General features: G+C 71.0%; 55 protein-coding genes (1 of these 55 cut by a window edge). 31 read left to right on the forward strand and 24 right to left on the reverse strand.

Going from position 1 to position 55,426, the window contains the following annotated elements; translation table 11 throughout:
- Window positions 1-26: 26 nt before the first annotated feature.
- Entirely contained in the window at window positions 27-986 is a 960-nt protein-coding gene (locus tag ACERZO_RS24790; protein WP_372667129.1) for a helix-turn-helix domain-containing protein, read from the reverse strand.
- Window positions 987-1,136: 150 nt separating this feature from the next.
- On the opposite strand from ACERZO_RS24790, the gene ACERZO_RS24795 reads away from it, so the two are divergent.
- Window positions 1,137-1,598 (forward strand): MmpS family transport accessory protein, encoded by a 462-nt coding sequence (locus tag ACERZO_RS24795; RefSeq protein ID WP_372667130.1) that lies wholly within the window; start codon window positions 1,137-1,139, stop codon window positions 1,596-1,598.
- 17 nt (window positions 1,599-1,615) lie between these two features.
- The gene (locus ACERZO_RS24800; protein ID WP_372667131.1) at window positions 1,616-2,362 is read left to right on the forward strand and encodes an ABC transporter permease; all 747 of its coding nucleotides are present in this window, start codon (window positions 1,616-1,618) and stop codon (window positions 2,360-2,362) included.
- Here ACERZO_RS24800 and ACERZO_RS24805 read toward each other — a convergent pair.
- From ACERZO_RS24805 to ACERZO_RS24815, 3 genes are read right to left on the reverse strand one after another with little or no spacing between them, the layout of a single operon-like run.
- Complete coding sequence (locus ACERZO_RS24805; protein WP_372667132.1) at window positions 2,346-3,032, reverse strand: histidine phosphatase family protein; 687 nt, start codon at window positions 3,030-3,032, stop codon at window positions 2,346-2,348. The genes ACERZO_RS24800 and ACERZO_RS24805 overlap by 17 nt on opposite strands.
- Window positions 3,033-3,042: 10 nt before the next feature.
- The gene (locus tag ACERZO_RS24810) at window positions 3,043-4,926 is read right to left on the reverse strand and encodes a Na+/H+ antiporter (RefSeq protein WP_372667133.1); all 1,884 of its coding nucleotides are present in this window, start codon (window positions 4,924-4,926) and stop codon (window positions 3,043-3,045) included.
- A gap of 33 nt (window positions 4,927-4,959) precedes the next feature.
- Complete coding sequence (locus ACERZO_RS24815; RefSeq protein ID WP_372667134.1) at window positions 4,960-5,367, reverse strand: nuclear transport factor 2 family protein; 408 nt, start codon at window positions 5,365-5,367, stop codon at window positions 4,960-4,962.
- A gap of 56 nt (window positions 5,368-5,423) precedes the next feature.
- On the opposite strand from ACERZO_RS24815, the gene ACERZO_RS24820 reads away from it, so the two are divergent.
- On the forward strand, window positions 5,424-6,809 hold the full coding sequence (locus ACERZO_RS24820; protein WP_372667135.1) for a carboxylesterase/lipase family protein: 1,386 nt from the start codon (window positions 5,424-5,426) through the stop codon (window positions 6,807-6,809).
- Window positions 6,810-6,843: 34 nt separating this feature from the next.
- Here the strand turns inward: ACERZO_RS24820 and ACERZO_RS24825 are convergent, their stop codons facing one another.
- The 3 genes from ACERZO_RS24825 to ACERZO_RS24835 all read right to left on the reverse strand — a co-directional run bounded on the left by ACERZO_RS24825 (window position 6,844) and on the right by ACERZO_RS24835 (window position 11,707).
- On the reverse strand, window positions 6,844-9,921 hold the full coding sequence (locus ACERZO_RS24825; RefSeq protein WP_372667136.1) for a glycosyl hydrolase 2 galactose-binding domain-containing protein: 3,078 nt from the start codon (window positions 9,919-9,921) through the stop codon (window positions 6,844-6,846).
- Between the two features lie 119 nt (window positions 9,922-10,040).
- On the reverse strand, window positions 10,041-11,273 hold the full coding sequence (locus tag ACERZO_RS24830) for a hypothetical protein (RefSeq protein WP_372667137.1): 1,233 nt from the start codon (window positions 11,271-11,273) through the stop codon (window positions 10,041-10,043).
- A gap of 59 nt (window positions 11,274-11,332) precedes the next feature.
- Window positions 11,333-11,707 carry a YchJ family protein gene (locus ACERZO_RS24835; RefSeq protein ID WP_372667138.1) on the reverse strand — a complete coding sequence of 125 codons (375 nt, stop codon included), beginning with the start codon at window positions 11,705-11,707 and terminating at the stop codon, window positions 11,333-11,335.
- A gap of 165 nt (window positions 11,708-11,872) precedes the next feature.
- Between ACERZO_RS24835 and ACERZO_RS24840 the strand changes: the two genes are divergently transcribed.
- The 4 genes from ACERZO_RS24840 to ACERZO_RS24855 all read left to right on the forward strand — a co-directional run bounded on the left by ACERZO_RS24840 (window position 11,873) and on the right by ACERZO_RS24855 (window position 15,356).
- Window positions 11,873-12,580 carry a Crp/Fnr family transcriptional regulator gene (locus ACERZO_RS24840; RefSeq protein WP_372667139.1) on the forward strand — a complete coding sequence of 236 codons (708 nt, stop codon included), beginning with the start codon at window positions 11,873-11,875 and terminating at the stop codon, window positions 12,578-12,580.
- A 378-nt stretch (window positions 12,581-12,958) separates the two neighbouring features.
- Entirely contained in the window at window positions 12,959-13,939 is a 981-nt protein-coding gene (locus tag ACERZO_RS24845) for a hypothetical protein (RefSeq protein WP_372667140.1), read from the forward strand.
- 7 nt (window positions 13,940-13,946) lie between these two features.
- Window positions 13,947-14,552: a hypothetical protein gene (locus tag ACERZO_RS24850; protein ID WP_372667141.1), complete on the forward strand. Its 606-nt coding sequence runs from the start codon at window positions 13,947-13,949 to the stop codon at window positions 14,550-14,552.
- A gap of 21 nt (window positions 14,553-14,573) precedes the next feature.
- Window positions 14,574-15,356: a DUF1684 domain-containing protein gene (locus tag ACERZO_RS24855; protein WP_372667142.1), complete on the forward strand. Its 783-nt coding sequence runs from the start codon at window positions 14,574-14,576 to the stop codon at window positions 15,354-15,356.
- 24 nt (window positions 15,357-15,380) lie between these two features.
- Here ACERZO_RS24855 and ACERZO_RS24860 read toward each other — a convergent pair whose 3' ends face one another.
- Entirely contained in the window at window positions 15,381-15,863 is a 483-nt protein-coding gene (locus ACERZO_RS24860) for an AMIN-like domain-containing (lipo)protein (RefSeq protein WP_372667143.1), read from the reverse strand.
- A gap of 176 nt (window positions 15,864-16,039) precedes the next feature.
- Between ACERZO_RS24860 and ACERZO_RS24865 the strand changes: the two genes are divergently transcribed.
- The 4 genes from ACERZO_RS24865 (at window position 16,040) to ACERZO_RS24880 (ending at window position 18,358) form a co-directional block, all read left to right on the forward strand.
- On the forward strand, window positions 16,040-16,426 hold the full coding sequence (locus ACERZO_RS24865) for an SseB family protein (protein WP_372667144.1): 387 nt from the start codon (window positions 16,040-16,042) through the stop codon (window positions 16,424-16,426).
- Window positions 16,427-16,506: 80 nt separating this feature from the next.
- On the forward strand, window positions 16,507-16,821 hold the full coding sequence (locus tag ACERZO_RS24870) for a hypothetical protein (RefSeq protein WP_372667145.1): 315 nt from the start codon (window positions 16,507-16,509) through the stop codon (window positions 16,819-16,821).
- Window positions 16,821-18,032 carry a WXG100 family type VII secretion target gene (locus ACERZO_RS24875; RefSeq protein WP_372667146.1) on the forward strand — a complete coding sequence of 404 codons (1,212 nt, stop codon included), beginning with the start codon at window positions 16,821-16,823 and terminating at the stop codon, window positions 18,030-18,032. Before ACERZO_RS24870 ends, ACERZO_RS24875 begins: the two co-directional genes overlap by 1 nt.
- Window positions 18,032-18,358 (forward strand): hypothetical protein, encoded by a 327-nt coding sequence (locus ACERZO_RS24880; protein ID WP_372667147.1) that lies wholly within the window; start codon window positions 18,032-18,034, stop codon window positions 18,356-18,358. Before ACERZO_RS24875 ends, ACERZO_RS24880 begins: the two co-directional genes overlap by 1 nt.
- 199 nt (window positions 18,359-18,557) lie before the next feature.
- Here ACERZO_RS24880 and ACERZO_RS24885 read toward each other — a convergent pair whose 3' ends face one another.
- Window positions 18,558-19,235: an MBL fold metallo-hydrolase gene (locus tag ACERZO_RS24885; protein WP_372667148.1), complete on the reverse strand. Its 678-nt coding sequence runs from the start codon at window positions 19,233-19,235 to the stop codon at window positions 18,558-18,560.
- Window positions 19,236-19,345: 110 nt separating this feature from the next.
- Between ACERZO_RS24885 and ACERZO_RS24890 the strand changes: the two genes are divergently transcribed.
- Together ACERZO_RS24890 and uvrA are read left to right on the forward strand one after the other, a co-directional pair.
- Window positions 19,346-20,551 carry an acyltransferase family protein gene (locus ACERZO_RS24890; RefSeq protein ID WP_372667149.1) on the forward strand — a complete coding sequence of 402 codons (1,206 nt, stop codon included), beginning with the start codon at window positions 19,346-19,348 and terminating at the stop codon, window positions 20,549-20,551.
- A 77-nt stretch (window positions 20,552-20,628) separates the two neighbouring features.
- Window positions 20,629-23,490: an excinuclease ABC subunit UvrA gene (uvrA, locus tag ACERZO_RS24895; protein WP_372667150.1), complete on the forward strand. Its 2,862-nt coding sequence runs from the start codon at window positions 20,629-20,631 to the stop codon at window positions 23,488-23,490.
- A 3-nt stretch (window positions 23,491-23,493) separates the two neighbouring features.
- Here the strand turns inward: uvrA and ACERZO_RS24900 are convergent, their stop codons facing one another.
- Window positions 23,494-24,036 (reverse strand): fibronectin type III domain-containing protein, encoded by a 543-nt coding sequence (locus tag ACERZO_RS24900; protein WP_372667151.1) that lies wholly within the window; start codon window positions 24,034-24,036, stop codon window positions 23,494-23,496.
- Between the two features lie 224 nt (window positions 24,037-24,260).
- On the opposite strand from ACERZO_RS24900, the gene ACERZO_RS24905 reads away from it, so the two are divergent.
- From ACERZO_RS24905 to ACERZO_RS24920, 4 genes are all read left to right on the forward strand, one after another.
- Complete coding sequence (locus ACERZO_RS24905; RefSeq protein ID WP_372667152.1) at window positions 24,261-24,755, forward strand: COG4315 family predicted lipoprotein; 495 nt, start codon at window positions 24,261-24,263, stop codon at window positions 24,753-24,755.
- Between the two features lie 145 nt (window positions 24,756-24,900).
- On the forward strand, window positions 24,901-25,452 hold the full coding sequence (locus ACERZO_RS24910; protein WP_026469270.1) for a sigma-70 family RNA polymerase sigma factor: 552 nt from the start codon (window positions 24,901-24,903) through the stop codon (window positions 25,450-25,452).
- Complete coding sequence (locus ACERZO_RS24915; protein WP_372667153.1) at window positions 25,449-26,159, forward strand: anti-sigma factor family protein; 711 nt, start codon at window positions 25,449-25,451, stop codon at window positions 26,157-26,159. The genes ACERZO_RS24910 and ACERZO_RS24915 overlap by 4 nt, the downstream gene beginning before the upstream one ends.
- Before the next feature lies 1 nt (window position 26,160).
- The gene (locus tag ACERZO_RS24920; protein WP_372667154.1) at window positions 26,161-26,604 is read left to right on the forward strand and encodes an SRPBCC family protein; all 444 of its coding nucleotides are present in this window, start codon (window positions 26,161-26,163) and stop codon (window positions 26,602-26,604) included.
- Here the strand turns inward: ACERZO_RS24920 and ACERZO_RS24925 are convergent.
- Window positions 26,592-28,010, reverse strand: coding sequence for an MFS transporter (locus ACERZO_RS24925; RefSeq protein WP_372667155.1), 1,419 nt, complete (start codon window positions 28,008-28,010; stop codon window positions 26,592-26,594). The two genes, ACERZO_RS24920 and ACERZO_RS24925, sit on opposite strands and share 13 nt — an antisense overlap.
- A gap of 122 nt (window positions 28,011-28,132) precedes the next feature.
- On the opposite strand from ACERZO_RS24925, the gene ACERZO_RS24930 reads away from it, so the two are divergent.
- Window positions 28,133-28,525, forward strand: a complete 393-nt coding sequence (locus ACERZO_RS24930) for a winged helix-turn-helix transcriptional regulator (protein WP_372667156.1) — start codon at window positions 28,133-28,135, stop codon at window positions 28,523-28,525.
- Between the two features lie 99 nt (window positions 28,526-28,624).
- On the opposite strand, the gene ACERZO_RS24935 is transcribed toward ACERZO_RS24930, so the two are convergent.
- Window positions 28,625-29,974: a cation:dicarboxylate symporter family transporter gene (locus tag ACERZO_RS24935; protein WP_372667157.1), complete on the reverse strand. Its 1,350-nt coding sequence runs from the start codon at window positions 29,972-29,974 to the stop codon at window positions 28,625-28,627.
- A gap of 147 nt (window positions 29,975-30,121) precedes the next feature.
- Here ACERZO_RS24935 and ACERZO_RS24940 point away from each other — a divergent pair, with 147 nt between their 5' ends.
- Window positions 30,122-31,696 (forward strand): sensor histidine kinase, encoded by a 1,575-nt coding sequence (locus tag ACERZO_RS24940; RefSeq protein WP_372667158.1) that lies wholly within the window; start codon window positions 30,122-30,124, stop codon window positions 31,694-31,696.
- Complete coding sequence (locus tag ACERZO_RS24945; protein WP_372667159.1) at window positions 31,693-32,361, forward strand: response regulator; 669 nt, start codon at window positions 31,693-31,695, stop codon at window positions 32,359-32,361. The genes ACERZO_RS24940 and ACERZO_RS24945 overlap by 4 nt, the downstream gene beginning before the upstream one ends.
- Before the next feature lie 4 nt (window positions 32,362-32,365).
- Here the strand turns inward: ACERZO_RS24945 and ACERZO_RS24950 are convergent, their stop codons facing one another.
- On the reverse strand, window positions 32,366-33,028 hold the full coding sequence (locus tag ACERZO_RS24950; RefSeq protein WP_372667160.1) for a hypothetical protein: 663 nt from the start codon (window positions 33,026-33,028) through the stop codon (window positions 32,366-32,368).
- A 63-nt stretch (window positions 33,029-33,091) separates the two neighbouring features.
- Between ACERZO_RS24950 and ACERZO_RS24955 the strand changes: the two genes are divergently transcribed.
- Window positions 33,092-34,843 carry a M64 family metallopeptidase gene (locus tag ACERZO_RS24955; protein ID WP_372667161.1) on the forward strand — a complete coding sequence of 584 codons (1,752 nt, stop codon included), beginning with the start codon at window positions 33,092-33,094 and terminating at the stop codon, window positions 34,841-34,843.
- A 526-nt stretch (window positions 34,844-35,369) separates the two neighbouring features.
- On the opposite strand, the gene ACERZO_RS24960 is transcribed toward ACERZO_RS24955, so the two are convergent.
- From ACERZO_RS24960 to ACERZO_RS24995, 8 genes are read right to left on the reverse strand one after another with little or no spacing between them, the layout of a single operon-like run.
- Entirely contained in the window at window positions 35,370-36,740 is a 1,371-nt protein-coding gene (locus ACERZO_RS24960; protein WP_372667162.1) for a beta-N-acetylhexosaminidase, read from the reverse strand.
- A 1-nt stretch (window position 36,741) separates the two neighbouring features.
- Complete coding sequence (locus ACERZO_RS24965) at window positions 36,742-37,590, reverse strand: carbohydrate ABC transporter permease (protein WP_372667163.1); 849 nt, start codon at window positions 37,588-37,590, stop codon at window positions 36,742-36,744.
- A complete protein-coding gene (locus tag ACERZO_RS24970; RefSeq protein WP_372667164.1) occupies window positions 37,581-38,528 on the reverse strand; it encodes a carbohydrate ABC transporter permease in 948 nt (315 codons plus the stop codon). The genes ACERZO_RS24965 and ACERZO_RS24970 overlap by 10 nt, the downstream gene beginning before the upstream one ends.
- Window positions 38,528-39,811 (reverse strand): extracellular solute-binding protein, encoded by a 1,284-nt coding sequence (locus tag ACERZO_RS24975; protein WP_372667165.1) that lies wholly within the window; start codon window positions 39,809-39,811, stop codon window positions 38,528-38,530. The genes ACERZO_RS24970 and ACERZO_RS24975 overlap by 1 nt, the downstream gene beginning before the upstream one ends.
- Window positions 39,812-39,842: 31 nt before the next feature.
- Window positions 39,843-40,970: a lactonase family protein gene (locus ACERZO_RS24980; protein ID WP_372667166.1), complete on the reverse strand. Its 1,128-nt coding sequence runs from the start codon at window positions 40,968-40,970 to the stop codon at window positions 39,843-39,845.
- A 49-nt stretch (window positions 40,971-41,019) separates the two neighbouring features.
- A complete protein-coding gene (locus ACERZO_RS24985) occupies window positions 41,020-42,408 on the reverse strand; it encodes a GntP family permease (RefSeq protein ID WP_372667167.1) in 1,389 nt (462 codons plus the stop codon).
- The gene (locus ACERZO_RS24990) at window positions 42,405-44,000 is read right to left on the reverse strand and encodes an N-acyl-D-amino-acid deacylase family protein (RefSeq protein WP_372667168.1); all 1,596 of its coding nucleotides are present in this window, start codon (window positions 43,998-44,000) and stop codon (window positions 42,405-42,407) included. The genes ACERZO_RS24985 and ACERZO_RS24990 overlap by 4 nt, the downstream gene beginning before the upstream one ends.
- Window positions 44,000-45,298, reverse strand: a complete 1,299-nt coding sequence (locus ACERZO_RS24995) for an amino acid deaminase (protein ID WP_372667169.1) — start codon at window positions 45,296-45,298, stop codon at window positions 44,000-44,002. The genes ACERZO_RS24990 and ACERZO_RS24995 overlap by 1 nt, the downstream gene beginning before the upstream one ends.
- Before the next feature lie 113 nt (window positions 45,299-45,411).
- Between ACERZO_RS24995 and ACERZO_RS25000 the strand changes: the two genes are divergently transcribed.
- From ACERZO_RS25000 to ACERZO_RS25010, 3 genes are read left to right on the forward strand one after another with little or no spacing between them, the layout of a single operon-like run.
- On the forward strand, window positions 45,412-46,386 hold the full coding sequence (locus ACERZO_RS25000; RefSeq protein ID WP_372667170.1) for a sugar kinase: 975 nt from the start codon (window positions 45,412-45,414) through the stop codon (window positions 46,384-46,386).
- Window positions 46,383-47,141, forward strand: coding sequence for an IclR family transcriptional regulator (locus tag ACERZO_RS25005; protein ID WP_372667171.1), 759 nt, complete (start codon window positions 46,383-46,385; stop codon window positions 47,139-47,141). Before ACERZO_RS25000 ends, ACERZO_RS25005 begins: the two co-directional genes overlap by 4 nt.
- Window positions 47,141-47,524 carry a RidA family protein gene (locus ACERZO_RS25010; RefSeq protein ID WP_372667172.1) on the forward strand — a complete coding sequence of 128 codons (384 nt, stop codon included), beginning with the start codon at window positions 47,141-47,143 and terminating at the stop codon, window positions 47,522-47,524. The genes ACERZO_RS25005 and ACERZO_RS25010 overlap by 1 nt, the downstream gene beginning before the upstream one ends.
- A gap of 36 nt (window positions 47,525-47,560) precedes the next feature.
- Here ACERZO_RS25010 and ACERZO_RS25015 read toward each other — a convergent pair whose 3' ends face one another.
- The 3 genes from ACERZO_RS25015 to ACERZO_RS25025 are packed head-to-tail and all read right to left on the reverse strand — an operon-like array spanning window position 47,561 to window position 49,604.
- A complete protein-coding gene (locus tag ACERZO_RS25015) occupies window positions 47,561-48,556 on the reverse strand; it encodes a 1-aminocyclopropane-1-carboxylate deaminase (RefSeq protein WP_372667173.1) in 996 nt (331 codons plus the stop codon).
- On the reverse strand, window positions 48,553-49,188 hold the full coding sequence (locus ACERZO_RS25020; RefSeq protein ID WP_372667174.1) for a GntR family transcriptional regulator: 636 nt from the start codon (window positions 49,186-49,188) through the stop codon (window positions 48,553-48,555). Before ACERZO_RS25020 ends, ACERZO_RS25015 begins: the two co-directional genes overlap by 4 nt.
- A gap of 56 nt (window positions 49,189-49,244) precedes the next feature.
- Window positions 49,245-49,604 (reverse strand): DUF1844 domain-containing protein, encoded by a 360-nt coding sequence (locus tag ACERZO_RS25025; RefSeq protein ID WP_372667175.1) that lies wholly within the window; start codon window positions 49,602-49,604, stop codon window positions 49,245-49,247.
- Between the two features lie 196 nt (window positions 49,605-49,800).
- On the opposite strand from ACERZO_RS25025, the gene infC reads away from it, so the two are divergent.
- The 7 genes from infC to pheT all read left to right on the forward strand — a co-directional run.
- On the forward strand, window positions 49,801-50,409 hold the full coding sequence (gene infC / locus ACERZO_RS25030; RefSeq protein ID WP_086672340.1) for a translation initiation factor IF-3: 609 nt from the start codon (window positions 49,801-49,803) through the stop codon (window positions 50,407-50,409).
- Between the two features lie 67 nt (window positions 50,410-50,476).
- On the forward strand, window positions 50,477-50,671 hold the full coding sequence (rpmI, locus tag ACERZO_RS25035) for a 50S ribosomal protein L35 (protein ID WP_086672342.1): 195 nt from the start codon (window positions 50,477-50,479) through the stop codon (window positions 50,669-50,671).
- A 68-nt stretch (window positions 50,672-50,739) separates the two neighbouring features.
- Complete coding sequence (rplT, locus tag ACERZO_RS25040; RefSeq protein ID WP_086672344.1) at window positions 50,740-51,114, forward strand: 50S ribosomal protein L20; 375 nt, start codon at window positions 50,740-50,742, stop codon at window positions 51,112-51,114.
- 23 nt (window positions 51,115-51,137) lie between these two features.
- Window positions 51,138-51,926 (forward strand): TrmH family RNA methyltransferase, encoded by a 789-nt coding sequence (locus ACERZO_RS25045; RefSeq protein WP_372667176.1) that lies wholly within the window; start codon window positions 51,138-51,140, stop codon window positions 51,924-51,926.
- 48 nt (window positions 51,927-51,974) lie between these two features.
- Complete coding sequence (locus tag ACERZO_RS25050; protein ID WP_372667177.1) at window positions 51,975-52,808, forward strand: DUF6159 family protein; 834 nt, start codon at window positions 51,975-51,977, stop codon at window positions 52,806-52,808.
- A gap of 134 nt (window positions 52,809-52,942) precedes the next feature.
- Complete coding sequence (gene pheS / locus ACERZO_RS25055; protein WP_372667178.1) at window positions 52,943-54,004, forward strand: phenylalanine--tRNA ligase subunit alpha; 1,062 nt, start codon at window positions 52,943-52,945, stop codon at window positions 54,002-54,004.
- Window positions 54,004-55,426 carry the 5' portion of a phenylalanine--tRNA ligase subunit beta gene (pheT, locus tag ACERZO_RS25060; protein WP_372667179.1) on the forward strand. 1,136 nt of this gene lie beyond the right edge of the window, so only the first 1,423 of its 2,559 coding nucleotides appear in the window; its start codon is at window positions 54,004-54,006; the stop codon falls past the right edge of the window. Before pheS ends, pheT begins: the two co-directional genes overlap by 1 nt.

The raw sequence follows: 55,426 nt of genomic DNA on the forward strand, positions 1-55,426 counted from the left end.
GGCCCACTTCCGGTTGACCGCGGGGATTACGCCGAACGGAGCCGGTCCCGCTCCGCCGCGTCCACAGTGGAGGGTGCGGGGAAGTAGGCGCGCGGGGTCAGCCCGGTGAGGGCCCGGCAGTCCCGGCTGAGGTGCGCCTGGTCGGAGTACCCCGCGGCGACGGCGAGCGCGGCCAGCCCGGAGACGCGCGGAGCGAGCGCGACGGCCCGCTGAAACCGGGCGACGCGCAGATAGGTGGCCGGCCCGTACCCGACGGCTTGGACGAACCGCCGGCGCAACCGCCGCTCGCTCACCGCGGAGGGTTCTTCGAGCCGGGCGGCCGCGAGATCGGGCGAGGTGGCGCGGGCGATCCGGGCCGGGTCGGTTTCGCCGCGGGCCAGCAGCGCCGCGGCTTCGGCGATGTCGGGGCGGCCCAGCGTTGCGGCGACCCGGTCAGCCTCGCCCTGGGCCAGCAGCGCAGCCGCCTCGGCGAGGTCGCGGCGGCCGGGCTTCGCGGCGGTCCGGTCCGGGTCGCCCACGCGCGGAGCCAGAAACGCCGCCGCCTCCGCGACCCGCGCCGCCCCCGCGTCCAGCCGCTCGATCAGCTCCGCCACCGCCCAGTCGGCCGTGCCGGCCTCCGAAAGCCGCGACTCCACCGCCCCCGCCAGCGACAGCTCACCCGACAGCAACCGCTCCGCCAGCACCTCCCCCTCCCGCCCCCACAGCTCGCCCAGCGGCACCCGGCGGTCCCGCAGCTCGTCCGCCGCCACGCCGAGCACCGCCGGAGCGTGCCCCGGCCGGAACCGGACGCCCCGCAGCACCGCGCCCGGCCGGGTCACCGACGACCACGCCGCCGTGTCCGGGCCCGCGACGAACACCCCGCCGTCGCCGACCACCAGGTCCAGGCAGCCGTCGGGGACGATCCGCTTCGGGCCCGCCGACGCCGATCGCCACACGCAGCGCGCCACATCGGCCAGCCGCCGGGGTGGCGCCACCTCCTCGTACACACCCCGATCATGCACCCGGGCACCGACAAAAACCGGGCGGCACCCGTTCGGGTGAAACCCAGCGGGTAACGGCTAACGCGCGGTGAGGTCACGGCGAGATAGAGGTCGACGCACCCGGCGAGGGTGCGCGCGACGAGAGAAGACCTCTTCATGGGTGCTCACACCGCGAACCGCGACCAGAGCCGCGCCAGGTCGGCCGGCAGCGTCGTGGTCGTCCTGGGTGTGCTCGCCGCGGCCTTCGCGGTGACGTCGTTCGTCATGCCCCGGTCGGCTCGCGGGCCGGCCAAGGTGGAGCCGGTCGCCGCGCCGGTGGTGCCGGCCGCCGTCGCCACCGTGAGCCACTCCGTCGTCTACGAACTGCTCGGCGCGCACGGCGCCCGGGACGTCACCTACGCCGGCGCCGGCTCGGTGCTGACCCAGCACGCCGAGGTCGCCACGCCGTGGTCGGCCGCGTTCACCCGGGTCGGCCCGGCCGGCCGCACCGAGTTCTACAGCGTCGCCGCCCGGAACCCCGGTCCCGGTGGGCTGCGCTGCCGGATCGTCGTCGACGGGGTCGTCGTCGCCGAGAAGACCGTCGCCGAGCCGGGCCGCCCGTTCACCTGCGCCGTCTGACGTCCACCATGAGCGGCGTGAACGACGCCGCGATCACCTTCGGGCCCGCCCTCGTGGCGGTGCTGGTCCTGCTCGCCCTCGCCGCCACCGCGGTCGTCCGGGCCGGCGGCCTCGGGCGGGGGCGGGACGTGCTGGTCGCCGCCGTCCGCGCGGTCGCGCAGCTGGCCCTCGTGTCGTTCGTGATCACCGCCGTGCTGCGCTCGGTGCCGCTGACCGGCCTGTTCGTGCTGCTGATGTTCGGCATCGCCGCGGTGACGTCGGCACGCCGGGCCGGCCGCTGGGCGAACCTGCCCTGGACGGCGCTGGCGATCGCGGCCGGCGTCGCGCCGGTGCTCGCGCTGGTCCTCGGCGCCGGGGTGGTCCCGCCGAAGCCGATCGCCGTCGTGCCGATCGCCGGCATCGTCATCGGCGGCGCGATGACCGCGACGTCGCAGGCCGCCCGCCGCGCGCTCGACGAGCTCAAGGCCCGCCACGGCGAGTACGAAGCCGCGCTCGCACTGGGATTCATGCCGCGCCCGGCCGCGCTGGAGATCTGCCGGCCGAGCGCCGGCCACGCGCTGATCCCGGCGCTGGACCAGACCCGCACGGTCGGCTTGGTGACGCTGCCGGGCGCCTACGTCGGCGTGCTGCTCGGCGGTGCGGGGCCGGTCGAAGCGGGGCTGACGCAGGTGCTCGTGCTGATCGGGCTGCTGGCCGCGGAAGCCGTCTCGATCCTGGTGACCGTGCAGTTCGTCGCGGCGGGGAAGCTCAGCCGAGCGGCGTAGCCAGGTGGGCGGTGTCGTTGAACCGCCGGATGATCCAGTTGTCGCCGTGGACCACCAGGTGCGAGATCGAGCCGTTGTCCGCGCCGAGGAACGCGAACCGCTCGACCGAGCGGCTGGCCTGGGCGAACACCTCGCCGATCACGCCGCCGTGGGTGAACACGGCGACGCGCTGGCCGGGGTGGGCCGCGGCGATCCGCGTCAACGCGCCGCGCAGCCGGGCGCCGAAGGCCTCGTCGGACTCCGCGCCCGGGATGACGTCCCAGCGCTGCTCGGTCCACAGCCGCTCGATGATCGGGTGGCCGTCGGCGCTGTACTTGCGGAAGAGGCCGTTCTCCCAGTCGCCCAGGTGGATCTCGCGCAGGTCCCGCTCGACGGCCGGAGTCAGCCCGAGCTTCTCCGCCAGCGGCGCGGCGGTCTCGGCCGTGCGGCGCAGCGTCGTCACGTAGATCGCGTCGATCCGCTCGCCGGCCAGCCGGTCGCCGACGCGCCGGGCGTGGTCGCGGCCGTCGGGCGCGAGTTCCGGGTCGGCCTGGCCCTCGACCAGGGTGAAGGGGTTTTCGCCCCGCGCGGGAGCCGACTCGCCGTGCCGCACCAGGAAGATCTCCGTGGCGCCCGGGGGCGGGCTGAAGCGGTGCTGGCGGTACTCGATCTCCTGCTCCGGCGTGCTCATGGCCCCGACCCTAGCCGAGTTGCTTGTCCACGAAACACCATCGCCACGTCTCGCCCGGCTCGAAGCTGCGCATGACCGGATGCCGGGATTCGTGGAAGTGCTGCGTGGCGTGGCGCCGCGGCGAGGAGTCGCAGCAGGCGACGTTGCCGCACTTCAGGCACATGCGCAGGTGCACCCAGGTCGTGCCCTCTTCGATGCAGGCGGCGCACGTGTCCGGCGAGCTGGGATCGCGCTCGACCCACTCGTGCGCGAGGTGCTTGCACGACCCGGCGGTCGCGGCCGGGGTGCGCAGCTCGCGGCCTTCGACCTCGGGTTCTTCCTCGTCGCGGTCCAGCATGGACTCTTCGATGTCGAGCCGTTCCAGGACCTTGCGCAGGACGTCGTCGTCGGCGCTGCCGCTGTCGCGGGCCTTGAGGAACTGGCGGCGCTCGACGTCGAGCAGTTCGAGGCGCAGGCGGCGGTAGGCGTCGCTCGGCGTCTCGGCCAGCGCGCTCTGCCGGCCGAGCTGCTCCCACGCGGAGTCGGCGCGGTGCTGCAGCCGGTCGCGCAGGCGCTGGATGATCTCCGGCGGGTCGTCGTCCGTCCGGATCTCTTCGAGCCTGGCCAGCGCGGCGCGGGTCATGTCGTGCAGGACGGCCGCCTCCTGCAGCGCGTCCTCCGCCGGGTCCGGCCGCGGCAGGCGCAGCTTCCGGATCAGCGGCGGCAGCGTCATGCCCTGCACGGCCAGGGTGCCGGCCACGACGACGAACGCCGCCAGCACCAGCACGGCCCGTTGCGGGGTGTCCGCGGGCAGCACGAACGCCGCGGCGAGCGTGACCACGCCGCGCATGCCCGCCCAGGCGATCACGGCCGAGTAGCGCCACGGCCAGATCTTCGCCCGCGGTTTCGCCGGCAGCAGGCGCCGCTCCAGCCGCTTCACGGTGCCGATCCCGGCCATCCACAGCACGCGGGTGAGGATGGTCGCGCCGAGCACGGCGACGCAGATCCAGGTCAGCATCGTCAGCGACAGCCCGCTCTCGCCGACCTCGGCGAGGATCCGCCGCAGCTGCAGGCCGATGAGCAGGAAGACCATGTTCTCCAGCAGGAACGCGATGGTCTGCCAGTTCAGCCGGGACGCCAGCCGGGTCGAGCCGGAGAGGATCTGCGGTGCCTTGTGCCCGAGGATGAGCCCGGCGATGACGACCGCGAGCACGCCGGAGCCGTGGATCGCCTCGGCCGGGATGTAGGCGATGAAGGGGACGGCGAACGACAGCGCGGTGTCGAGCACCGGCTCGTTCAGCCGGGCGCGGACGAACGCGGCCGCGAACCCGACGACGAGCCCGACCACAGCGCCGCCGATGGCCGCGCGGAAGAAGTCGGCGCCGACCTGCCACAGGCTGACCGACCCGGCCAGCGCGGCGATGGCCGTGCGGAGGGCGACCAGCGCGGCGGCGTCGTTGAACAGGCTCTCGCCTTCGAGCAGCCGGATCAGCTTGCGCGGCATCCCGACCCGGCGGGCGACGACGCTGGCGGCGACCGCGTCCGGCGGCGCGACGACGGCGCCGAGCGCGATGCCGCCGGCCAGCGGGAGACCGGGGATCACGGCCCAGGCGACCACGCCGACGCCGAGCGTGGTGAACACGACGAGCCCGACCGACATCAGCCCGATCGCGCTCCGGTTCTTCCGGAAGTCGACCAGCGACGTCTGGATGGCCGCCGAGTACAGCAGCGGCGGCAGCAGGCCGAGCAGCACGACCTCGGGGTCGAGGTGGACTTCGGGCACGCCGGGGACGTAGGAGGCGGCGACGCCGACGACGATCAGGCACAGCGGGGCGGACCAGTCCAGCCGCCGCGCTCCGGCGCTGACGACGAGGACCGTCACGACCAGCGCCACTATCTCTGCCGCGATGTGCACGGGGTAATCATCACCCGAGGATCGCGGCGGGTGTCACCGGGCCAGCTCGGTGAGCACTTCGGCGACCAGCTGGGTGTCCATGTACTCGGTGATCTCGCGGATCCGGCCGTCTTCGAGGCGGAAGACGAAGCAGTACCGGTTGTCGTACCGCGCGCCGGTCTTGGTGGCGACGCTGCCCTGCGTCTCGACCACGACGACGTCGTCTTCGGCCACGAACCGGCTCGCCGTGCTGGTGTAGGTGCCCTCGAACTGCTCGCCGAGCGGGCCCAGCAGGTCGCGGCGGACCGAGTCCTTGCCGGCGAAGCTGCCGGACCAGCTGTTGTGCCCGCTGACCGTCCAGGTGACGTCGTCGGCCATCGCGGCGAGCAGGGGCCGGATGTCGCCGGTGGCCCAGGCGTCGAACGCGGTTCTCAGCAGTTGCTTGTTTTCGGCTGCGCTCATGGCTGGTAGTCAACACGCTGGAGCGCGCTCCAGGGCAAGTTCGTAGGCTGGGCCGGGTGACGACGGTGGAGATCGCGGCCGGTGCGCTGCGCGGGTCCGAGCAGGACGGGGTCCGGACATTCCTCGGCGTGCCCTACGCCGAGCCGCCGGTGGGGGAGCTGCGGTTCCGCGCGCCCCGGCCGGTGCGGTCCTGGGCCGGGGAACGCGACGCGACGAAGTGGGCCGCGCGGGCACCGCAGCCGGAACTGACCGGACGGGGCTTCACCGGCGACGAGGACTGCCTCTACCTCAACGTCTACGCGCCCGCGGCACCCGGCTCGTACCCGGTCCTGGTGTGGATCCACGGCGGCGGTGGCGTGATGGGTGCGCCGCACCAGTTCGACGCCTCCGCGTACGCCCGCGCCGGCGTGGTCGTGGTGACCGTCGCCTACCGGCTCGGCGTGCTCGGCATGCTGCACCTGCCCGGCGTCGCCGACTCGAACCTCTCGCTGCGCGACCAGGTCGCCGCCCTCGAATGGGTGCGGGACGAAATCGGCGCGTTCGGCGGCGACGCGGGCCGCGTGACGCTCGCCGGGCAGTCCAACGGCGGCCGCACGGTCGGGACGCTGCTCGCCGTGCCCGCCACGCGCGGGCTGGTCCACCAGGCGATCGTGCAGAGCGGCACCGGCGTCGGCTCGGTCGTCCACACCCCGGCCGAAGGCGCGGCGGTCGCTTCGGCGGTCCTTTCCGAGCTGGCCGTCTCGCCGGAGGAGCTGGCGACGCTGCCCGTGACGCGGATTCTCGAAGCGCAGCAACGGGTTTCGGCGGTCTCGGGCACCAAGGTGACCTACCGCGTGGTCGTCGGCGACGAGCTGCTGCCGGAACGCCCGCTCGACGGCGTGCGCGCCGTCCCGCTGCTCATCGGGACCACGGCCGACGAGGAAGACCTGTTCAGCTGGCTGCAGTCGGGTGGCGCGAAGCTGCTCGGCGTCGGCTCGACGATGCTGACCGCCGAAGAGATCGAAAAGGCCGTCGCGGCGTATGACGCCCTGCTCGATTGGCCCGGGGATCAGATCCGCAACCGCGCGCTGACGGCGGGGGACTGGTGGATCCCGGCGATCCGCTTCGCCGAAGCGCAGCCGGACGCCTGGATGTACCGGCTGGACTGGCGGATCGCCCCGCGCGGCAAGGGTCTCGGCGCCGTGCACGGCCTCGATCTGCCGTTGGTGTTCGACGACATCCGCAACAGGAACTGGCGCTTCCTGTTCGCGGGCCGGACGTTCCCGGCCGAGCGAATGCAGGCGGTGGCGACGGAGATGTTCGACGCGTGGGTCCGGTTCATCGCCACGGGCGACCCGGGCTGGCCCCGCTACCGCCCTCAGGACCGCGTCACGCGGATCTTCGACGACGTCTCCACGACCGTCGGCGACCCGGACCGCGAGCAGCGCCTCCTCTGGGACTGAGCCGGGGCGGCCGTGAGACCGCCCCGGCCCGGACCTAGACGGTGATCTTGTCGACGTTCGGGCCGCCGTTGGCGGTCGTCGCGATCGCCTTGACCTTGTTCGTCCCGGCGGTCAGCGTCACCGGGATCGTGACGGTCTGCCACGTGTCCCAGTTCCCGGTGCCGCCGAAGGCCACCCCGGACGCCACCTTCGTACCGTTGACCGAGATGTCCATCGGCCGGTTCGCCGTGGTGCCGTTGGCGAACCGCAGGACGACGTTCGCGCTACCCGCCGCGGCCGCGGTCACGGTGAACTCCACCGCGCTGCCGGTCGCGTTGTCGTAGTTGACGAACCCGGTGCCGGTGAAGCCCGCGTGGTTGGACTCCGCGACGCCGTTCGTGATCGTGGCGTCCTCGGCCTGGTAGTCCACGGGGTTTCCCGGGCCCGGGTCGACCGTGCCGTCCGCCGGGATCGTCTTCGTCCCGGTGTTCCAGCCCGCGACCCGCACGGACGGCTTGGCGCCCTTGAGGTCCGCGGTCCGGTACGTCGCCGTCAGCGTCGTCGACTCGCCCGGCCAGAGGGTGACCTGGTTGTCGGTCCACCGCACCGGCAGCACCGGTGCGCCCGCCGCGCCGAGGACGTGCGCGTCGACGAAGAACGCCGGCACCTTGCCGGACGCGGGGTTCATCAGCGTCACCTTGGTCGTCGTGGTGCCGTCGCCGTTGGTGGTCGAGGTCGCGGTCGACCCCAGGCCGACCTGGGCCAGGCCGTTCAGCCCGGACAGGTCCGCGTAGGCCGACTGCGGCGTGTAGTACCAGTCGCTCGAGTCCCAGTTGAGCGTGTCGGCCTTGGTGGACAGCCAGTAGACGTTCCGGCTGACCTCCTTGCCCGAGGAGTCGCTCAGGGCCAGCTTCGCCAGGTACGTCGTCGACAGCCCGCTCACCGAACCGATGGTCAGCGCGGTCGTCTTGGCACCGTCACCGCCGACCGAAACGGCCTTGGACTGGGTGAACTTCTCCGTCCCGTCGAGGTTGTACAGCTTCACGGACGCCGTGAGGCCCGAAGCCGCGTCGTGGTTGTGGTTGACGACCACGACGGACTTGGTGTCGTACGAGTACTGGATGTGCAGCGGCTCGTTCGCCTTCTTGGCCCCGAAGTACGAGCCGTTCTGGTCGAGGTAGGCGTCGAACAGCTGCCAGTGCAACGACGTCCAGCCGCTGTTGAGCATCCAGTAGATGATCCCGGTGGCCGGGTTCGAGCTGTCGCTGAAGTTGCGCGAGTGCGACTCGAATTCGGCGCGGACGTTCTCGTACTGCGCCAGCTGTGCCTTGCGGACGAAGTCGTCGAGGCTCGCCGACTTGCCGTAGCGGCTGGTCAGCGCGTTGCCGAAGAGCTTCAGGTTGGCGAAGGTCGAGGATGACGACCGGTGGTACTGCGCGGCCGACGGGTTCTTCCACATCGTGTCGAGTTCGCTCGAGGACATCATCCGCTTGAGCGTGTCCATCGTCGGGATGTCCGGCCCGGCGCTGGTCTCGGAGTTGAAGCTCCACGCGCCGCCGAGGTCGCTGTGCGCCTTGTCGTACCAGTAGTTCGGCGGGACGTAGTCGTACGGCCCGTTCATCTTCATGCCGGACGACCCGAGCTGCGGCGACGACTTCGCCGACGCGGCCGGGACCACCGGGGTGGGCCAGTCCGCGGCGGACAGCGCGTCGAGGTAGTTCTTCTCGATCGTCGCGTCGGGGGCGAAGTCGCTGCCGATGAGGAAGGAGATGACGCTCGGGTGGTCGCGCAGCCGTTCGGCCTCCGCGGTCATCGACGCCTTCGCGACCGGGTAGTCGGCGGCGGTCCAGGGGTCGCCCTTCTCGTCGCCGTTGACCTGGCCTTCCCACTTGTCGCAGCACTCCCAGCCGGGCAGCGTCAGCACGCCCATGCGGTCGGCGAGGTCGAAGAACTCGTCCGGCTCGATGTGCCCCTCCAGGCGCACGGTGTTGAGCCCGAGGTCCTTGACGTAGGCGAGCTTGTCCGCCGCGTACTGCTCGTTCCAGCGCAGGAACAGGTCCGGCGAGTAGCCGCCGCCCTTGATCAGCAGCGGGCGCCCGTTGATCGTGTACGCGCGGCCGCCGCTCGAGTTCTTGTTCGCCGTCACCGTGCGCACGCCGAAGCTCGAGTGCGAGGTGTCCGACGCTGTGCCGCCGACGTTCGCCGCCAGGTCGAGGTCGTAGAGCGGCTGCCCGCCCATCCCGGCCGGCCACCAGACCTGCGGGTTGTCGATCCCGACGACGCCGAAGGTGACGGTCTTCTTCTCCTTCGCCGCCAGGCTCACCGTCTGGCTGATCGGCTTGCCGGCGACCGTGCCGGACACCGTCGTGGAGATGGCGGACGCGGAGTCGTTGCGGACGTCGGCCTTCACCGTGAGGTCCGCGTGGCTCAGGCCGGTCAGCTTCGTGACGACGTGGCCGCCGCGCAGCGCCACCGGGCCGCTGCGCCGGACGAGGACGTCCCGCACGATGCCCATGTTCTGGTCCGGCGGGGTCTGCGCCCAGTCGATCCAGCCCATCGACAGGTCCTTGTTCGGGTCGTTCGGGTAGACCTTGAACGCGACGCTGTTCGTACCGGCCTTCACCAGTGAGGTGATGTCGAGGTCGTGGCGGGTGTAGGCGCCGGTGACCTGCGTCTTGTCGGCGACGCGCGTCCCGTTGACCCAGACGTCGGCCTTGGACAGCACGCCGCTGAAGTCGAGGTAGGTGCGCTGGGTGGTGTCGGCGACCGTGAGGTCGGTGCGGTACCACCAGGGGACCTGGAAGTCCGCGGCCGGCACGTTCTTCATGTTCGTCGAGTAGAACGGGTCGGCGTACTTGCCGTTGGCCAGCAGGCCGGCGTAGACGGTCGAGCGCGGGCCGACCGGGTACCAGCCGGACGTGTTGTACCCCGGCTTCGAGACGGCCGAGTCGTCGCCGACCTGCGCCGACGTCTGGATCAGGAAGCCGGGGACGGCGGTGGCCGGGCCCGCGGCCGCGACCGTCGCTCTCGCCTGCTCCTGCCCGGTGGCCGCCGGGACGGTCGCGCCGCTCACGGCGACGGCGAGCACCGCCGCCGCCACGAGGGTCCGGGTTCTTCTCTGCCGATAGCTCACTAGCGCGCCTCCTAGGCACCACGGCGGCGTGGGGACAGCGGGACCATCGTTAGGGAACTTTCCTAACAATTGCGGACGATCGTAGCGGTCCGGTCACGCCGGGAACAGGGGCGAATCGGTCAGACCCGCGCCGCCTGCCACGCCGCCGCGGCGCGCAACGCCAGCAGGAGGGGCAGTGAGCCGTCTTCCCAGATCCGTTGCGGCAGTGCCTCGCTGAGCGGGACACCGCCGGCCAGCGCGGCGCCGATCGCCGGGAGGTCGACGTCGAAGAGCGTCAGCCCGGCGCTGTAGAGGCGTTCGCCGCTGACCGGGCGGCGCGCGGCGACCTCGGTGCTGTCGACCGCCAGCTCGGTCACGCCGAAGAACTCCGGCTTGGCCCCGCGTTCCATCCAGCGCGCGAACCCGACGACCTTCGTCTCGCGGACGTCCCGGGGCGTGAGCCCGCTTTCCTCGCACAGTTCGCGTTCCATCCCGGCGCGCATCGCGGTGTGCAGCGACCGGCGCGGGTTCCTGTCGGGAGTGTGCAGGTCTCGCGGCTCGAGCGAGCCGCTGCCCGAGGGCGCGAGCAGCAGCCCGCTCACGGCGTTGAGCGACGACTGCCGCACGGTGACGAGCTTGCCGTCGGTGGTGAAGGCGACCGTCGAGACGCCGATGAGGTCGGCCAGCGTGCTGCTGCCGAGCTCGCGCAGGGCGCCGTCGGTGTCGGTCAGCTCGGCCTTGCGCAGGTCGTACTCCTCGCCGGTGTCGGCGCGGGTGATCCGGAGCGTGCCGAGCTCGTTCGAGCAGACGGCGTCGAAGAAGCGCGCCCGGTGCAGCCGGATGGGCGCGGGCCGCGCCCCGGCGGCCGGCAGCGGGTCGCCGCGCATGCCGACGATCGGGCCGTTGAAGAGCAGCCGGCCACGCGTCCGCAGCGGAAGGACGTGCGGCGCGGTGGCTTTGAGCGCGGGCGGCAGCCGGTAGGGCTCCTCGGCGACGTCGATGGTGTGCCGCTCGGTCCACAGTTCCCGATCGATGGCGTCGCTGACCAGCGCGGTCCCGCGCGCGGGCACGGCGAGGTACTCGGAGGGCGGATAGGCCGACGGCGGCGGCAGTTCCGCGGTGGGGAAGGGGGCGGCGATGGTGGTGAAGGCGAACCCGGCCCACCGCCGGCGCAGCAGCCGCACATCCCGGGTGAAGGTGGCGACGCCGAGCGCGAGCGCGACGACGGAGAGGACAACCCCGACGGCGCTGGGCAGGATGGTCACGACCCCGAGAACAACACCGAGCCCGGAGGCGGCGAGCGGCCACTCCCGGGCGCCGATGAAGCCGAGGTAGTCCGCCTTCGCCCGGGTGCGGCGCGTCAGTTTTCCCATCGCCGCTTTGTTTAGCACGGCGCAGGTGTGGCGTGGGCCGCTTTTCGCCGGTTCCGCGCTCAGGCTTCCGCGTCGAGGTAGACCCACTGGCCCTCGGCCCGGCGGAAGCGGCTGTTCTCCTCCATGAACCCGTCGCGGCCGTGGTGCCGGTAGTGCGCCCGGAACTCCACCGTCCCCTCGGTGTGCAGCAGGCCACCGCCGGTGCGGCCGAGGATCTGCAGCCGCGTCCACTCCTGCGCCGGGTCCAGCTGCAGCCGCCGCGGGCGGGTGTCCGGGTGCCACGTGCGCAGCAGGTACGCGGTGTCCCCGACGGCGAACGCGCTGAACCGCGACCGCATCAGCAGCTCGGCCGTCGGCGCCGCGAGGCCGCCGTCGTGGAACCGGCCGCAACACGCGGCGTAGGACTCGGCGAGGCCGCACGGGCACGAAGTCATCCCCGAATCCTCCCACGGCGGCCACGACCGTCTATTGAGGACTGACTCGCGTTGACCGACCCGCGCCGGCCGGGGCAGGGCTCTCCAGCACGCGGCGGCCCTGCCGGCCGCAACCCTCGCCGAGAGCCGCCACGCCGGGTTACGGTGAACCTCCGGAGGGGAACCATGAGCGGGCACGACGACGCGGGCGAGGGCGCGCTCCTCGCTTACCTCGCCGATGCCGATCGCGAGTACCTGCTGGCCCGGGGCACCCGCCGCCGGTTCCGGGCGAACGAGGTCGTCCTCATGGAGGGCGACCCCTCCGACCATGTCCACGTGCTGGTCGCCGGCTGGGTGCGCGTCTCGACGATCGTCGAGGACGGCCGCGAGGTGCTCTTCGGCCTGCGCGGTCCCGGCGAGGTGCTCGGCGACCTCGCCGCCGTGACCGGGCGCCCGCGGTCGGCGTCGGTGCGTGCGATCGAACCCTGCACGGTCTTCCAGCTGACCGGCGCGGAGTTCGTCGACGTCCTGCACAACCGCCCGGAAATCGCCATCGCGACGATCAAGACCGTCGCGGCCCGGTTGCGCAACGCCGAGTCGGCCCGGGTCGACTCCGCCGCCTTCGACGTCAGCCGCCGCGTCGCGGTCGTGCTGGTCAGGCTGGCCGAGGAACACGGCAAGCGCGTCCCGGAGGGCGTGCTCATCGAGGCCGCCTTCTCCCAGGAGGACATCGCCTCGCAGATCGGCGCCGCGCGGCGTACCGTCGCACGAGCGTTGCGCGTGCTGCGGGAACGGGGGATCGTGGAGACCGGCCGCCGCCGGATCCTCATCCGCGAGCCGCGCGTCCTGCGGGCCTTCGCCCGTTCTGAGCCAAACGGCACACAACACCCGTGACATCGGGCATCTGAGCGCACCCCCTCCCGGCGGGATCCTGGGTTCCGGCCGGAAAAGAAACAGATGCCGACCGGCCGGAAAAACAGATGCCGACCAGTCGGAATTCCCATTCGAACGAGATCGGGGCGTGTTCCGCACGCGTCGCACGACTTCCGTTCCGGTCTCCGTCCCGGCCTGGGTGCAGCGATGAGGAGGTGTGTGTGATGGAGAGCCACTCGATCTGGGCGCTGATCTTCGGCGCGAACTGACCCGCGGCGGCCCGGCCGGCAGGCTCGTGGGGGGTCGGCCGGCCGGGTATTCCGCGAATGCGGTGTCCACGATTTGTCACATCCGCGCGGAATCGCGCTTGGTAATCTGGTCCATCGATTCCACCGGGGCATGGGAAGGGGTGGGGTGCGGCCGGAGAACTCCTTCCCGTTCGTGCGCGAGCTGAACGAACTGCGCCGCGGCCGCGGGCTCGACGCGGCCGACCTGCACCAGCGGATCGGCCCGTGCCTGCGCGAAGCGTGCGCGATCACCGATGACGACCAGCCGTCCGCCGCCCGGGAGAAGCTCGTGCTGCGGCTCACCGAGCTGTGCGGCCGGCTGCCCGCGGACCTGCGGGTGGCCGCGCTCGCGGCGTTCGGCCTGCACGAAGAGGCCGCGGGGGAGTTCCTCGACCGGCGGATCTCGTGGCTCGCGGGCGTGCTGGACCGCGACCCGCGCACCGCGCGCCGCCGGATCGACCTCGCGTTCCGCCGGCTCGACGAGCTGCTCGGCGCGCCCACGGCCGGGCGTGACCTGCACCCGCTGGCCGGCTGGTACGTCGAGTCCATGAAGGCGATGCTGCGGCTCGACCTCGACCCGCCCTACCTGGAGGAGGAGCGCCGGATCGTCGCGGAGGTCGACGAGCTCGACGAGCTCGTGCTCCCGTTCAGCGTCCCGGCCGAGCCGGGCAGCGACCCGGTCCCGGACATCACCGCCGAGGCGCTGTTCGGCGGCGAGATCGTCGAAGAGCGCCAGGTTTCGGCCAGCCACGCGCAGTTCATCATGCGGCTGCCCAGCCCGTTGCGGCTGGGCCAGCGCCACGAGTACGGGATCCGCTTCGCGCCGCGGCGCACGTCGCTGCGGCCCTACTACGTCATGACGCCCCTTCGCCGCTGTGAGGAGTTCTCGGTCCGGGTGCGGTTCGACCGCGCGGCCCCGCCGTCGCACGTGTGGCGGCTCAACGGCGTGCCGGGCCGGGTCGTCGACGACGGCGTCGACTCCGGCGACGCGCTGACGGTCAACCGGGTCGGCGAGGTGGGGCTCGAGTTCCACGAGCTGCACCAGGGGCTGAGCTACGGCCTGCAGTGGTCCTTCGACCCGCGGGGGGACTGAGCAGGTCATGCGCACGGTCCCGGTGGCCGCGACCGTCGTCCGGATCGGGATCGTCGCCCCGAGCCGCGGCGGCACCGCCCGCGCGGTGCACCTCGGCGCCACCCTCGACGGGGTGCTGGACGAGGTGTTCGACGGCGTTCCGGTGCCGTACCGCACGCCGACGTGGTACCGCCGTCCGGAGGGGGACAGCACGACGCTGGTCATCCCGCCGACCGTGCCGCTGTCGTGGGTGGCCGCGGAGTTCGCCGGCGAGCTGGCCGGCGCGCTGCGGCGCCGCAACCGCCACCTCAACGAGTTCGGCAAGCTCCGGCTGCGGCTCGCGGCCGACCACGGCGACGTCGTGCTGCGCCCGCCGAACTTCGGCGGCGCGGCGGTCGCGCTGGCGGTCTGGCTGTGCGAAGCGGAGGTGCTGAACGCGGCGCTGGCGGCGGCGCCCGAGCTGGACCAGCTGCTGATCGTCTCCGACCGGTTCCACGCGGCGCTGCCGGCCGGGCCGGGCTTCCGGCGCGTCGTCGTCCCCGCCGGCGGCGAGCGCGAAATCGCGTGGCTGCGGACGGGTCCGGATACTGGGACGCGGAATACCGGCCCGGGCGGTGGGTTGGCATCGTCGTAGCCGATGGAAAAGGGGCCCGCGATGAGCACGTTCACGAGCGAGTGGCAGGACTGGAAGACCCGGCGCGAGGATGACCTCGCGGCACCGCACGGCTGGCTGGCGCTGGTGTCGCTCGACTGGCTGACCGACGCCCCGCGCGAGTACCCCGGCATCCCCGGCCGCTGGTGGCAGGACGCGGACGCGGCGTACGTCGACCCCGCGGGCGCGTCACTCGTCTTCGACGGTGCCCCGGTCACCGGTGTCCAGCGGTTCGAGCTGGTCAACAGCGGCGCGGGCACGCGGGTGCTGGCCGGCGACGTCGAGATCGAGGTCGCCCGCCGGTCGGGGTACCTGATCCGGGTGCACGACCCGAAGGCCGAGGTTTTGAGGGCGTTCCACGGCGTCCCGGCGTACGATCCGTCTCCGTCCTGGGTGCTCGAGGGGCGCTTCGAGCCGTTCGACTCGCCGCGGCCGACCACGGTCGGGGCCGTGGTGGAGGGCCTGAGCCACGTCTACACGGCGCCCGGAGTGGTGCACTTTTCTTTTGGGGGCCAGCCGCACACGTTGACGGCGTTCAACGGCAAGGAAGGCGGCTTGAGCATCCTGTTCACCGACGGGACGAGCGGCGTGACGACGTACGCGGCGAACCGGTCGCTGCCGGTGGCCGCGCCGTCGCCGGACGGTTCGGTGACGCTGGACTTCAACCGCGCGGTGAACCTCCCGTGCGCGTTCACGGACTTCGCGACGTGCCCGCTCCCGCCGGCGGGCAACGACCTGCCGTTCGCGGTGGAGGCGGGGGAGAAGATCCCGTACGAGCGCGGGTAGCTCCCCCGCTTCCCGTCAGTGGGTTCAGTGGGCGACGTCGATGACGACGCGGTTGGGCGCGGTGAGCGTGAAGACGTTCACCGCGGTCCGTGACCGCACCCCGAGCCCGATCAGCAGATGCGCCTCCCAGTCCCCGATGACGGCGACGGCCATGACGTTGCTCAAGTTCCGCGTCCGGAACTTCTTCGGCCCGAGGTAGGTGGGATTCCCGTTGTCATCGTGCGCGGCGGCGTACGGCACGGTGACGTTGATGAAGTATTCGCCGGTGAGCCACACGATTTCGCTGCTCGGATCGGCGATGAGTTCATCGACGAGCTGGTAGCTGGGCGTGGGTGCGCTCCCGGGACCGAGGTCGAGCACGACGCGGTCGAAGGTGGCGTTGTTCCCGGTCCGGATGGCGGTGAGCGTGGGAACGCTGTTGACGGCTTGAGCAGGCGCGGCCGCGGCGACGCTCGCCGCGACCAGCAGGGTGACGGCGAGAAGGGCGCGTCTGACGGGTCTGGACATGGTGGACCTCCTGGCGGAGCAGCGGAAGTCCCAGCGCTGGGTTCTCGGGGGACGTCCGGTTCGTCCGGGAGTTGCGCGAGAGTCCCTTATCGTTATCCGGCTGCTCTGAACGTGGCACTGAGCTGCTCAGGTCGATGAGGTTCCGCCACTCGGTTACAGCGAGTACTGTGCCAGGTGTGAATCGTGACGACGGGGAGGCCGAAGCCGCACTCGCGATCACTGCCCGGCAGGTGTGGGACGGAAGCCGCGGACCGAGCGACTTCATGGCGGCGTTCGGCGGCGCGATGGTGTACGCACAGCGACCCGAGCAGCCTGCGCTGCTGGTGACCGAGCTCGGCTCGAGAGGTCGATGGACAGTCGTCTTCTCGACGCTCGAGCGGCTGGCGTCACACGCGGGCGATTGCGACTTCCTCACCACAACGGGTGCGGACTTCTTGGAACTGGTTCCCCCTGGCGTCGGTCTGATGGTCGACCCCGATGACGGGCATCGATTCCCGATCCTGTCTCGTGTGGCACCGCCGGACGTGGTCGCGCGGGTTTGGGCAGAGGCCCGGGGACGGTGAGAACGGGTAAAGCCGTGGGGAGATGACGGCCGTGAACAACGAGGGGGCGAAAGGTGGAAGGCCCGGGCTTTCACGTTGACGTGGATGTGCTGGAAAGAGCGTCGAAGAACATGAGCGCCGTCGTGCGGGATCAGGACAGCTTCGAGCTGCGAGGCCTGTGTGGAGAGCCTCGGCTGTACGGTCACGCCGGCGTGCACGACGCCCTTGCGGAGTTGTGCGGCCGGTGGAGCGTCGGCATCGACGCGCTGTCCGATCGCGCGAGCGACCTGGGTGATCTGCTCGGAAAGGCTGCCGAGGCCTATCGGGCGGTCGAGCACAGCACCGTCGAGGCGTTGAAGACCGATCCCGGCTGGGACGCCGTCACGCCGGATCCGCCGTCGGTGGGTGGCGTCTGATGGCCGAGCTCGGTGAAACAACGGATCCCCGGGCGTTGGTGCCCGGAGATCCGGCCGCGGTTTTCGAGAACGCCCGCGTGCTGAGCGGGCGGGCGAACACGACCGCGGCGGTCGGTGCCGCGCTGAAAAGCATCGACACCGGAAGCTGGACCGGACAAGCTTCCGACAAGTTCCACGAAGATCATCAGACCGAAGTGCCGCGCTGGCTGCAAGCCGCGGACTCGCTCGACAACGCCGCCCAGGTGCTCGATGGCTACGCCGCTTCCCTCTCGTGGGCGCAAGGGCAGGCGTCCGAGGCGATCACGAAGTGGCAGCAGGGAGATGAGGCCACCCGGCAAGCCGAGGCGGCGCACGAACGTGCGGTGTCGGACGCCCAGGCGCAAACGCATGCGAACGCACAACATGGTGACCCAACGGTCGTGCAGCCTCCGCCCTTCACCGATCCGGGTGAAGCGCAGCGCCAAGAGGCGCGGGACGTCCTGAACCGGGCGCGACAGCAATTGGCGGGAGCAGGCGATCGTTGTGCCGAGGCGCTGCGGGTCGAGGCCTCGCTGGCGCCCCAGGATTCTCGTGCCCAGGCGGACGCGAATTTCTTCGGCGGGATCTGGGACACGATATCCGGTGCCGGGGAGGCTTTGTGGAGCGCGATCACCGATCCCGCCGAAACCGTGGCGGCGATGGCGCACAACGTCACGCATCCAGTTGAGACGTTCAAGGAGATGGTGGCCTGGGACGATTGGGCCAACGGACACGGGGATCGCGCGCTCGGCAAAGTCACGGGCGGGCTGCTGCTCTTCGGCGCGGGCAAGGTAGCCAAGGGTTTGCTCGGCAAGGGTGACCACGCCGGAGGCGATCACGTGCCTGATGAAGCTCGCCCGAAGACGCCCGTCGATCGGGCGAAGTCGGTGCGAGACGCGATTTTGGGCGAAGACGGGAAGATTCCGGGTGCCGAAGACAGCAAGGGCGTGCGAATGGTGTCCCAGCAGGACCTCGACGGCGTCCTGGACAATGTGCGCTCGAAGCTGGGAGCTCCGGACAAGGTCATCGAAACCCCCAAAGGTAAAATCGAGACCTGGCAGATCAGCGGGGACCCACCGTCCACGGTGACCTATCGCACGTTCAGCAAGTCCGGAGGCCCCACGATCGACATCAACAAGGTGGACGGCCTGGACGAGGTCAAGCGGTTCCACGTGACGGGCGGAAGCCACTGATGAGTTCCTACCAGGAAGATCTGGACTACCTGCTGGACTACGCACGGGAAGACTGGGTCGGTCTGTCGCCGGTCGGTGCGGTGGCGGGCGCTGTCGCGGGCAAGGGGGCGACCCTCGACCAGCTGACGTCGGCGCTGCTGTCCGTCATCGGCGACCTCAGCGACCGCGGGGCGGTGCCCGGAGACCTCGTCGAGCAGGATCCGGGGTTCCGCCCTTGGCCGGGCACCCGAGATGAGCACCTCCGCCGCATCGCGGCCGAGGTCGCGGCGCTGGGTCGGCTTCCCGAAACCGGCGAAGTAGCCTGGATCCACGATCCGTCGGCCTAGATCCGGAAGGTCCGTTTGCCGAAGGTGCCTGACGCTCGCAGACCCAGCCGTGCGGCGGTCAAGGTCCTGCGCACACTACCTGAGCCGATATCGAGGAACACCCCGGAACCGTCTGCGTGCTTTTCGATCAACTGATGCCGGGAGGCACCTTCCGGCCGGGGGAGCGTTTCGTCCGGAAGGTGTCCACCGAGCAGGAAGCTCACCAGCCGCGCTCGCGCCACTCCTTGAGCTTCGGACGCTCAGCTCCCAACGTCGAGTCGTCCCCATGCCCCGGGTAGAACCAAGTCTCATCCGGCAGCTCATCGAAAATCCGCGAAGAAACATCGTCCACCAAGGACGAGAAGTCCTCAGGCGAGGTAGTCCGCCCAACCCCACCCGGAAACAGCGAGTCCCCGGTGAACAGATGCGGATGCCCCGCGGGGTCCCGGTAGAGCAGCGCGATCGACCCCGGCGTGTGCCCCCTCAAGTGGATCACCGAAAGAGTGACCTCCCCCACCGAAAGCGTGTCCCCGTGCTCAACCAAAAAGTCCGGCGGCACCGGCAACGGCGAAGCGTCCAACGGATGGGCCGCCGTGTTGGCCCCGTTGGCCCCCGCCACCGCGCCCAGCGCCTGCCAGTGGTCCTGGTGCTGGTGGGTGGTGACGACCGTCCGCAAGGCCGGCCGGTCCGGGCCGTGGCCGATCAGGTCCGAGATGCGCTCCGGGTCGTTCGCCGCGTCGATCAGCAGTGCCTCGTTCGACGCGCGGCACACCAGCAGGTACGTGTTGTTGTCCATCGGGCCGACGGACAGCTTGGTGATGGTCAGCGCGTCCAGGGTGCGGCGGGTGGCGTCGCCGCCCGGGTCGACGTGCCCCGTGTAGGTCTCCACGATGTTCACCTGGCACACGGTAGTCGTTTCGCTCCAACCGGTTCCACCCGCACAAGCGCCACGGCGAGAAGGCACGTAGGCTCACGGCGACCCCCAGCCCAGCCGACCTCAGGACGACCGTGCCCACCTCCCCGACGCCGCGCCGGATCAGCTGGGACCTCCTCCGCGTCGTCGCCGTTCTCGCCGTCATCCTCGGGCACGTCACCCACCAGGGCGCCCTGCTGCACCCCGAGTTGACGGGGTACCCCGTGCGGGTGACCGCGCAGTTCGGCGCCGCGATCCTGCTGGTGATCTCCGCCTTCTTCGTTTGCGCCAGCCTCCGCAAGGGCAACCCGCGCCGGTGGCTGTGGAACCGCGTCGCGCGCCTCGTGCCGGCCTACCTCGTCGCCGTCCTGCTGACCTACGTCGTGACGCGGTGGGCCGCCATCTCCTTCAGCGGCCTGCCCTACCCGCCCGGCGTCACCGGGTTCCTCTTCGGCGTGCCGCAGGGGCTGCCGTCGAACCCGTCGCCGTGGTACATCCCGACCTGGCTGGACCTCGTCGCCAACCTCGGCATGGTGCAGGAGTGGGGCATCCGGTCGGAGACGTTCTACTACCTCGACGGCTCCTACTGGACGCTGCCGGTGCAGCTGCTGGCCTTCACCGGCGCCGCCCTGCTGTGGCCGCGGTCGTGGCGCACCCACCGGCTGACCGTCGCCCTGCTCTGGGCGCTGATCCTCGTCCCGCTCGCGCTGCGCTTCCTCGTCTTCCCGCCCGGGACGGCCAGCCCGGTCGTCGAGACGTTCTACTACGGGCTGGGCCTGCACCGGCTGCACGTCTTCGCCATCGGCGTCGCGATCTGGCTGTGGGCGCAGCGCCGGCTCAAGACGTGGCACATCGCACTCTTCGTGACCGCCGCCGTGACCGCGCAGGACCTGCAGGTCTTCCCGTTCCACGTCGCGCTGCCGCAGGACGCGCAGCGCTGGCCCTCCACGATCGGGTTCGCCGTGCTCCTGCTGCTGGTCTGCCTGGCCGCCCGCGGCCCGGACTGGCGGTTCCCCGGACTGGCGCGGATCGCCCCGGCCGTCACCTGGCTCGCGGGCATCTCGTATGGTCTTTATCTGGTGCACCAGGAACTGGGTTACATCCTGGCCCGCGCTCTGCTCGACCTCGGTCTCCCCGGCTGGCTGCGGCTCCCTGTGGTCGTCGGCGCCGCCGTGCTGGCCGGCTGGGCGGTCACCGCGGGGGTCGAACGCCCGGCCCACCGGTGGCTCACCAGACGTCGAAAGCCCGAAGAACCGCAGGTCAAGGACGCGGAACCCGTTTTTGTCGGTGGTGGCTCGTAGCATGGATCGCGGCCACCCGTGCGACTCGAAACCGGGTTGGCGACCGCAGCTGAAGAAGACATTGAGAGGACCCTGGCGTGGCTGATCGCCTCGTTGTTCGCGGTGCCCGCGAGCACAACCTCCGCGGCGTGGATCTCGACCTGCCCCGCGACAGCCTGATCGTGTTCACCGGCCTGTCCGGGTCCGGGAAGTCGAGCCTCGCCTTCGACACCATCTTCGCCGAGGGGCAGCGGCGTTACGTCGAGTCGCTTTCGGCGTATGCCCGCCAGTTCCTGGGGCAGATGGACAAGCCGGACGTCGACTTCATCGAGGGCCTCTCGCCCGCGGTGTCGATCGACCAGAAGTCGACCTCGCGCAACCCGCGCTCCACCGTGGGCACGATCACCGAGGTCTACGACTACCTGCGCCTGCTCTACGCCCGCGCCGGCAAGGCGCACTGCCCCAAGTGCGGCGAGCCGATCAGCAAGCAGACCCCGCAGCAGATCGTCGACCAGGTGCTCGCCATGGAGGAGGGCACCCGGTTCCAGGTGCTCGCGCCGGTGGTGCGCGGGCGCAAGGGCGAGTACGTCGACCTGTTCGAGAACCTGCAGCAGCAGGGCTACGCGCGCGTGGTCGTCGACGGCACGGTGCACTCGCTCACCGACCCGCCGAAGCTGAAGAAGCAGGAGAAGCACCAGATCGGCGTGGTCATCGACCGGCTGACCGTCAAGGCGGCGTCGCGCCAGAGGCTCACCGACTCGGTCGAGACGGCGCTGCGCCTGGCCGACGGGCTGATCGAGCTGGAGTTCGTCGACCTCCCCGAGGGCGACGCGCACCGCATCCGCGGCTTCTCCGAGAACCTGGCCTGCCCGAACGGCCACCCGCTGGCCATCGAGGACCTCGAGCCCCGCTCGTTCTCCTTCAACTCGCCCTACGGCGCCTGCCCCGAGTGCACCGGCATCGGCATCCGCAAGGAGGTCGACCCGGAGCTGGTGGTGCCGGACGACGAGCTGTCCCTGGCCGAGGGCGCGATCGCGCCGTGGTCGGGCGGCCAGAGCGCGGACTACTTCATCCGCCTGCTCGAGTCGCTGTCGGAGACCATCGGCTTCCGGATGGACACGCCGTGGCGGCGGCTGCCCGCGCGCGCCCAGAAGGCGGTGCTGCACGGCGTCGACGAGCAGGTCCACGTCCGCTACAAGAACCGCTACGGCCGCCAGCGCTCGTACTACGCGGCCTTCGAGGGCGTCATCCCGTTCCTCGAGCGGCGCCAGGAGCAGACCGAGTCCGAGTACATGCGCGAGCGGTACGAGGGCTACATGCGCGAGGTGCCGTGCCCGGCCTGCCAGGGCACCCGGCTCAAGCCGGAGATCCTCGCGGTGACGTTGCAGCACAAGACCCGCGGCGACATGTCCATCGCCGAGGTCTGCGCGCTGTCCATCGCGGAGGCGTCGCAGTTCCTCGACGAGCTGGAGCTGGGGCAGCGCGAGGCGATGATCGCCGGCGCGGTGCTCAAGGAGATCCAGGCCCGCCTGCGCTTCCTGCTCGACGTCGGCCTGACGTACCTCTCGCTCGACCGCGCGTCCGCCACTCTTTCGGGTGGTGAAGCGCAGCGCATCCGGCTCGCGACGCAGATCGGCTCGGGCCTGGTCGGCGTGCTGTACGTGCTCGACGAGCCGTCGATCGGCCTGCACCAGCGCGACAACCACCGCCTGATCGAGACGCTGACCCGGCTCCGGAACCTGGGCAACACGCTGATCGTCGTCGAGCACGACGAGGACACCATCCGCTCGAGCGACTGGGTGGTCGACATCGGCCCGGGCGCGGGCGAGCACGGCGGCCACATCGTCCACAGTGGACCGTACAAGAAGCTGCTGAAGAGCAAGGAGTCGCTGACCGGGCAGTACCTGTCCGGCCGGCGGAAGATCGACATCCCGGCGATCCGGCGGCCGGTCGACAAGAAGCGGCAGCTGACCGTCGTCGGCGCGCGCGAGCACAACCTGCGCGGGCTGGACGTCTCGTTCCCGCTCGGCTGCCTGGTCTCGGTGACCGGCGTCTCCGGCTCGGGCAAGTCGACGCTGGTCAACGACATCCTCGCGACGGTCCTGGCCAACAAGCTCAACGGCGCCCGCCAGGTGCCGGGCCGCCACACCCGCGTGAACGGCCTGAACAACGTCGACAAGCTGGTGCGCGTCGACCAGTCGCCGATCGGGCGGACCCCGCGGTCCAACCCGGCCACCTACACCGGCGTCTGGGACCACGTCCGCAAGCTGTTCGCCGCGACCACCGAGGCGAAGGTGCGCGGCTACCAGCAGGGCCGGTTCTCGTTCAACGTCAAGGGCGGCCGCTGCGAGGCGTGCGCCGGCGACGGCACGATCAAGATCGAGATGAACTTCCTCCCGGACGTCTACGTCCCCTGCGAGGTCTGCAAGGGCGCGCGCTACAACCGGGAAACCCTCGAGGTGCATTACAAGGGCAAGACCGTCTCGGACGTGCTCGACATGCCCATCGAGGAGGCCGCGGAGTTCTTCGAGCCGATCAAGGCCATCCACCGCCACCTGCAGACGCTGGTGGACGTCGGCCTCGGCTACGTCCGGCTCGGCCAGCCCGCGCCGACGCTGTCCGGCGGTGAGGCCCAGCGCGTCAAGCTGGCCAGCGAGCTGCAGAAGCGCTCGACCGGCAAGACGGTGTACATCCTCGACGAGCCGACCACCGGCCTGCACTTCGAGGACATCAACAAGCTGATCGGCGTGATCAACGGCCTGGTCGACAAGGGCAACTCGGTGATCGTGATCGAGCACAACCTCGACGTGATCAAGACCTCCGACTGGATCATCGACATGGGGCCCGAAGGCGGCTCGGGCGGCGGCACGGTGATCGCCGAGGGCACGCCGGAGCACGTCGCCGGGGTCGAGGGCAGCTACACCGGCGAATTCCTGCGGACGGTGCTCACGGCCGACTGACGGCTACCGCTCCTTCCCGGTGGTCTGGTGGACCACCGGGGAGAGCGGGCCGTAGTGCAGCGCCCGCAGGCGGAACTCGGAGTGCTCCTCGCCGGGCAGGAGCGAGAGCGCGCACGTCGTCGCGTCCGGGTCGGTCACCTCCACCGGGTCGAAGTCCGGCGCGCCCGGGCGCCGGATCTCCAGCAGGAAGCCGGCTTCGTCGCTCGTGCGGTCGGCCCACGTGAACGTCACCGTGTCGCCGGCTGTCGCCGCGTGCAAGTCCGTCGAGACGGGGCCGGTGAACGGCTGCTGCCGGTAGTAGAACGGCGTCTCCGGGATCAGGTCCGGGTGGTGGTAGCTCGTCGTGTGGGCGGGCAGGAACCGCAGCGTCGTCCACGGCCCCGCCGGGTCGTTCGCGTACTCGACGCGGTGGCCTTCGCCGTCGTCCGGCCACGTCAGCACCACATCGGTCGGTGACGTCAGCGAAGCGGTGAACGAGGGCGGCGGCGTGGCCGCCGAGCAGCCCGCGGCCAGCAGGGCCACCAGGACGAGGGGTTTCGCGGACACGGCGGCTCCCGGGACGAGCGGGGCGGCGGGGCGAACGTGATCAGCTTAGGAACCCGCCCGCACGGCGACAAGATCGTGCCGATCACCGGTACCCACCAATCCGGCGGCGAACCGGCATCGAAGGCGCGGGAAACCCCGCTGAACCGTTTTCCGCAACCGTCCGTGTTCCCAGGTGTCGAGGTCCGCCGGACGGCGGTGCCGCCCTCACCGAGGAGAGAAACGTCATGAACCGTATCCGGCCGGTCGTCGTCAGCGCCCTCGCGCTCGCCGCCGTCGCCACGTTGTCGGCCTGCAGCGAGATGGCCTCCGGGGCGCAGGGGCCGGAACACGGGCAGCCGGGCCACAAGATGCTGTCGGCCGGCTCCGTCACCGGGCTCGGCGCGGTGGTCACCGACGCCGACGGCAAGACGCTCTACCGGTTCGACAAGGACCTCTCGCAACCGCCGACGTCCAACTGCGACGGCGAGTGCGCGACGGCCTGGCCGCCGGCGCTCGCCGGGGTGGCGACCCCGATGCTCAAGGGCATCCAGGAGACCCAGGTCGGCACGGTGACCCGCAAGGACGGCAGCCGGCAGCTCACGCTCAACGGCTGGCCGCTGTACCAGTTCTCGGGCGACAAGGCGCTGGGCGAGGCGAACGGCCAGGGAGTCAACGGCACCTGGTTCGCGGTCGCCCCCGACGGCAGCAAGATCACCACGGCCAGGGCCGCCGGCTCCTGACCGACGACGGATTCCGGGCAGAACGAGGAAGGACGGGCAGCCGATGAACACCATGGTCGCGCTGCGCTCGGCGCACGCACCGCCGGTGGCCCTGCGGGTTGCAGTACTGTCCTCGCCGACTCAGAACACCGTCGGGAGGACGAGGGTGGCCATAGGAGGCAGGCGGCCTAAGAAGGCCAAGGGCGAGGACTTGATTCGGCAGCTGTACGCCGAACACGGGCGGAGCCTGCTGGCCTACGCGACGAGGCTGACCGGTGATCGGGCGGCGGCCGAGGACGTGGTCCAGGAGACGCTGGTCCGAGCGTGGAAGCACGCGGACGACTTGCAGAACGACGGGAAGGGCTCGGTGCGCGGCTGGTTGCTGACCGTCGCGCGCAACCTGGTCACCGACCGGGCCCGCGCCCGGGCGGCGCGGCCACAGGAGGTGGCCGAACCGGCCGAAGGCGTGCCGACACCGGCCGTCGAACGCGATCACGCCCAGGGCGTGGTCGACTCGATGACGGTGCTCGGCGCGATGGACGGACTGTCGAACGAGCACCGAGAGGTCCTGGTGGAGATCTACTACCGGGGACGGACGGTGGCCGAAGCGGCGAGAACACTGGGCGTCGCGCCGGGTACCGTGAAATCAAGGTCTTACTACGCACTGAGAGCACTGAGAGCAGCGATGATATCGAGCGGAACGGAGGTGGCGCGATGAACTCGGTCGACGAGAGTCACACGCAGCTCGGCGCGTACGCCCTCGGCGCGCTCGACCCCGGGGAGGCGGCCGACTTCGAGCGGCGGCACCTGCAGACCTGCGCGCAGTGCCGGTTCGACCTGAACGAGCTCGTGGCGTTGCGCGAGTCGCTCGACGAGGTACCGCCCGAGGCGTTCCTCGACGGGCCGCCCGAAGGCGGGGACCTGCTGCTGCAGAAGACCCTGCGGCGGGTGCGCGACGAAGAACAGGCGGCGCCGGCCCGTTCGGCCGGACGCCGAGGCCTCGCGCTCGTCGCCGCGGCAGTGCTCGTGGTGGCCGCGCTCGGCGGCGGGATCCTGGTCGGGCGGCAGACTTCGTCCACCGACACCCCGAACCTCGCGGTGCCGGCACCGGACGTGCCCGGCACGAAGAGCGTGGAAGGGCGGGATCCGACGACCGGCGTGCAGCTGGCCGCGTCGGTGGCCCCGTTCCAGGGCTGGGTGAAGGTCAACGTCGCCGTGCGGGGCGTCAAGGCCGGGGAGAAGTGCCTGCTGCAGGTCACGACCAAGGAAGGTCAGGCCGTGACCGCCGGCAGCTGGCAGGTGTCCGAGAAGTGGGAGAGCCAGGGCTTCTCGCTCGACGGGTCCGCGCTGGTCGCGCCCGACGACGTCAAGTCGGTCGACATCGTCACGGTGGACGGCCGGAAGCTGGTCTCGGCCCAGGTGTGACGTGACGGGCGCGCGCTACCGGTTCAGCAGCACGTGGCTGCTGCCCGGTACCGCGCCCGAGCGGGTCTTCGGCGCGGTCACCGACCTCGCCGGCTACCCGCGGTGGTGGTCGGACGTCCGCGCGGTGCGCCGGGTGGACGACGACACCGCCGAGCTGATCTGCCGGTCGCGGCTCCCGTTCCGCCTGGTCGTCCGGATGCACCGGGACCACCAGGACGAGCGAGCGGGAGTGCTGCGGGTCCGGTTGAGCGGCGACCTGGACGGGGTGCTGGCGGGAGCGGTCCGCGCGGCGGGCGCGGGCACGCTCCTGCAGATCACCCAGGACGTCCAGGCTCGCAAGGAGCTGCTGCGGCGGCTCGACGCGGTGGCCCGGCCGCTCTTCCGCGCGAACCACGCGCTGATGATGCGGCGGGGCCACCGTGGACTGTCGGCCTACCTGGCCTGACCGGCTACGCAGACCTCGGGTTCGGCCACCACGGCCGGGCGCTTGCGACGGGCCAGCACCAGCCCGCCCAGCGCCACCGCCGTCACCAGGAAGCCCGCGCTCACGCCGTACGCCAGCCGGAACCCGGCCGCCAACGCCTCGCGGTGGTCCACCCCGGACAGGCTCGCCGTGCGGGACGCGGCCACCGAAGCGAGCACCGCCGTGCCGATCGCCGCCCCCACCTGCTGGGTCGTGTTGATCAACCCGGAAGCCACGCCCGCGTCCTCCGCGGGGACGTCCGACATCGCGAGCCCCATCAGCGCCGGGATCGCCGCGCCCGCGCCGAGGCCCATCACCAGCAGCGGCGGCAGCACGCCGGTGAAGTAGTCATCGCCGACCCGCGTCAGGAGCAGCAGGCCCACGATCACCAGGCCGAGGCCCGAGAGCAGCACCGCCCGCGGCCCGAACCGCGCCGACAGCTTGTCCGCGAAGCCCAGCGACGCCACCGCGATCACCACCGGCACCGGCAGGAACGCGACACCCGTGCGCAGCGCGTCGAGGCCCAGCACCTGCTGCAGGTAGAGCGCCGTCACGAACTGGAAGCCGAGCATCCCGGCGACCATCAGCACCATCACCAGGTTCGCGCCGGTGACCGCGCGGATCCGGAACAGCCGCAGCGGCAGCAGCGGCGTGCGCGCCTTCGCCTGCCGCACGACGAACGCCGCCAGCAACCCGATCGCCGCGGCCAGCGCCGCCCACACCGCCGACGAAACCGCGTACACGCCCAGCATCACGGCCGCGGTGACCAGCACCGCGCCGAGGACGTCCAACCCGGCCCGGAGACCGGTCCCGCGGTCCGGGGAAACGACCCGGACCGCCAGCACCAGCGCCACCACGCCGATCGGCAGGTTGACGTAGAACGTCCAGTGCCAGTTCAGCGCCTGCGTCAGCGCACCGCCCGCGATGAGGCCGATCGACGCGCCCGCGGCCTGCGTGAAGCTGTAGACGCCGATCGCACGGGCCCGGCCGCGCGGCTCGGGGTACATCGTCACGATCATGCCGAGCACGACGGCCGACGCGAGCGCGCCGCCGACGCCTTGGACGAACCGGGACACGACCAGCACGCCGGCGTCCTCCGAGAGCCCGGCGACCAGCGAGGCGAAGGTGAACAGGCCGAGCCCGCCGAGGAAGACGCGGCGGCGCCCGAGCAGGTCGCCCAGCCTGCCGGAGATCAGCAGCAGGCCGCCGAAGGCGACCAGGTACGCCGTGACGACCCAGGCGAGGCCGGCGGGCGTGAACCCGAGGTCGGCCTGGATCGCGGGCAGCGCCACCGCGACGATGCTGCTGTCGAGCACGACCATCAGCGACGCGGCGCACAGCACCGCCAGCGCGAGGCCGCGGGAGCGGGTGGGGTGGTTCTCGGCCACGTCGTTGTCAGATAGCACAGCAGGCCCTCCGGATGAGCGTTCCCCCTGGTCGGTGCCAGGGCACTTCTTGTAACAGTGCTCATCATGTGTGACCATGGGGGCGCGCGTAAGGAGGCACTTCCATGTCCCAGGGGAACATCGGTGTACCCGTCCAGGTCACGGAGATCGACCCGGCAAAACTCGACGTCTGCACGGTGCTCGAGGTCATCAACCGGATCAGCGGCAAGTGGGCGATCGGGATCCTGCTGGAGGCCATCCGCGGCCCGGTGCGGTTCACCGAGCTGGAACGCGCGGTCAACGGGATCAGCCGCCGGATGCTGACCCTGACGCTGCGCAACCTCGAGCGGGACGGCCTGCTGAAGCGCACGATCTACCCCACGGTCCCGCCGCGGGTGGAGTACGAGGCCACGGCGATGGCCAAGGAGCTGTACCAGTCGCTGAACGGCCTGCTCGGCTGGGCGGAGCAGCACCGCGAGGACATCGCCGCCGCGCGCGTCGCTTACGACACCGCCTGAGAACGTGGAAACGGGCCGCTGCGCGAAGTCGGGGAACTCGCACAGCGGCCCGTCGTGGCTCGTGCTCAGCGGGGGCAGTGAGCACGAACGTCTTGGGTGCTACTTCGCCGCGTCGCCGTCTCCGGGGTCCGGTTGCCGGTCCTCGTCGACCATCGTGGCTTCGTCGAAGGGCGCCTGCCCGGCGAACACGCGTTGCGCCTGTTCGCGGTCGAACTCCTTCGTCCAGTTTCCGATGAGGACGGTCGCGACGGCGTTGCCGGCGAAGTTCGTCAGCGCGCGAGCCTCCGACATGAACCGGTCGATGCCGAGGATGAAGCCGACGCCGTTGACCAGTTCGGGGCGGTGCGACTGCAGGCCGCTGGCCAGGGTCGCGATGCCCGAGCCGCTGACGCCCGCGGCGCCCTTCGACGCGATGATCATGAAGACCAGCAGGCCGATCTGCGCGCCGATCGACAGCGGCTCGTCCTGCGCGGCGGCGATGAACAGCGTCGCCATCGTCAGGTAGATCGCCGTGCCGTCCAGGTTGAACGAGTAGCCGGTGGGCACCGTGATGCCGACGACCGACTTGTCGACGCCCAGGTGCTCCATCTTCGCGATCAGCCGCGGCAGCGCCGACTCCGACGACGACGTCGAGAGGATCAGCAGGAACTCGCGGCCGAGGTAGCGCAGCAGGTGCCAGATGTTCACGCGGGCGCCGAGCCACAGCACCAGTCCGAGGATGACGAACACGAACACCAGACAGGTCACGTAGAACCCGATCATGATGACCGCGAGGCTCTTCAGCGCCGCCCAGCCGGTCGCGCCGACCACCGCGGCGATGGCGCCGAACGCGCCGATCGGGGCGGCCCACATGATCATCGCCAGGACGCGGAAGACCAGCCGCTGGATGTGCTCGACGCCGCGCAGGATCGGCGCGCCCTTCGGGCCCAGCTTCTGCAGCGCGAACCCGACGAGCAGGGCGACCAGCAGCGTCTGCAGGACCTGGCCTTCGGTGAAGGCGGACACGAACGTCTTCGGGATGATGTGGAGCAGGAAGTCGACCGGTCCTTCGGAGCCGGTGGCGGACTTCTGGACGCTCTTCACGTCGGCCGGGTTCAGGTGCAGCCCGGTGCCCGGGTGCAGGATGTTGCCGACGACGAGGCCGATCGCGAGCGCGAACGTCGACATGACGATGAAGTACACCAGCGCCATCACCCCGACCTTGCCGACCTTGGCCGCTTTCGCGACCGAGCCGACGCCGATGACGATGGTGCAGAAGATGATGGGGGAGATCATCATCTTGATCAGGTTGACGAAGCCGTCGCCCAAGGGCTTGAGGCCCTTGGCGAAGCCGGGGAAGAGGAAGCCCACCAGGATCCCGAGCAGGACCGCGACGATCACGGCCAGGTACAGGTAGTGGGTCTTGTCCCGCTTGCGCGGGGTCTCCTCGGTCGTCGGTGGGGTCGGCACCGTTGCCTCCAGCTCAGGGGTGTTCCAGGTTGCGGCACACTGTAGGCGCCCACGGGTGATCCGGCTCACTTGTGTTCATTGAGTTCGCGGACCGTCCCCTTCGGACACCTGGAGCGCGTGTGCTGGTATGAGGAGGTGCCCCCGACGATGCGGTCCCGCTGGAGCCTCGCCCGTCAGCTGCTCGTGCTGCAGCTGGCGGTGCTGTGCGTGCTCGCCGGCGCCGGCATCACGTTCGCCTACCTCGACGCGTCCCGTGCGGTGAACGAGAACGCGCGCGACCAGGTCCGCGCGGTCGCCTCGGCGGTGGCGGACGCCCCGACCGTCGTCAGCGCGGCGGCGGCGCCGAACCCGAGCGCCACGCTGCAGCCGTACGCGGTGCGCGTGCAGGCCGACACCGGCGTCGACTTCATCACGATCATGAGCCCGGCCGGGATCCGCTACACGCACCCGAACCCGGCGTTGATCGGCCAGCACTACATCGGCAACATCGCGCAGGCGCAGCAGGGGCTGCCCTACACCGAGACCTACACGGGCTCGCTCGGCCCATCGGTGCGCACGGTCGTCCCGGTGCTCGGCCCGGACCGCCGCGTCGTCGCGCTGGTCGCCGTCGGGATCACCGTCGCGGCGATCTCGGCCGAACTGCGCGAACGGCTGTGGCCGCTGTTCGGCGTCGCCGGGGCGGTCCTGGTGGTCGGGGCGCTGGGCGGCTGGCTGATCAGCGCCCGGCTGCGGCGCCAGACCCGCGGGTTCGCGCCGGACGAGCTGAGCAACCTCTTCGAGTACCACGAAGCCGTGCTGCACTCGGTCCGCGAAGGGGTGCTGCTCGTCGGCCGGGACGGGCGGATCGGCCTGTGCAACGACGGCGCGCGCGCCCTCCTCGGCCTGGACGCCGACCCGGTCGGGCGCGAGCTGACTTCGCTGGGTCTGCCGGAGGAGCTGGTCTCGGCCTTCGGGTCCGCGGAAAACCGTGCCGAGGAACTGCACCTGACCGACGCCCGGGTGCTGCTGGTCAGCACGACCGCGGTCCGCTCGGGCGGCCGGGCGCAGGGCACCGTCGTCGTCCTGCGCGACCACACGGAACTGCAGACGCTGACCGGGGAGCTGACCACCGCCCGCGGTCTCGCGGAGGCGCTGCGGTCGCAGGCGCACGAGGCCGCGAACCGGTTGCACACGGTCGTTTCCCTGGTGGAGATCGGCAAACCCGAGCAGGCCGTCGAGTTCGCGACCGCCGAGCTCGCGCTCGCCCAGGAGCTGACCGACCGCGTCGTCGGCGCGGTCGCCGAGCCGGTGCTCGCGGCGCTGCTGCTCGGCAAGGCGGCGGAGGCGAGTGAACGCGGGGTCGAGCTGACGGTCACGCCGGACACGGTGATCGACGACGTCTCGCTCGGCATCGAGGCCCGCGACCTGGTGACGATCCTCGGCAACCTGATCGACAACGGCCTCGACGCGGCCGTGCGCGGCAGCGGGCACCCGAAGGTCGTCGTCACGGCTCGCTCGGAGGACGACGGGCTGCTGCTGCGCGTGGCCGACACCGGGCCGGGCGTGCCCGAGGACGCGGACGTCTTCCGCCGCGGCTGGTCGACGAAGGCGGAGGACGGCCACGGGCTCGGCCTGGCGCTGGTCGGTCAGGCGGTGCGCCGCTACGGCGGCACGGTGGACGTCGGCCACGACGGCGGCGCGGTGTTCACCGTGCGGCTGCCCAGACAGGAGGCGGACCGGTGATCCGGGTGCTGGTGGTGGAGGACGAGCCGGTGGCCGCCGAGGCACATCGCGTGTACGTGGAGAGGCTGCCGGGCTTTTCGGTGGCGGGCGTCGTCCATTCCGGCGGCGAGGCGCTGCGGTTCTGCGAGCGCGAGCCGGTCGACTTGGTACTGCTGGACTTCTACTTGCCGGACACGCACGGCTTGGCGGTGTGCCGGTCGTTGCGCGCGGCGGGGCTGCCGATCGACGTCATCGCGGTGACCTCCGCGCGAGACTTGGGTCTGGTGAAGGCCGCGGTGTCGGTGGGGGTGGTGCAGTACCTGCTGAAGCCGTTCACGTTCGCGAGCTTGCGGGAAAAGCTGGAGCGCTACGCGGAATTCCGCGACGCGTCGGGTGAGGTGACGGGCCAGGCGGAGATCGACCGGGCACTGGGCGCGTTGCGGACGACGGAGCAGCCACCGCTGCCGAAGGGGATGAGCGTCCAGACCCTGGAGGCGATCACCGACGCGTTGTCGGGAGCGGCGGAAGGATTGTCCGCGGGCGCGGCGGCTTCGGCGATCGGTGCGTCACGGGTGACGGCTCGGCGGTATCTGGAGTACTTGGCGGACAACGGGATGGCGCAGCGGGAGCCGCACTACGGCCAGGTGGGCCGGCCTGAAGTCTGGTACCGGTTGACTCGCGTATAACGCCTTACAGCCGGTCGCTCAGGAGCCGGGCGATCTTCGCGTAGACCTCGGGCGCGAACGGGCGCAAGTCGAGCTCGGCCAGCCGCGTCTGGCCGTGCGACTTCTTCGCCACCAGCAGCATGACGTCACCGTATCCGCGGCCGTTGCCGATCACGTTGTCGTTCAGCTTGCAGGTGCGCGTGGTGCCGTCCACGCCCGCGATCGGTGTCGCCGGCTCCACGCACGGCTTGGTCCACTCCTTGACCAGCGCCGCGACCTGACCGGTGCCCGGGACGACTGTGATGTACAGGTCGAACAGCTGCCGGCCGCCGGTTCGGCTGGCGTAGTTGCAGTGGTAGGTCGTCGCGCCCTGCTGCGAGCTCGGCGCCTCCTCGACCGCGTACGTGTCCAGCACGACGCCCATCGCGGCACTCGTCTCGGTCACGCCCAGGAACGGGCACGCCGACGTGACCTTGTCCGGCGAGTGCGGCGGCGGTGGTTGCGGTGTCGTCGGCGGCTGCGAGCCCGGGCCCGGACCCAGTGCGGGCGCTTCCGAAGACGGCCGGTCCGTCGCCGGACGCGTCGACGTCGCCGTCGTCTGCGCGGCCGGCGCGGGCGCCGGCGTCGAACACGCGGTCAGCAGCGCCAGCGCGCCGGCCGCGACCAGGATTCCCCCTCGATTCCCCATTTCGCGAGGATAGCCCGACTTCCGGCGGTTCCGGCGGCTTTTCCGGTGCGGTAGACCGGGACCATGTCGAAGTGGGCCGGATTCTTCGCCGCCGTCGTCCTGACTCTCGGACTCGCCACCCCCGCACCAGCCGCCGAACCGGCCGCCGCGAGTGTCACCGGCGTCCAGGTGACCGGGCCGGCCGCGCAGCGGTTCAACCTCGTCGTCCTCGGGGACGGCTACACCGCAGCCGAACAGCCCAAGTTCTTCGCCGACGTCCAGCGGCACGTCAGCACCCTCTGGTCGCTCGAGCCGTTCAAGTCCTACCGCAGCTACTTCAACGTCTACGCCGTGTCGATCGCCTCGCCCGAGTCCGGTGTGGACTGTGACCCCGCGCTGGACGCACCGCGGCGCGACACCCCGCTGGACATGGGTTTCTGGGGCGGCTGCAACCCGCAGAGCGTCCAGCGCCTGCTGACCGTCGACGACGCGGCCGCGCAGCGGTACGCCGACCTCGTGCCCGGCACGACCAGCGCGAACCGGCAGATCCTGGCGTTGGGGAACAGCTCCACCTACGGCGGCGCGGGCGGGTCGTACGCGACGGCGTCCGGCGGGAACGCGCTTTCCGCGCTGATTTCCCCGCACGAGCTGGGCCACTCGCTCGGCGGCCTCGACGACGAGTACGACTACTACGCCCGCAACGTCCCGGGCGGCGCGTACGAGGGCGGCGAGCCGGCCTCGATCCACCACACGCTCCTCACCGAACAGCAGCTGCGCGACCAGCACGCGAAGTGGTGGCGCTGGCTGGGCGAGCCGAGCGAGTCCGGCGGCACGATCGGCCGGTTCGAAGGCGGCCTCTACACCCAGACCGGCGTCTGGCGGCCCAGCGCGCATTCGATGATGAAGACGCTCGGCTACGCGTTCGACCAGGTCGGCCGCGAGCGGATGACGCAGCGGATTTCGGCGAAGGTACCGCTGATCAGCGGCGGCACCCCGGCCGGGACGATCGGCGCCGACCGCGTCGTGTGGGTCCGTCCAATGCACCCGGTGAGCCACCGGCTCGACGTCGGCTGGACCCTCGACGGCCGTCCGCTGCGCGGTTCGGAGGCCGTCGACCTGCGACAGGCCCAGGTGAAGCCGGGGAAGCACACGTTGACGGCGACGGTGACCGACCCGACGCCGTTCGTCCGCGACCCGGCCGTCCGGCCGACGGCGACCCGCACGTGGATCGTGGACACGTCGGTGGTCACGCCACCCGCGGGTGGTCCGGCGGTCGTGGCGTCGACGCCGACCGCCGCGCCGGTCGGCGGCCACGACGTGGTCTACGTCGAGACGGGGGAGCCGACCGGTGCCATCCCGCCGATCCGCTGGACCCTCGACGGCAGGCCGGCCGGAAGCGGCGCCGACTTCGCCCTGAAGGAGTCACGCGGCGAGCACACGCTGACGGCGACGACCGGCGGGAGCACGTTGACCTGGACGGTGGACGCGGACGGCCCCACGACGACGGTCGCGCTACCACCGGGCACGGTGTTCCACGGGTCGTTCACGATGAAGCTGACGGCGTCGGACGGAATGCCGGAGTTCCGCGTGGATGGCGACGGCTGGCACAAGTACTACGGCTGGCCGACGGACCCGAACGCGCCGTACCTGTTCACGCCCCGCGGGACCGAGATCGACGGCTTGGCGTACGGAAACCTCGGGTCCGGCGGGTTGACGGTGTCGCCGTTCGCCGAACGGAAGCCGGGGTACGGGCGCCACCGGATCGAGTACCGCTCGATCGACGCGGCGGGCAACGTGGGCCCGACGCGGTCGTTCGCGGTGACGCTGCTGCCGTGAAGCGTGCACATCTCGCGACGAATGTGGACAACCCGGCGCGCTGACCGGCTTCCGGCCGGGCTTGTCGGCCACCGTCGATAGCCTGGACTAGGCCCCCGGGGAGGGGGCCGGCAAGTCGCGGCGGTGTGGTCAGCGGCGGCTCCGCCAACGTCGGGCTACCCTTCGGCGACCCAGAACACCGACTTTGCCCGCGCCCCTGCCCGGGAGGGTGGGGGCTGGTCGACGTCGCCGGCCCCGCACACCGCCGCGCCCACATTGCCCGGGGCGGCCAGCGTGGGGCTCACTGAGCGGCCGGTACTCGGCATCCGGTGCGTCCAGCTGTGGATGGGTGGTGATCGCGCAGCTCGGTCAGGAGTTCCACGTAGGCCCCAGAGGCTCTGGTCAGCGCGGTCGGCCCAGCACAACCAGGCCGGGTCTGCCAGGAATGTCGCCCCTCAAGCGGCTGGTACTCGACATCGGCGGGGCCGGCCGAGGCAGGTGGTTGCGCGGTCAGGCCAGGAGTTCCGCGTTGCCCTGCCGGCCCTGATCAGCGCGGCCGGCCCGGCACACCCGGCCGCGTCTGCCACGGATGCGGCCCCTCGAGCGGCCGGTACTCCACCCCCAGCGCATCCAGCCGCGGCAAATGGTGGTCGCGCAACCGCGGCAAAAACTCGGCATAATCCCGCGCCCCGCTACTCCAAGCCACCTCGGCAAACGCCGACAACCGCGGGAAAGCCAGGTAATCCACACGCCGCACATCGTCCAGGTGCTCGCTCCACACCTGCGCCTGCACGCCACGCAACCGCGCCCCCGTCAACGCCGGCTCGTACCCGTACACGTCCTCCAGCGTGTGGACCCAGCCGACCGGGATCGGCTCGTCCGGATCCGGGGACTGGCGGTGGTCGAGGTACACGTGCTGCTCCGGGCACATCACCACGTCGTGTCCGGCCGAAGCCGCTCGCACGCCCGCCTCTTCGTTCTGCCACGAGCCGATCACCATCGGGGGGAGGTCGGGGATGTCGAGGACCTCGTCCCAGCCCATCGGCGTCCGGCCGCGCGCCACCAGGTGCTCCGCCAGCCGCCGGACGAACGCGCGGTGCTCGTCGGTCGCGCCCGGGGTCTCGTCGCCGCCCAGCGCGATCACCGGGGACGGGAAGATCTCCAGCAGGTGGTCGAACACCGTCCGGAAGAAGTCCAAAGTGGATTCAACAGGCGAAAGCAGCGAGGTGCTGATACCCCAGGAAGTCCAGATCTCGTACGAAGACGAAGTCCCCAAAGCGGGATAGGCGGCCAAGGCGGCGCGAGCGTGCCCGGGGATGTCGATCTCCGGAACCACCGTGACCGCCCGGGAAGCCGCGTAAGCCACGATCTCCCGCAAGTCGTCCCCGGTGTAGAACCCGCCGTGCGGACGACCGTCCTGCGCACCACCGCTGCCCACCATCGACGACGGCCGCCACCCGCCCACGGACGTCAACCGGGGATACGCAGGAACCTCGAACCGCCACCCCTGGTCATCGGTCAGGTGCAGGTTCAGCACGTTCAGCTTGTGCGCCGCCAGCAGATCGATGAACCGCAACACTTCGGCCTTGGTCCGGTAGTGCCGGGCGACGTCGAGCAGGCACCCGCGCCAGCCGAACCGCGGGTGGTCCTCGACCACGCCGCACGGCACGGACAGCTCACCACCGATGGAAGCTGCGCGGAAGGCCGGCGGTCCCGCCAGCTGACGCAGTGTCTGCCGCCCGTAGAACTCGCCGGCCGGGTCGCCGCAAAACAGGACCACGCCCGAAGGAGTGATCTCCAACCGGTACCCCTCGGCCGGAAGCGCAGCGGCCCGAACGTCCACGGGGGGCGGCCACGGGCACGAACCCGCGGCGGGCGCAACGGAAACCGGTCGGGGGAGGAGGGTTTCGAAAGCCATGTCAGCCCTTCACGGCGCCGGCCATCCCGGACACCAGCCGTCGTTGGACGAGGACGAAGAACACGAGCACCGGGATCGTCATCAGCGTCGAGGACGCCATCACCGCGCCCCAGTCGGTGTCCTCCGGCTTGAAGAACACCAGGATCGCCTGCGGCAGCGTCTGGTTCTCGGTCTTGGAGATGATGAACGTCTTGGCGAAGAGGAAGTCGTTCCAGGCGTGGATGAACGCGAGCACGCTCACCGCCACGAGCCCCGGCGCCACCAGCGGGAAGAGGATCTGCCAGGTGAACCGCATCCGTGACGCGCCGTCGAGCTTCGCCGCCTCTTCGAGTTCCACCGGCACCGCGGCGACGAACCCGCGCAGCATCCAGATCGCGAACGGCAGGCTGAACGCCAGGTGCACCAGCACCAGCGAACCCAGCTCGTTCAAACCGAAAGCCGGCACCGCCGCGCCGAGGGACCGCATCAGGAAGAACAACGGGATCGTCAGCGCCTCCACCGGAACCATCTGCGCCACCAGGATCATCACCAGCAGCACGGTCCGGCCCTTGAACGAAAACCGCGTCAGCGCGACCGCCGACAAGAACGACAGCAACAGCGAAAGCACGACGACGACCAGCGCCACCACCAGGCTGTTCACGAAGAACCGCCCGAAGCCGGAAACCGTGAGCACGCGCGAAAAACTGTCGAACGACGGGCTGAACGTCCACGGCTTCGGGTTCGCCGACTGGATTTCGCCCGCCGGCTTGAACGCCGAGAGCAGCATCCAGTACAGGGGGAACGCGACGATCCCGGCGATCACGACCGTGACGACTTCGGCGATCAGCCGCCCGGGGCGTTTCACAGCCATGCCGCGCTCCGGCGCTGCGACCGGACGTACAGCCCGGTGACCGAGAGCAGCAAGAGCGTCATGACGACTCCGATCGCCGAGCCGAGGCCGTACTCCTGCCCGGCGAAAGCCTGTTGGTACGCATAGACGTTGAGGACCAGGTTGCGTCCGGCGACGCCGCCGCCGTTGGTCATCACGTAGATCTGGGTGAACACCTTGAAGTCCCAGATGATCGACTGGACGGTCGCGATCATCAGCAGCGGCCGCACCATCGGCAGCACGATCGACCACGTCGTCCGCCACACTGACGCGCCGTCGAGCGACGCGGCTTCCAGGACCTCGTCCGGGACGCCCTTGATGCCCGCGTACATCGTGACCAGCACGAACGGGAACGAGCACCAGATCACCTCGGCGGCGACCAGCCCGAACGCGCCGAGCGTGCCGAAGGTCCACGAGTGGTGCTCGAACGGCAGCCCGATCCCCGACAGCACCTCGTTGACCAGGCCGAAGTCGGTGTCGAAGAGGAACAGCCAGACGTAGGAGCCCGCGATCGCCGGCGTCGACCACGCGCCCAGCGCGGCCAGGAACAGCAGTGTCCGGGGGAGCGAACGCACCCGCGAAGCCACCACCGCGAGCCCGGTGCCGACGACGAGCGAGCCGACGACGCACGCCGCGGCGAACCCGACCGTCTTGCCGAGCACGGTCCAGAACTGCACCTGGGACAGCAGGTCGGTGTAGTTCGCGAAGCCGAGGAACACCAGCGGCGCGTTGCCCGCGGCCTGCGGCTGGCCGTAGTCGTAGAACGAGATCAGGACCAGCTGGTAGATCGGGTAGGCCAGCATCGCCGCGAGCAGGATGCCCGCCGGGGCGAGGTAGAGGGCGGCCGCCCGGCCGTCCCCCTTCCGCCTCGGCCGCCGCGCGGGCGCCGTGACGGAAGGGGCTTCCTGGACGGTCACCACTACCCGAAGGCCTTGTCCATCGCCGCGGCCGCGTCGGTCAGGGCCGCCGCCGGGTCCTTGCCGCCGGTCGCGATCTGCTGGACGGCGGTCGGCAGCACGTTCTGGCTGTCGATCTTCGACCACGCCGGTGTCGCCGGGACGAACTTCGTGCCCGCCTTGAGCGTGTCGACGAACGGCTTGAGGAACGGGTCGTTCGCCGCGAGCTTCTGCTGCACGCTGCTCAGCGTCGGCAGGTTCCCCATCGCCGTGTACATCTTTTCCTGGTACTTCGCGCCGCCGAGCAGTTCGACGAATTCCAGCGCGAGGCTGCGGTGCTTGGAAGCGTTGAACACGCCCAGGAGGTTGCCGCCGGCGAACGCAGGGGCGGTGCTGCCCGCGGTCGTGCCCGGGATCGGGACGACGGCGTACTTGCCCTTGACCGCGCCCTGTTCGACGGCCTTGCGGTTGAAGTCGCCGCCGATGGTCATCCCGGCCTTGCCGCCGGCGAACGCCGTGACGCTCTGCGTGCCGGTCAGGTTCGCGCACTGCGCGGGCGGGCAGATGTCGTCCTTGAGCAGGCTCGCGTACTGCGTCACGCCGGCCTTGGCCTTGTCCTCGGTCACCGCCGACTTCCACTTGCCGCCGTTGTCCGTCGCCAGCTCACCGCCGTTGGCCCAGAGGAAGGGCAGCATCGCGTAGGTGTACTTGCCGCCGACGGAGATGCCGTAGAGGTCCGGCTTGGCGGCGCGGATGCGACGGGCGGTGTCGGTCAGTTCGGTGAGTGTCGTCGGCGGCTTGAGGCCGAGTTCGGTGAAGACGTCGGTGCGGTAGTAGAGCGCCCGGATGCCGGTGTACCAGGGCAGGCCGTAGGTCTTGCCACCGGACTTCGCCGTGTCCAGCACCGTCGGGATGAGGTCCTTGCCTTCGCTCCACGACCCGAGGTCGCCGGTCAGGTCGGCCAGCGCGCCGGTGGCGGCGTAGCTGGAGACGTCGGTGTTGCCGAACTCGGCGACGTCCGGCGCGTTGGCCGGGTCGTTGAAGGCGCCGGAGAACTTGTCGGCGCGGCCCTCGACCGGTACCCACTGGACGTCGACCTCGACGCCCTGGTGCGCGGCCTTGAACTCGGTGATGGCGTCCTTGACCGCGGCCTCCTTCGGCGCGCGGTTGGCCTCGTCGAACAGCCAGACGCGGACGGTGCCGGTCTTGTCGTCCCCGCCGGAGCCGGCGGGCGCGGACTGGGTGGGCGCGCAGCCGGCGAGCAGGGCCAGCCCGGCGACCAAGGGCAGGGTGCGGCGCAGTCTCATGACGGATCCTCCAGTGGGTACCTGAACGGCGTCAGGCGAAGTAGACCGAGTTGACGCTGCCGACGGCGAGCGAGCCGGCGACCGCGCCGGGAAGGCCGGTGGCCGGGTCGCGCGGCAGCCAGGTGACGGTGCCGGACCGCTGGTTCGAGACGTAGAACCAGTTCTCGCCGGGGTCGAGGGCCACGTGCCGCGGCCAGTTGCCGCCACTGGACACAGTGGACACCAGCTTCAGCGAGGCACCGGCGACGGAGAACGTCGCCAGGGTGTTGGGCCCGCGGACGGTGGCGTAGGCGAACTTCCCGTCCTTCGACAGCGTGATCTCGCCGGGGTACAGGTCGCCGGTGCTGCCCGGCGGCACGGCCGGGACGACGGAAAGCGCCTTCAGCGTGCCGGTGACCGCGTCCCAGCTCGCGACCGTCACCTCCGGCCGCAGCTCCTGCAGGATGTAGGCGAACGTCCCGGTCCGGTCGAACGCGAGGTGCCGCGGCCCGGCGCCGGCGGGCAGCTTCAGCTGCTGGTGCAGCGAAAGCTTCCCGGTGGCGACGTCGAGCGAGTACACGTACACCGAGTCGGCGCCGAGGTCGACCGACAGCACCCAGCGGCCGGTCGGGTCGTTGACGACCTGGTGGGCGTGGGCCTGCCCGGAATCGGCCTGGTGCGTCACGAGGTCCGTGGCCGCGCCGAGCTTGCCCCCGGCCAGGATCGGCAGCACGACGACGCTGCCCGAGCTGTAGTTCGCCGCCAGCACGTACTTCTGGCTCGAGTGCACGCTCAGGTGCGTCGGCGCGCCGCCCTTCGAGGAAACCTTGTTGAGCAGCTTCGGGTTCGTCGCGTCGGCGATGTTCAGCGCCGACACGTACCCGTTCGGGTCGCCTTCGTTGGTGACGTACAGGGTCTTGCCGTCGGCCCCGCGGTCGAACCACGACGTGTCGGTGATGCCGGGCACCGTGCGCACGGGGTTGAGCGTCGCGCCCGACCGGGTCGTGACGTCGAGGCCGTGGCCGGTCGCCCCGCTGGTGTAGCTGCCGATGTACCCGGTCCCTCCGGCGATGCAGCCCTTCGAGGTGGTGACCGCGGACGCGAGCGGCGCGCCGAGTACGGTGGCGGCACTCGCGCCCGCGGCGGCGCCGAGGAACGTGCGACGGGAAAGTCCGGTCATCGTCATTGTCTCCCAACGGGTTCGGGTCGGCGGCTCACCCCAGTATGGTCTAGACCACGGCCATGAGCAATGCCGAAGCGCCGAATCCGGAAAGGGAAAGCACGGTTTCCAGCGCCGTCCAGGACTTCAGCGTCTGCGGCACCGTCAGGTTGAAGTACCGCGAAACGATCCAGAACCCGCCGTCGTTGACGTGCGAGGCGATGATCGACCCGGCCGAGATCGCCATGACGAGCAGCGCCAGCTGGATCTGCGAATACCCGAGCTGCGCCACGGTCGGCGCGATGATCCCGCTCGTGGTCACGATGGCGACCGTCGCCGAACCCTGCGCGATCCGCATGCCGCAGCTGATCACGTACGCCGCGAGCAGCACCGGCAGCCCGGCGTCGTGCAGCGAGTCGGCCACGGCCTTGCCGATGCCGGTCGCCGAGAGCACCGCGCCGAAGAACGCGCCCGCGCCGACGACCAGCAGGATCATCGCGACCGGCCGCAGCGACTTCGCGGCCAGCTCGTTGAGGTCCTTGCCGGTGAACCCGCGCCGCAGCCCGAGCAGCCAGGACGCGAGCAGCACGGCGACGGTCAAGGCGACGGCGGGCGTGCCGATGAACGCGGCGACCCCGGCGAGCGCCGAGTTCTTGGGCAGCCAGATGCTGCCGAACGTGCCGGCCAGGATCAGCACCAGCGGCACCGCGATGATCGCGGCGACCAGGCCGAGCGACGGCGGGTTCTCCTCCTTCTCGCCTTCTTCCTCGGCGAAGACCATGTCCTCGGGGACGTCGACGACGATTCGCTTGCCGATCCACGTCGAGTAGAGCACGCCGCCGATGAGGAACGCGGGGATGCCGCAGGCCAGGCCCATGAGGATGATCCAGCCGAGCTCGACGTGCAGCAGGCCGGCCGCGGCCACCGGGCCGGGGTGCGGCGGCAGGAAGGCGTGCGTGATCGACAGGCCGGCCAGCAGCGGCATCGCGTACAGCACCAGCGACTTGCCGCCCTGCTTCGCGGCGACGTAGACGAGCGGCGCCAGCACGAAGATGCCGATGTCGAAGAACACCGGGATGCCGAAGACGAACCCGGCGACGCCCATCGCCAGCGGCGCCCGCTTCTCGCCGAACGACCGCAGCAACGCGCCGGTGAGCACTTTCGCGCCACCCGAGCGTTCCAGGATCGACCCGAGGATCGTGCCCAGGCCGATGATCGCCGTGATGTGCCCGAGGATGCTGCCGAACCCCTTCTCCAGCAAGGAATCCGACGCCTTCTGGGCGGAGCCGACGATCGTCCCGACGGGCAGGCCCGCGGCCAGCGCCGTCAGCAGGCCGACCACGATCAGCGCGATGAACGGCTCCAGCTTCAGCTTGATGATCAGCACCAGCAGGACGGCGATCGAGACGGCGGCGAGCGTCAGCAGCCCGCCCGTGGTGTGTTGCAGCCAGTGGATCATCGAGCTCTCCGGGGGTTGCGCAGGGAGTGGCCGGCGAGGGCGCCGGTGGGGGTTCCGTCGTCGAGGGCGGCGACGCCGTTGACGAAGACGTGGGTGATGCCCGCGGCGGGCTGCCGCGGGTCGTCGAAGGTGGCGGTGTCGGCGACCGCGTCCGGGTCGAACAGCACCAGGTCGGCGGCGCACCCGGCGCGGACCAGCCCGCGGTCGGTCAGCCGCAATCGCCGCGCGGCCCGCCCGGTCAGGTGGGCGACGCACTCGGCGAGGTCCAGCACACCCAGTTCGCGGACGTACCGGGCCAGGTAGCGGGGGAACGTGCCCCACGCGCGCGGGTGCGGCCGGGCGCCGACCAGGAGGCCGTCGCTGCCGCCGGTGTGCGTGCGGTGCCGCATGATGGCCTGCACGTTCTCCTCGTGCCCGACGTGCATCAGGCACGACGTGCCGAGCTTCTCGTCGAGCAGCGTGTCGCAGTACAGTTTCGCCGGCTCGGTGCCCTGTGTGCGCGCGGATGCGGCGACGCTGTGCCCGACGAGGTGGGCGTTGCGCTCGTTGCGGACGCCGTTGATTTCGATGGCGTCCCAGTCGATCGGGACGCCGTGCGCACCGTCCGAACCGGACTCCTCGATGGCCACCCGGATCCGCTCGCGGGTGTCCACATCGGACAGCCGGGCCAGGGTGGCGTCGAGCCCGCCCTCGGCAGCCCAGCTCGGCAGCAGCGCGGAAAGGTAGGTCGCGCCGGGCAGGTACGGGTAGGTGTCGAGGCTGACGTCGCAGCCGTCGTCGAGCGCGTCGTCGAGGAGCTTCAGCAGGTCGGGTGCCTTGCCCTTGTTGACCGAGAAGTTCATCGTCGCGTGCGCCAGGTGCAGCGGGCAGCCGGACTGGCGGCTGACGTCGATCATCTCGGCGAACGCTTCCAGCGCGCCCTTGCCGTAGCTGCGGTGGTGCGGGCTGTAGAACCCGCCGCCTTCGCCGACCACGCGGCACAGCTCGACCAGCTCGCTCGTTTCGGCGTACATCCCCGGCGTGTAGGTCAGGCCGGACGACATCCCCATCGCGCCTTCGGCCAACCCGGTGGCGACGAGTTCCTTCATCCGCGTCAGCTCGGCGTCGGTGGCCGGGCGGTCGTCCCAGCCGACGGCGAGCATTCGGACCGTGCCCTGCGGCACCAGGTAGGCCGCGTTCACCGCGACACCCCGGTCGAGGCGGTCGAGGTACTCGCCGACCGAGCGCCAGTTCCAGTCGAACCCCGGCGGGTCGTCGTTCCAGCCGGCCAGCTGCTGCCGCAGCGCGTCCAGGACGACATCGTCGACCGGCGCGTACGACAGCCCGTCCTGCCCGAGCACCTCGGTCGTGACGCCCTGGGTGATCTTGGCCGGGTGGTCCGGGTTGGCCAGCAGCTGCAGGTCGGAGTGCGAGTGCATGTCGATGAACCCGGGCGCGAGCACCAGGCCGTCGGCGTCGATCGTCCGGCCGCCGGTCAGCGAGCCCGCGTCGGCGACTTCCGCGATCTTCCCGCCGGAGATGCCGACGTCGTGGCGGGCGAGGGGCTCGCCGGTGCCGTCGGCGACCAGCGCGTTCTTGACGACGACGTCCATCAGAACCACGTCCGCACCAGGTCGACGACGGTTTCGCCGTCCGCGGCGGTCACCGGCAGCAGCGGCCACTTGTCGAACACCGTGCACGGGTGCGACAGGCCGAGCCCGACCCAGTCGCCCACCTCGATCGGCGAGCCGGCCGACAGCGTCAGGAAGGCGTGCTGGTCGTTCATCTTCGCGACGACGTGCCCGTCGAGGGGCTCGGCGGGACCGTTCGGCGTCCGGCGCAGCTGCGGCTCGGGCATGCCTTCGTCGAAGGACGCGTCGCGCTTGCCGATCGTCAGCAGCGCGAGGGTGTCCGACGGCTTCGACGTCACCTGCGCCCAGGCGCGCAGGGCGGGCCGGAACGACTCGACGCCGTCGATGCGCGGGTGGTCGCCGAGCGGGGAGATCTCGCGGTAGAAGCCGTCGTCGTGGGTGACGTACGCACCGCTGCGCAGCACCGGCAGCACGTCGAGCCCGGCTGGCCACGGCTTGGTCAGCTCGTTCGCGACCTGGTCGAAGTACGCGCTGCCGCCGGCGGTGACGATGACCTGCCCGTCGAGCAGTCCCTTGTCCGCGAACGCGATCGCGAGGTCCCGCAGACCGTCCACATAGGAGCTGATCTTGGCGAGCGCGGCTTCGTCGGTGTGGTGGGAGAGCGCGCCCTCGTAGCCACCGGTGCCCCGCAGCCGCAGGACCGGGCTGGCGTCCACGGCTTCGGCGACGGCCCAGGCGGTCGCGGTGTCGCGGACGCCCGTGCGGCCGCCGTCGGCGCCGAGTTCGAGCAGGACGTCCACCGGGCGTTCGCTGCCTTCGAGGGCTTCGGTCATCAGCTCCACGCCGCGGACCGAGTCGACCCAGCAGACGAACTCGAAGTCCGGGTCGGCCGCCAGCTCGTCGGCCAGCCAGCGCAGGCCGGCGGGGTCGAGGAACTGGTTGGCGAGCAGGATCCGCGAGACGCCGAAGGCGCGGTAGATCCGGAGGTGGCCGGCGTTCGCGCAGGTCATGCCCCACGCGCCGTGCTCGATCTGGCGGGCGAACAGCTGCGGGGCCATGGTGGTCTTGCCGTGCGGGGCGAGCACGACGCCGCGGGCGGCGCACCAGGCGGCCATCGTCCGCAGGTTGTGTTCGAGCGCTTCTTCGTCGAGGACGACGAAGGGCGCGAAGAACCCGTCGGTGAAGAGGTTGAGCCGGCGGTCCGCGGCTTCGGCCAGGGTGAGCCCGGTCAGGGCGGGGGCGGCCGAGCGGAAGCGCCAGTCGACCCGCTCCTGGCGGAGGGCGTCGAGCGCGGCGGTGTTCATGGTGCAGGCGTTCATCGGCGGCGACCTCGGTTGCGTATGTTGCAACGACTGTTGCGCATTTTGAGTGCCATAGGTGTAGCATCCGGGTCGCCACAGGTCAACGGGGTGACGGACAGGGGAGACGGAAAGTGACGAGCGGGCCCGAGGTGCTGTGTATCGGCGAAACGATGGCGCTGTTCGTGCCCGCCGAACCCGGCCCGCCGGACGAGGTGAAGCGGTGGTTGCGCACGATCGGCGGCGCCGAGTCGAACGTGGCCTGCAACCTGCCGACGCTGGGGGTGCGCAGCGGCTGGGTGAGCGCGGTCGGGGACGACCCGTTCGGCCGGGCGATGCTGCGGGAGGTCGCTTCCCACGGCGTCGACGTCAGCGCGTGCTTCGTCGACCCGACCCGCCCGACCGGGCTCTACGTCAAGGAAAGCGGCGCGGGCGGCAGTCCGGTGCGCTACTACCGGGCGGGCTCGGCGGCGTCGGCGATGGACCCGTCGCTGCTGGACCGGCTCGACCTCGACGGCGTCCGCGTGCTGCACCTGTCCGGCATCACCCCGGCGCTGTCCGAGAGCTGCCTCGCGCTCGTCCGGGCCTTGCTGGAAATGCCTCGCGGTGACCGGCTGATCTCGTTCGACGTCAACCTGCGCCCCGCGCTCTGGACGGGCCGCGACCCGCGCCTGCTCGCCGAACTGGCCGGGCAGGCCGACATCGTCCTGACCGGCGACGACGAGGCCCAGCACGTCTGGGGGACCGGCGACCCCGCCGAGCTGCGGGCACTGCTGCCGGGGCCGCGCACGCTGGTCGTCAAGCACGGCGAACGCGGCGCGACGCTCGTCGAGGGCGAGCCGCTGTTCGCGCCCGCGCTGAAGGTCGACGTCGTCGAGCCGGTCGGCGCCGGCGACGCGTTCGCCGCGGGCTTCCTCGCCGCCACCCTGCGCGGCGCCGAGCCCCTGGCCCGGCTGCGCCAGGGTCACCTGCAGGCCGCCGTCACCCTGCTCACCCACGACGACGTCGGGGTGCCGCTGCCGCGTCCGGTGGTGGATAGCCTGCTGCAGGCGGGTCCGGACGAGTGGAGTTCGGCCCGGCTGACCGGAGAGGGGCTGGTGCGGACGTGAGCCAGAGTCTGGACCGCGCGTTGACGCTGCTGAACTCGATCGCCAAGGACGCACGCACCCTCGACGACCTCGCCGAGGAGATCGGCGTGCACAAGTCGACCGTGCTGCGGCTGCTGCGCACCCTCGAGCAGCACCACTTCGTCCGCCGCGAAGGCGCCCGCTACTACCGGCTGGGCAGCGCGATGTTCGACCTGGCCAACCAGGCGCTCGACTCGATCGACGTCCGGCGCAGCGCCCAGCCCGCGCTGGCCGCGCTCAACGCGCGCACCGGCCACACGGTGCACCTGGCCAGCTACGACGACGGCGAGGTCGTCTACATCGACAAGTACGAGGGCCGGCACTCGGTCCGGATGTACTCGCGCGTCGGGAAGCGGGCACCGCTGCACTGCACGGCGGTCGGCAAAGTACTGGTCGCGGCGATGCCACAGGCCCGCCGCGAGGAGATCGCGCGGTCGATCGAGTACCCGGTCCTGACGCCGAACACGATCACCTCGGCGTCGGACTTCTTGACGGAGCTGGAGCGGGTCGCCCGCCTCGGGTACGCCGTCGACAACGCCGAGCACGAGGACTTCATTCACTGCATCGCCGCACCGGTGCGCGGGGCGGACGGCGAAGTGCTGGCCGCCGCGTCGATGTCGGTGCCGAAGGTGCTGCTCGACTACGAAGGCCTGCTCGCGCTGGTCCCGGACCTGCGCGCCGCGACCACGGAAGCTTCCGTCCACAGTGGATGGACGGAGAACGGAAAGGGGCACTGATGAGCAAGACGGCAGTTTCCACCGAGAACGCGCCGAAGCCGCCGGCGAAGTTCTCGCAGGCCGTCCGCAAGGGGAACCTGCTGCAGGTCGCCGGCCAGGTCGCCTTCGACCCGGCCACGAACGAGATCGTCGGCGGCGACGTCGTCGGCCAGACGCGGCAGACGTTCAAGAACATCGAGGCCGTGCTGGCCGAGGCGGGCTCGAGCCTCGCCGACGCGATCATGGTCCGCGTCTACCTGACCGACACCGCGCACTTCGCGCCGTTCAACGAGGTCTACAACGAGCTGATCGGCGACGCGCCGCACGCCGCCCGCACGACGGTGTACGTCGGCCTGCCGGGCGAGCTCCTCGTCGAGATCGACGTGCTCTGCGTGCTGGACTGAGGCTTTCCCGGGGCCGGCTTCCCGGCCCCGGGGTGCTCAGCCGAGGACGCTCGTGTAGCCGTTGAGCGCGGGCTGCCCGCCGAGGTGGGCGTAGAGGACGTTCGAGCCCCGCTCGATTTCGCCGCTCCCGACGAGGTCGATCAGCGCGGCCATCGACTTGCCCTCGTACACCGGGTCGGTGATCATGCCCTCCAGCCGGGCGCAGGTCTCGATCGCGTCCACGCATGCCTTGTCGGGAATGCCGTAGATCCCGGCGTGGTAGCGGTCGTCCAGCTCGACTTCCGGGATCTCGCCGGCGCCGATCAGCTCGGCGGTGTTGCGCGCGATGCGCGTGATCTGCTCGCGGGTCTCGTCGGGCTTCGCGGAGGCGTCGATGCCGAGGATCCTCCTCGGGCGGCCGAGTGCCGTGCCCGCCACCATGCCGCCCTGGGTGCTGCCGGTGACCGAGCAGACGATCACGGTGTCGAAGAAGACGCCGAGCTCCTTTTCCTGCTGTTCCAGTTCGACGATCCAGTTCGCGAACCCGAGGCCGCCGAGCCGGTGGTCCGACGCGCCGGCCGGGATGGCGTAGGGCTTGCCGCCGTTCGCTTCGATTTCGGCGACCGCGTCCTCCCACGCCTGCTTGAAGCCGATGCCGAAGCCGGCGTCGACGAGCCGGACGTCCGCGCCGAGGATGCGCGAGAGCTGGATGTTGCCGACCTTGTCGTAGAGCGGGTCGTGCCAGTCGACCCAGCTTTCCTGCACCAGCACGGCTTTCAGCCCGGCCCGCGCCGCGGCGGCGGCGACCTGGCGGGTGTGGTTGGACTGGACGCCGCCGATGGAGACGAGGGTGTCGGCGCCTTGCGCGAGCGCGTCCGCGACGAGGTATTCGAGCTTGCGGGTCTTGTTGCCGCCGTAGGCGAGACCGGAGTTGACGTCCTCGCGCTTGGCCCAGACGTTCGCGCCACCGAGGTGTTTCGTGAGCCGATCCAGGGGGTGCACCGGTGACGGGCCGAACAGCAGGGGGTAGCGGGGGAAGTCGGCGAGGGTCATCGGTCCTCCAGCAGGTCGGTCCAGATGGTCGAGATCACGGAGACCGCCGTGCCGGTGTCGCGGGCTTCGAGGGCGTCGATGAGCCGCGTGTGGCGTTCGACGGAGTTCCAGGCGAGAGCCGAGCTGAAGCGCGCGTGCTCCAGCCGGCGCAGCAAGGGCGTGTAGCGGTCGAGCGTCGCGGCGACGGCGGCGTTGCCCGCCAGTCGGACGGGGATGTCGTGCAGCTCGTCGTCCGCTTTGACCGCGGCCTCCACGTCACCGGCCTCGATCGCCTTCGCGAACCGGTCGTTGGCGGCGCGCATGGCGGCGATGTCCGCCGGGCGGCATCTCGCGGCCGCTTCTTTCACCGCGAACTCGTGCAGCACGCGCACGATCTGCCGGGCGTCGATGACGTCGCGCGACATGACTTCGGAGACCCGTGTGTAGCTCTGCGGCTTCGATTCGACGAGTCCGTCGTCGGCCAGTCGCCGGAGCGCTTCGCGGACGGGAGCCTTGGAGAGGCCGAGCTGGTCGGCGAGATCGCCGTCGCGCAGGGGCGTGCCCGGTGGCAAGGACCCGTCGACGATGGCGCGTCGGATTCGGTCGTATGCCTCATCCCGCAGCAAGGGACGGGTGACCTTTGAGAGACTCACATCTAACATGTTAGTTGCGTGAAGACTCGCCCGGCAACAACCGGACGAGTGAAAGGTCAGTAGACGGGGCCGGTGTACTTTTCGCCGGGGCCCTGGCCGGGCTCGTCGGGCACGGCCGAAGCCTCCCGGAACGCCTTCTGGAGCGACTGCAGACCGTCCCGCAACGGCCCGGCGTGCAGGCCCAGGTACTCCGCCGACGCCGTCACGAGCCCGGCCAGCGCGGTGATGAGCCGGCGGGCTTCGTCGAGGTCGCGGTGCGGGGACTTCGCCGGGTCGGCGTCGGCGAGGCCGAGCCGTTCGGCGCCGGCCGACAGCAGCATCACCGCCGCGCGGCTGATCACCTCCACGCTGGGGATCTCGGCCAGGTGGCGGTCGTCCGGGGAATAGGGGGCCTGTTCGGAGGGTTGATCTGACACGTCTGGTACCCTTCCACGAGCGACCAGCCCCCGAGCGATCGGGGGCGGCAAGTGGAGCCCCGCTCCCACCCGCGTCACCGTACAGGTGGCCGGGTCCGGTCTCGCCCGGACACAGTCCAGGGTGAAGAAGTGTCCTCCGGGACACGATCGGAAACAGAGTGGGCCCCGCGCACCGAACGGTGTCGGGGCCTTCGCTATGTGGGCACCAGGTCGAAACGAGAACAGGAAACATTCCTCGGACCAAGGAGGCCCCATCAGCTCCGAGACACGCATCAACGACCGAATCCGGGTGCCGGAGGTCCGACTCGTCGGGCCCGCCGGTGAACAGGTCGGCATCGTCCGGATCGAGGATGCGCTGCGCCTGGCGCAGGAGAACGATCTCGACCTCGTCGAGGTCGCGCCGCAGGCCCGTCCGCCGGTGTGCAAGCTCATGGACTTCGGCAAGTTCAAGTACGAGAGCGCGCAGAAGGCCCGTGAGTCGCGGCGCAACCAGCAGCTGACCGTCATCAAGGAACAGAAGCTGCGCCCCAAGATCGACCAGCACGACTACGAGACCAAGAAGGGTCACGTGTCGCGCTTCCTGGCGGCGGGCAACAAGGTCAAGGTCACGATCATGTTCCGTGGTCGCGAGCAGTCCCGGCCGGAGCTCGGTTTCCGGCTGCTGCAGAAGCTCGCCGACGACGTGACCGAGCTGGGCTTCGTGGAGTCGTCGCCCAAGCAGGACGGTCGGAACATGATCATGGTGCTGGCCCCGCACAAGAACGTGAAGCCGAAGGCGAAGGCCGAGGCGGCCCCCGAGGCCTGAGCGCCGACCAGCACATGCCAGCGGCTCACCGGATCTCCGGTGAGCCGCCGCACGAAAGAGGACTGAAATGCCGAAGATGAAGACCCACAGCGGGACGTCCAAGCGGATCCGCGTCACGGGCACGGGCAAGCTGCGCCGCCAGAAGGCCGGTCGCCGCCACCTGATGGAGAAGAAGTCGAACCGCCTCACCCGCCGGCTCGAGGGCACCACCGAGCTCGCGAAGACCGAGGCCGGCCGCGTCAAGCGCCTGCTCGGCATCTGATCCCGCAGAACTTGCTGTAACCACCCGGGGCGTCCCCCTTCGCCCCCTGATATCGACAGGATGGACCCGTGGCACGCGTCAAGCGGGCGGTCAACGCCCAGAAGAAGCGTCGCGCAACTCTCGAACTGGCCAGCGGCTACCGCGGCCAGCGTTCGCGGCTGTACCGCAAGGCCAAGGAGCAGACGCTTCACTCGCTCAACTACGCCTACCGGGACCGCCGTGCCCGCAAGGGTGACTTCCGCCAGCTGTGGATCACCCGCATCAACGCGGCCGCCCGCGCCAACGGCGTGACCTACAACCGGTTCATCCAGGGCATCAAGGCCGCGGGTGTCGAGGTCGACCGCAAGATCCTCGCGGACCTCGCCGTCAACGACGCCGCCGCCTTCACCGCGCTGGCCGAGCTCGCCAAGGCCAACGTGAACACCGAAGCGAAGTCGGCCTGACCGGCAGCTTTCCCCGGCCCGGGGTGGATCCGTTCACCGAACGGACCCCCCGGGTCGTTGCTGCGCGCAAGCTGACGCGGCGCGCGGAACGCGACAAGACCGGCCGGTTCCTGGCCGAAGGCGCCAACGCCGTCGAGGCGGCGCTCGAGCACGGCACCGTGCACGAGCTGTTCGTCACCGAACGCGCGGCGGAGCAGCACGCGGACCTGGTCGACGCGGCCCGCGCGGCCGGCGTCGGGGTCTCGCCGATCACCGACCGCGCCGCCGACGGGCTGTCGGAAACCGTGACGCCGCAAGGCATCGTGGCCGTCTGCGCCCTGCTCGACCGGCCGCTCGACGAGGCCGTCACGCCGGGCGCCCGGCTCGTCGTGGTCCTGGTCGACGTCGCCGACCCCGGCAACGCGGGCACGGTGATCCGCGTGGCCGACGCGGCGGGCGCCGACGCCGTGGTCCTGGCCGGCGACACCGTCGACCCGCACAACGGCAAGTGCGTCCGCGCCGCCGCCGGCAGCCTGTTCCACCTGCCGATCGCCCGCGTCCGCGATGTCCCGGCCGCCCTGTCCGCCTGCTCGGCGGCGGGCCTGCGCACGTTCGCCGCGCACGGCTACGCCGACGCCGAACTCGATCGGGTGGATCTCACCGAGCCGACGGCGTGGGTCTTCGGCAACGAGGCCCACGGCCTGCCTGCCGACGTGATCGACCGGACCGACCTCGCCGTCCGGATCCCGCTGTACGGCAAGGCGGAAAGCCTCAACCTCGCCACCGCGGCGGCCGTCTGCGTGTACACGAGCGCGATGGCGGCGCGCCGCTGACCAGCCGCTAGGCTGCCCCGGTATCCATTGTGGCCACCTGGGGGAATCATGGGCAGGCTCGCCCGTTCGTACGCGTTGTTCGTCGCTTCGGTCCGGGTGCTGCGCGCCCACAAGGGCCTGGCGTGGTTCCCGGTGCTCGCCGGGATCGCCGGGCTGCTGGTCGCCGGGGCCTTCCTGACGCCGGCGTTCTTCACCGTCGACCTCGCGGGTGAGCACTTCCGGCCCAGCGCCGGGACGTACGTGCTGCTCGGGGCGTTCTACCTCGTCTCGGCGTTCGTCACGATCTTCTTCAACGCCGCCTTGATCTCCCAGGCGGACCTCGCGCTGCGCGGCGACGGCGGCGTGCCGGGCGTCGGCGCGGGCCTGGCCGCGGCGGGCCGCCGCTGGCCGGCGCTGCTCGGCTGGGCCGGCCTCACCGCGACGGTCAGCCTGGTGCTGCGCACGATCGAGGAGCGGCTCGGCTTCCTCGGCAGCGTCGTCAGCAGCCTGGTCGGCCTGGCCTGGCGGCTCACCACGTTCCTCGTGCTGCCGGTCGTCCTGCTCGAAGGCACCGGGGTCCGCGACGGCGTCAAGCGCTCGGTCGAGCTGTTCCGCCGCACCTGGGGCGAGAACGTCGCCGGCACCGCGGGTCTCGGCCTGATCGGCTTCCTGCTCACCCTGGCCGGGTACGTCGTGTTCCTCGGGGCCGGCTTCCTGCTCGGCGGCACGGCCACCGTGTTCGTCGCGGTCGGGCTGGCGATCGTCTGGACCCTGCTGGTGGCGGTCTTCACCACGACTTTGTCCGGCATCTACCAGGTGGCGCTGTACCGCTACGCCGCCGACGGCGCCGTTCCCGGCGAATTCGCGTCGGTCGACTTCGCCGACGCGTTCCGCAGGCGCTGACCGCGCGTCCGCGGGGCCCGGGGCGACCGGGGGCGCGCGGACCCGATCCCATAGACTTTTCCCACCTTTGACCTCTCGCGCGCCGCGTGTCCGGCGGTGCGCGCACGACCAGTCCCAGCGGACGCCGAGGAGTTATGTCCGGAGCCAAGGAGAAGGAAGCCCAGGGCGCGGTGCTCGCCCCCGAGACGCTGCAGGAAGCGGTCAAGGCCGCCGAAGCCGCGTTCGCCGCCGCGACCGGGCTCGAAGCGCTGGCCGAGGTCAAGCCGGCTCATCTCGGCGACCAGTCCCCGGTGGGCCTGGCCCGCCGCGAGATCGGCGCCCTGCCCAAGCAGGAGAAGGCCGAGGCCGGCAAGCGCGTCAACGAGGCTCGCCAGGCCGTCCAGGCGGCGTTCGACAAGCGCCGCGCCGAGCTGCAAGTGGAGCGCGACGAGCGCGTGCTGCGCGAGGAGGCCGTCGACGTCACGCTGCCGTGGGACCGCGTCCCGCGCGGCGCCCGGCACCCGATCAGCACCATTTCCGAGCGCGTCGCCGACGCGTTCGTCGCGATGGGCTACGAGGTCGCCGAAGGGCCCGAGCTCGAAGCCGAGTGGTTCAACTTCGACGCGCTGAACTTCGGCAAGGACCACCCCGCCCGCCAGCTGCAGGACACGTTCTACGTCGGCGAGGAGGACTCCGGCCTGGTGCTGCGGACGCACACCTCGCCGGTGCAGGCCCGCACGCTGCTGCACCGCGACCTGCCGGTGTACGTCGTCTGCCCGGGCCGCACGTACCGCACCGACGAGCTGGACTCGACGCACACCCCGGTGTTCACCCAGGTCGAGGGCCTCGCGGTGGACAAGGGCATCACCATGGCGCACCTGAAGGGCACCCTGGACGCCTTCGCCCGCGCGATGTTCGGCGAGAGCTCCAAGACACGCCTGCGTCCGCACTTCTTCCCGTTCACCGAGCCGTCCGCCGAGGTGGACGTCTGGTTCGAGGAGAAGAAGGGCGGCCCCGGCTGGGTCGAGTGGGGCGGCTGCGGCATGGTCAACCCGAACGTGCTGCGCGCCTGCGGCGTCGACCCCGAGGTGTACTCGGGCTTCGCCTTCGGCATGGGCATCGAGCGCACCCTGCAGTTCCGCAACGGGATCCCGGACATGCGCGACATGGTGGAGGGCGACGTCCGCTTCACCCTTCCCTTCGGAACGGAGGCGTAGTGCGAGTCCCCGTCAGCTGGCTGACCGAGCACCTCGACATCGGCGAGGAGGTCATGCCGCAGGACCTGGCCGACGCGTTCGTGCGGATCGGGATCGAGGTCGACGACGTCAAGCAGCTCGGGCCGGTGACCGGCCCGCTGGTCGTCGGCCGGGTCGCCGACATCGAAGAGCTGACCGAGTTCAAGAAGCCGATCCGGTTCTGCCGCGTCGACGTCGGTGAAGAGGCCGAGGAGCCCGCTCTCGACGAGGACGACGAAGACGAAGACGAGGACGGCGAGTTCGAGGACGAAGGTCCGCACGGCATCCGGACCCGCGGCATCGTCTGCGGCGCGCGCAACTTCGCCGAGGGCGACCTGGTCGTCGTCGCGCTGCCCGGCGCGGTCCTGCCCGGCGACTTCACCATCGCGTCCCGAAAGACCTACGGCCGCGTCAGCGACGGCATGATCTGCTCGGCGCGTGAGCTGGGCCTCGGCGACGACCACGCCGGCATCCTCGTGCTGCCCTCGGGCACCGCGAGCCCCGGCGACGACGCCCGCGAGCTGCTCGGCCTCGACGACACCGTGCTCGAGCTGGCCCCGACCCCGGACCGCGGCTACGCGCTGTCCGTCCGCGGCCTCGCGCGCGAGCTGTCGAACGCGCTCGACGTGCCCTTCGGCGACCCGGCGCTGCTGGAGGTCCCGGCGGCCGAGGGCGACGCCTGGCCGGTCCACGTCGAGGACCCGGAAGGCTGCCCGCGGTTCGTGCTGCGCCGGGTCACCGGCCTGGACGCGACCGCGCCGACGCCGTGGTGGATGCGCCGCCGGCTGATGCTGGCCGGGATCCGCTCGATTTCCCTGGCCGTCGACGTCACCAACTACGTGATGCTCGAGCTGGGACACCCGCTGCACGCGTTCGCCACGAAGGCCATCCAGGGCGATCTGGTGGTCCGCCGGGCGAAGCCGGGCGAGAAGCTGACGACGCTGGACGACGTCGAGCGCGCGCTCGACCCGGACGACGTGGTCATCGCCGACGACAGCGGCGTCATCTCGCTCGCCGGCACGATGGGCGGCGCGAGCACCGAGATCACCCCGGAGAGCACGGACGTCCTGCTCGAGGCGGCGCACTGGAACCCGGCGGCGATCAGCCGCACCGCGCGCCGGCACAAGCTGTTCTCCGAGGCCGCGAAGCGGTTCGAGCGGTTCACCGACCCGCAGCTGTGCGCGGCGGCGGTCGAGCTGGCCGCGCGGCTGCTGCGCCAGTACGGCGACGCCGCCATCCAGCCCGGCCGCACCGACGAGGGATCGGTCGAACCGAACCCGCCCGTCGTGATGCCGATCAACCTGCCCGACAAGGTCGCGGGCGTGAACTACCAGCGCGGCGTCACGGTCCGCCGGCTGTCCCAGATCGGCTGCAAGGTCTCGGTCGGCACGGGCGACGACGGCA

It is taken from the genome of Amycolatopsis kentuckyensis, assembly GCF_041679295.1.
In the GTDB taxonomy this organism is placed as follows: Bacteria; Actinomycetota; Actinomycetes; order Mycobacteriales; family Pseudonocardiaceae; genus Amycolatopsis; species Amycolatopsis kentuckyensis_A.

What these genes read in the sequence shown, in the direction of transcription:
- ACERZO_RS24795 (WP_372667130.1), top strand. Translation starts at nt 1,137, where the DNA reads ATGGGTGCTCACACCGCGAACCGCGACCAGAGCCGCGCCAGGTCGGCC.
- ACERZO_RS24805 (WP_372667132.1), bottom strand. Translation starts at nt 3,032, where the DNA reads ATGAGCACGCCGGAGCAGGAGATCGAGTACCGCCAGCACCGCTTCAGC.
- ACERZO_RS24815 (WP_372667134.1), bottom strand. Translation starts at nt 5,367, where the DNA reads ATGAGCGCAGCCGAAAACAAGCAACTGCTGAGAACCGCGTTCGACGCC.
- ACERZO_RS24830 (WP_372667137.1), bottom strand. Translation starts at nt 11,273, where the DNA reads ATGGGAAAACTGACGCGCCGCACCCGGGCGAAGGCGGACTACCTCGGC.
- ACERZO_RS24835 (WP_372667138.1), bottom strand. Translation starts at nt 11,707, where the DNA reads ATGACTTCGTGCCCGTGCGGCCTCGCCGAGTCCTACGCCGCGTGTTGC.
- ACERZO_RS24840 (WP_372667139.1), top strand. Translation starts at nt 11,873, where the DNA reads ATGAGCGGGCACGACGACGCGGGCGAGGGCGCGCTCCTCGCTTACCTC.
- ACERZO_RS24845 (WP_372667140.1), top strand. Translation starts at nt 12,959, where the DNA reads ATGGGAAGGGGTGGGGTGCGGCCGGAGAACTCCTTCCCGTTCGTGCGC.
- ACERZO_RS24850 (WP_372667141.1), top strand. Translation starts at nt 13,947, where the DNA reads ATGCGCACGGTCCCGGTGGCCGCGACCGTCGTCCGGATCGGGATCGTC.
- ACERZO_RS24855 (WP_372667142.1), top strand. Translation starts at nt 14,574, where the DNA reads ATGAGCACGTTCACGAGCGAGTGGCAGGACTGGAAGACCCGGCGCGAG.
- ACERZO_RS24860 (WP_372667143.1), bottom strand. Translation starts at nt 15,863, where the DNA reads ATGTCCAGACCCGTCAGACGCGCCCTTCTCGCCGTCACCCTGCTGGTC.
- ACERZO_RS24875 (WP_372667146.1), top strand. Translation starts at nt 16,821, where the DNA reads ATGGCCGAGCTCGGTGAAACAACGGATCCCCGGGCGTTGGTGCCCGGA.
- ACERZO_RS24880 (WP_372667147.1), top strand. Translation starts at nt 18,032, where the DNA reads ATGAGTTCCTACCAGGAAGATCTGGACTACCTGCTGGACTACGCACGG.
- ACERZO_RS24905 (WP_372667152.1), top strand. Translation starts at nt 24,261, where the DNA reads ATGAACCGTATCCGGCCGGTCGTCGTCAGCGCCCTCGCGCTCGCCGCC.
- ACERZO_RS24915 (WP_372667153.1), top strand. Translation starts at nt 25,449, where the DNA reads ATGAACTCGGTCGACGAGAGTCACACGCAGCTCGGCGCGTACGCCCTC.
- ACERZO_RS24930 (WP_372667156.1), top strand. Translation starts at nt 28,133, where the DNA reads ATGTCCCAGGGGAACATCGGTGTACCCGTCCAGGTCACGGAGATCGAC.
- ACERZO_RS24940 (WP_372667158.1), top strand. Translation starts at nt 30,122, where the DNA reads ATGCGGTCCCGCTGGAGCCTCGCCCGTCAGCTGCTCGTGCTGCAGCTG.
- ACERZO_RS24950 (WP_372667160.1), bottom strand. Translation starts at nt 33,028, where the DNA reads ATGGGGAATCGAGGGGGAATCCTGGTCGCGGCCGGCGCGCTGGCGCTG.
- ACERZO_RS24955 (WP_372667161.1), top strand. Translation starts at nt 33,092, where the DNA reads ATGTCGAAGTGGGCCGGATTCTTCGCCGCCGTCGTCCTGACTCTCGGA.
- ACERZO_RS24960 (WP_372667162.1), bottom strand. Translation starts at nt 36,740, where the DNA reads ATGGCTTTCGAAACCCTCCTCCCCCGACCGGTTTCCGTTGCGCCCGCC.
- ACERZO_RS24965 (WP_372667163.1), bottom strand. Translation starts at nt 37,590, where the DNA reads ATGGCTGTGAAACGCCCCGGGCGGCTGATCGCCGAAGTCGTCACGGTC.
- ACERZO_RS24975 (WP_372667165.1), bottom strand. Translation starts at nt 39,811, where the DNA reads ATGAGACTGCGCCGCACCCTGCCCTTGGTCGCCGGGCTGGCCCTGCTC.
- ACERZO_RS24980 (WP_372667166.1), bottom strand. Translation starts at nt 40,970, where the DNA reads ATGACCGGACTTTCCCGTCGCACGTTCCTCGGCGCCGCCGCGGGCGCG.
- ACERZO_RS24985 (WP_372667167.1), bottom strand. Translation starts at nt 42,408, where the DNA reads ATGATCCACTGGCTGCAACACACCACGGGCGGGCTGCTGACGCTCGCC.
- ACERZO_RS24990 (WP_372667168.1), bottom strand. Translation starts at nt 44,000, where the DNA reads ATGGACGTCGTCGTCAAGAACGCGCTGGTCGCCGACGGCACCGGCGAG.
- ACERZO_RS24995 (WP_372667169.1), bottom strand. Translation starts at nt 45,298, where the DNA reads ATGAACGCCTGCACCATGAACACCGCCGCGCTCGACGCCCTCCGCCAG.
- ACERZO_RS25010 (WP_372667172.1), top strand. Translation starts at nt 47,141, where the DNA reads ATGAGCAAGACGGCAGTTTCCACCGAGAACGCGCCGAAGCCGCCGGCG.
- ACERZO_RS25015 (WP_372667173.1), bottom strand. Translation starts at nt 48,556, where the DNA reads ATGACCCTCGCCGACTTCCCCCGCTACCCCCTGCTGTTCGGCCCGTCA.
- infC (WP_086672340.1), top strand. Translation starts at nt 49,801, where the DNA reads ATGTGGGCACCAGGTCGAAACGAGAACAGGAAACATTCCTCGGACCAA.
- rpmI (WP_086672342.1), top strand. Translation starts at nt 50,477, where the DNA reads ATGCCGAAGATGAAGACCCACAGCGGGACGTCCAAGCGGATCCGCGTC.
- ACERZO_RS25050 (WP_372667177.1), top strand. Translation starts at nt 51,975, where the DNA reads ATGGGCAGGCTCGCCCGTTCGTACGCGTTGTTCGTCGCTTCGGTCCGG.
- pheS (WP_372667178.1), top strand. Translation starts at nt 52,943, where the DNA reads ATGTCCGGAGCCAAGGAGAAGGAAGCCCAGGGCGCGGTGCTCGCCCCC.